Below are 55416 nucleotides of genomic sequence, written 5' to 3'. Positions count from 1 at the left end.
TTCCGTGGCGGGACGCCGCCGGACCCTGTCAGAGGCCGGGGCGGTCGGGCTCGCGGGGGTGTCCGCGGCATGGATGCCGCGGCCAAGCCCCCATGGATGGGTTTACGGCGTCCCCCGCGAACCCGACCGCCCCGGCCAACTCCGGGATAGCTGTACGCGACCCACCACGAGGGGCTCCGCCGTTCGCCGTCCTATTCCACTGGCTCACGCTCGATCGGCACGCTGCGCGGGTTCTGCATGTCCTCCCGCGCTGCGCCATAGCGCTGCTGCCGTTTGTGATGGAACGCCACGAATTCATCGCGTGGCAACGGCCGCGAGAAAAGCCAGCCCTGTCCGAATTCCACCTTGCGGCTGTGCAGGTAGGCCAGCTGGGCTTCGGTCTCCACGCCCTCGGCCACCACCCATAGCCCCAGTTCCTTGGCCATGTCGATGATGTGCGGGGTCACCGGGCTGGTGGCGCTCTCGGTGCCGATCGCATCGATGAACGACTTGTCGATCTTCAACGCATCCAGCGGCAGCTGCTCCAGGTACTGCAGGCTGGAGAAGCCCACGCCGAAATCATCGATGGCCACGCTGTGGCCGGCGCGGCGTGCCTGCGCCAGCATCGTGCGGGCGCGGTCCAGATCGAGGAAGCCGCGCTCGGTGGCCTCCATCCAGATCTGTTGCGGCAGGATGCCGCTGCCGGCCATGTGCCTGGAGATCATCTTCAATGCACGACCGCTGCTGATGTCCTCGGCAGCGAGATTGATCGCGATGTGCGCGCTGCGATCGGCCACCAGCAGCTCGCGCATGTCGCGCACCACGTTCTCGATCACCAGGTCGGTGACGTCGGCGATCATTCCGGCTTCCTCGGCCAACGGAATGAACAGGTCCGGGCGCACCTGGGTGCCATCCGGGCGCTGCCAGCGGATCAACGCCTCGGCGCCGACGCAGATGCCGGTATCCAGTTCGATGATCGGCTGGTAGTGCAGGTACAGCTCGCGGCGGCGGATGGCGGTGGCCAGTTCGCCGCGCAGCGACAGGCGGCGCCGCGATAGCCAGATCACCAGGCCGGCACCGGCAGCGGCCAGCAGGACGCCCAGTGGCACGAACAACCACGCCTGCTGCCGGAACGTGGCAGCCAGTGCGGCGCGCGGTGTGGTGGCGATCGCCAGCCATTCCTCGTTGCGTGCGGTCGCGTACAGCGTGTTCTGGTCCAGGCCTTCGCCCGGTGTTCGCAGCAGCGCTTCCAGCAGCGCCGGTTCCATGCCCTCCTGCCTGGCCAGCAGGCGGCCGTCGGGGCTGGCCAGGGCCAGGCGCACGTGTGGATCGACGATGACGTCGACGAAGCGGCGTGGATCGACCAGTACATCGTAGTTGCCGTACAGGATGGCCAGCATCTGCCTCCGGCCACTGGCTTCGGGCCGGATATCCACCGCAATCCCCGCACCGTCACTGGTGACATGGTCGGCCTTGGGCTGGTTCACGTCGGATGGGAACGGCCCCCACGACGTGCACCGCAGCTTGCCGCCCTCGAAATAGCCCATCTGGTCGACCGACGACGTGGTCATCACCAGAGTCTGCATGCGCCGGATGTGGTCCGGCCCGCACGGATCGTAGGCGCCGGCCTCGGCGGACTTCAACGCGGCCAGCGCTTCCATGTAGGACTGGTCGGAACGGCGCAGGGTGCGGCCGGCGATGTCGCGCAGGCGCTGCTGCTCGACGCTGACCGCACGGTCCCAGGTGGCATAGGCCATCACCGCGATCGGCACAGCCGCAGCCAGCAGCGCCAGTGCGGTGGCGCCAATGATCACGCGCAGCCGGCTCATGGCCGGGGCTCCAGCAGGGCGGGCAGGGCAGGGTGCATGGACTGGGCCGATCCTTGGGCAGGTGCGGCTATCTGAGCATGGCGCCGGGCCGGGCGGAATGGGCGCGACCCGGCATTTCGTCACATTGTGATGAAAGCGGCCAAGTTTGACGGGATCGGCCCATCCAGCGCTGGCGCTCCGGCCTGTGGAGGACTACCGTCGAACGCTTCGCCCGCCCTTTTGCCCGCGCCCATGACCGAGCCCGCAACGCCCCCCGAGCACCTGCGCCGCAGCCTGTCCAACCGCCACCTGCAACTGATCGCCATCGGTGGTGCCATCGGCACCGGCCTGTTCATGGGGTCGGGCAAGACCATCAGCCTGGCAGGCCCATCCATCGTCTTCGTGTACCTGATCATCGGCGCGATGCTGTTCTTCGTGATGCGCGCGATGGGCGAGCTGCTGCTGTCCAACCTGAACTACAAATCCTTCATCGATTTCTCCACCGACCTGCTCGGTCCCTGGGCCGGCTTTTTCTGTGGGTGGACCTACTGGTTCTGCTGGATCGTCACCGCCATCGCCGATGTGATCGCGATTGCCGCCTATGCGCAGTTCTGGTTCCCCGGGCTTGAAGCCTGGAAACCGGCGCTGGCGTGCGTGATGCTGCTGCTGTCGTTGAACCTGGTGACGGTGAAGCTGTTCGGCGAAATGGAATTCTGGTTCGCGCTGATCAAGATCGTTGCGATCTGCGCGCTGATCATCACCGGTGCCGGGCTGGTGGCGTGGGGCTTCACCTCACCCAGTGGCCACACCGCGGCGCTGTCGAACCTGTGGAATGACGGTGGCATGTTCCCGATGGGCCTGGTGGGCTTCTTCGCCGGCTTCCAGATTGCGGTGTTCGCCTTCGTCGGCATCGAGCTGGTGGGTACCACCGCCGCCGAAACCGCCGATCCGGAGCGCAACCTGCCCAAGGCGATCAATTCGATCCCGGTGCGCATCATCATCTTCTACGTGCTGGCGCTGATCGCGATCATGGCAGTCACGCCGTGGCGCCAGGTGGTGCCGGACAAGAGCCCGTTCGTGCAGCTGTTCGTGCTGGCCGGCATTCCCGCTGCCGCCAGCCTGATCAACTTCGTGGTGCTGACCTCGGCCACCTCGTCTGCCAACAGCGGCATCTTCTCCACCAGCCGCATGCTCTACGGCCTGGCCGAGGAAGGCCACGCGCCGCGCGGGCTGTCGCGCCTGTCGCGCGCGGCGGTGCCGGCCCGCGGCCTGCTGTTCTCCTGCCTGTGCCTGCTGGGTGGCACCCTGCTGATCTACCTGATCCCGAACCTGGTGACCGCCTTCACCCTGGTGACCACGCTGGCCACCGTGCTCTTCATCTTCGTCTGGTCGCTGATCCTGGTGGCCTACATGGTCTACCGCCGCCGCTACCCGGAGCGCCACGCTGCCTCGATCTTCAAGATGCCCGGCGGCGTTGCCATGTGCTGGGCCTGCCTGGTGTTCTTCGCCGGCGTGCTGGTGCTGTTGAGCCTGCAGGGCGACACCCGCCAGGCGCTGATCGCCAGCCCGGCGTGGTTCGTGCTGCTGGGTGTGGGGTATTGGGTGCGCCGGAGGACCGCGAAGTGATCCAACGTCGCCGTTCCATCGATTGGCCCATCGTCTCCAGAGAGTTACATCCACGCATGGCGTGGATCTACTGTCAGCCGCAGGAAATCGGCCGTTGCCGTCGCTGTTGAGGTTGCCGGCCAGCGGCCGGCACTACCACGGGTGCAGGGCGCAGCCCTGCCGGCCCCATTCACCCGGCGTTAGCGGGCGCGGCCGGATCATCCGGCCGCCATGTCCCGTCGCTCCCTCCTGCTCGCGCTGTCGCTGCTGTCCAGCCTGTGGCCGGGGCTGGCCGCCGCGCGCACCGTCTACCGTTGCGTGCAGGGCAACACCGTGAGCCTGGCCACCGCCCCGGAACCCGGTTCACGTTGCACCCCGAAGGAAATCGACGACAACGCCATCCAGGCCCCGAACCTGTGGGGCAACATGGGTGTGTTCAGTGGTGTGCTGTACGAGCGCGAGCAGGATGGCGTGCTGGTCTATTCCACCCGCAACCTGCCCGGTTCGCGGGTGTTCCTGAAGTTCACCGTGGCCACGCCGCCGGGTGAGCCCGCCCACGAGGGCCTTGGCAAGGTCGGCAAGCCGCAGCTGGCCCAGCATGCCAGGCAGTTCAAGGCCGCCGCCAAGGCCACCGGCGTCGACGACGCCTGGCTGCGTGCGATCGCCCATGCCGAGAGCAATTTCGATGCGCTGGCGGTCTCGAGCAAAGGTGCGCAGGGCGTGATGCAGCTGATGCCCGAGACCGCGCAGGAATTCGGCGTGCGCGATCCGTTCTCGCCGCAGCAGTCGATCGAGGGTGGCGCGCGCTACATGCGCGCGCTGCTGCGCCGCTACAACGGCGATCGGCCGCTGGCCGCAGCGGCCTACAACGCCGGTATCGGTGCGGTCACCCGCTACAAGGGGGTGCCGCCGTATGCCGAAACCCTGGCCTATGTGGACAAGGTGATGGCGCTGTACGCGCGTTACCGCGAAGCGATGGGCATCCGCACCGAGGTGCCTGCACGCTAGGCTGGCGGTGCTGGATGTGTCGTGTAGCGCCGAGCCCATGCTCGGCTCTACAAGGCGTCTGCTCAGCGCGAGGTCGAGGTGCTGACCAGTTCGTAGCGCTCGACGCGGCCCAGGCGGGCAACCTCGGCCTGCACGTCGGCACGTTGCTTCAGCGCACGCCAGGCTGCATCGATCTTCACGTCGCCCGGCAATGACGGATAGGTGCGCATGTCCTGCAGGCTGGCCAGCGTCTCGCCACGGTCGGTGGGGGAGCGCAGCTGTTCGATCAGCACTGCGGCTGCGCCGTCCAGGTTGCCTTCGTCCAGCAGCATCTCGCGATGGAACAGGCGCGCGTCGTCGCGCTGGGCAAGGATCACCGAGCGTGCGGCTTCCATTGCCTGGGCATCGCCGCGTTCGCGGGCGGCAGCGAACTGCACCAGGGCTTGTGCGGCTTTGCCGTAGCCACCGAGGTCGGGGAGATCTTTCACGGCCTGCGCTGCATCCTGCATGCGGCCGAGCGAGGTGAACACGAAGCCGACATTCAACCGGTGCTCGATGTCGTCCGGGCCGAGTGCGCCGATGCGGGCCGCCTGTTGCGCCGCCGCCAGGGCATCGTCGGTGCGGCCCAGCCGGCGCAATGCGGTGAACCGGCTGTTGAGCAGCCACGCCACCCATTCGGCTTCCTCCGCCGACGGCGATTCGCCTTCGGCAGCCGCCCGGGCCATGCCGTCGGTCAGTGCCAGCACTTCCTCATTGCGGTCCAGCATCAGCAGCGTGACGCTGAACTGGGCCATGCGCGCGTCCAGCTTGCGATCAAGCAGGCCGGACACCCGCAGGTCGTCCAGGTGCTTCTGCGCGACCTGTACCGGGTCGAAGCGCGGATCGGCGCGGTCGACATAGCGGTCGAAGCGCTTGTCGCTGCGCAGCTGGATGATCTCGGTTGGGCTGTCGATGCGGGCCAGCGTGGCCGGAATCGCGTCGCCGCGGCCGTTCTCGGCCTGCAGCGTGGCCAGCGCCAGCCACAGTCCGGTCGGTTCCAGGCCACCGCTCTTCCAGCCGTTGTCGAACAGCGCCTGCAGCAGGTCCATGCGCTGCCGCGGCTGATCGCGCAGGCGGTACTGCAGGTAGCCGATCGTCTGGTGTTCGAGCGGCAGCGGCGCTTCGGCATGTTTCAGTGCCTGCACCAGATGGCGGGTGGCCGCTGCAGGCTGGTCCTCGGACAGTTCAACCGACATCAGGGTGAGCAGGACCTGCGCATCCTCCGGCAGTGCCTCCTGCGCCCGCTGCAGGTAGCGGCGGGCCTGGGCCGGCTTCTTCTGCATCAGTGCGGTCCAGCCGGCCACCTGCGCGGCACGGCCGCGGTGCTCGGCATCGAAGTCGTCCAGCAGCGGGTCTTCCATCAGCCGCTCCATCGCGATCAGCGCGCCCAGTGTGTTGCCACTGCGCGACTGCTGGATCGCCTCATCCCATCGCGTGGCATAGGCCATGTGTACTGCGTCGCTGGTGACCGACGGCTTCTGCGGCGCCACCGTGATCGAGGCGGAGGCGGATGTGCTGGCCAATGCGGCAATCAGCAGGGCGGCGAGGGGGAGGATGCGGGGCATGGAGGATCTCCATCCGTGGGAACCGCATTGAACCTGCTGGAGCCAGCGAGAACAAGCGCGATGGATGGAACTCTGGCGTTTGATCGCACGATTGGCCATGGCGGATCGTGCGTTCAGCGTCTATTGTCGGTGCCTCTTCAGACAGCAGGCAGGCAGCGCAGCACGATGGCACGGTGGCAATGGATGGCGGCAGGCGTAGCGTTGGCGACGGTAGTGGCATTGGCCGCAACCTGGTGGGAGACACCGCTGCATACGCTGGCTGAACCGGCGGGTCCGGCTCCAACGCCGTTGGCGTGGACCGCGCAGATCGAACCACTGGCCGGCGATGGCCACCCGGGTGACCGCGATGGCGCGTCCGCACAGGCACGTTTTGCGGATCCGTACGCGTTGCTGCGCGGCGCCGATGGCAGCGTCTATTTCACCGATGCCGGTGACAACAACCGGATCCGCCGCCGCTTGCCCGATGGCCGCGTTGAAACGGTGGCCGGGCAGGGCGAGGGGCGCGTTGATGGCCCGGCACTGCAGGCCAGTTTCAATACGCCCTCGGGCATTGCCGCCGACGCGCAGGGCAACCTGTACGTGGCCGACACCGGCAACCATGCGATCCGCCGCATCGGCACCGATGGCCAGGTGACCACACTGGCCGGTGGCGAACAGGGCCACGCCGATGGCCCTGCCGCGCAGGCACGCTTCGATGCGCCGATGGGCATCGCAGTGGATGCGCAGGGCCAGGTCTACGTGGCCGATACCTTCAATGACCGCATCCGGGTGATCGGTACTGATGGCAACGTGCGCACCCTGGCCGGCGGCGATCGGCCGGGCCTGGCCGATGGCACGGGCCCGGCTGCGCGCTTCGATACGCCGGTGGCCCTGGCCTTCGATGCGCAGGGCGCGCTGCTGGTGGCCGACCTGTTCAACAATGCCGTGCGCCGCGTAGGCGCCGACGGCACGGTCAGCACCGTGGTCGCCGCCGGTGGCGTGATCAATGGGCCGCTGTCGCTGGCCACCACGCACGACGGCGTGCTGTACGTGGGCGATCTTGATGGCCGCATCGTGCAGGTGACGCCGCAGGGCCACCAGATCGCGCTGGTCGGCAATGGTCGCCTGCCGCGGCTGGCCCGCCCCACCGGACTGGCGATGGACGCCGATGGCAGCGTGCTGGTGGCCGACGCCGCCAGCTACCGTCTGCATCGCCTGCGCCCGCTGCCGGTGGGCGAACTGCCGGCACCGGCACTGGTCGGCCCGGCCGCCGATGCGGCGCTGCCGAAGACGGGCGGCCGCTGGCCGCTGGCACCGCAGGACGGTTGGCATGAGGTGGTCGGTACGTTGGGTGAGGTGCGCGGCAACTTCACCGGCGAGAGCCGCCACCACCTGCATGGCGGCTTCGACGTGCGCGGTGATGTGGGCCAGACCGTGCTGGCGATTGCCGAAGGCAAGATCAGCAGCCCGATGGCGGCATGGAGTCTGGGTGAACAGGCCGAGGGCCTGGCGGTGGACCGCCTCAAGTACATCCACATGCGGGTGGGCCGCACCCCGCGCAATGAACCGTTCGATGCGCGCTGGCAGGCGCTGTACGACGAGCAGGGCAAGCTGCAGCGGATGCGCGTGCGCCGCGGCATGCGCATCCACGTCGGCGATCGCCTGGGCAGCATCAACAACCAGGCGCACGTGCACCTGGCCGTGGGTACCGGTGGTTTCGAGACCAATGCCGTGGCGCTGGGCTTCCAGAACTACGCCGACCACTTCGCACCGCGCATCACCGATGTGGCGCTGCTGGACGACAACGACCAGCCGATGGCCGCCGGCAGCGATGGCGTGGTGATGGTGGCGCGCCAGGGGCGCGGCGTGCAGATCGTGGTGGAGGCGTGGGACCAGGTCGACAACAACCTGCCGCGACGCCGTCTGGGCATGTACCAGGTGGGCTACCAGATCCTCGATGCCGGCGGACAGCCGCTGCAGGGCTATGAACAGCCGCGCTGGAACATCGTGTTCAACCGCATGCCGCCGCAGAAGGAAGCGGTACGCGTGGCCTACGCACCGGACAGCGGCATCACCGTGCATGGCAGTGCGATGACCCGTTTCCGCTACCTGGCCACCAACACCGTGCGTGATGGCCTGATGGAAACCGGGCGCTGGCAGCCGGCGTCGCTGCCGCCGGGCGAGTACACCGTGCGCGCCAGCGTGCGCGATTACAGCGGCAACGAAGGCGTAGGCCCGCGCGAGATCAGGGTACGGCTGCTGCCATAGCCGCAGCCGGGGCGCCGCAGCGTTCGCGCTCGGCGTCCATGTCTTCCAGCGGCCGCACCTCGATGCTGCCGAAGCGCGCCCACGGGAAGTCGCGGGCGATGCGCATGGCTTCGTCGCGGTCGCGGGCGACGATCAGGTTGAAGCCGGCCAGCAGTTCGCGGGTTTCGGCGAACGGGCCATCCAGTACACGGCTGTTGCCATCGCGCACGCGCAGGGTCTGCGCGGTGTCGACCGGCTGCAGCTTCTGCGCGGCCAGCAGTGTGCCCTCGGCCTGCAGCTTGTCGGCATGGGCGAGGCAGTCGCGCATCAGCGCGTTGAATTCTTCGATGGGCAGGGCCTGCAGCAGGGCAGGCTCGATATAGATCAGAAGCAGGTATTGCTGCATGGCACGGTCCAGGCGGGGACGGGTGCTCATGATGGCGCAGGATTGCGCGTGGGCATGTTGCAGCGCGGGAGGCGGCGCCTTTCGGCGGGGATCGGCGAAAGGCGGAGCCCCTCCGTGGTGGGGTTGGGTTGGTCGCTGAAAGCGGGTTTCCTGAGGGTGGGCCGGGCGGGTGGGATTGGCGGGGACGCCGTGAATCCGTCCTTGGAGGCTTAGCCGCGCCATCCATGGCGCGGATACCCCGCCAATCCCACCCGCCCGGCCCCAGACAGATTCCGGCGGCCGATCCACCACGGGAAATCAACAACAAGAGCAAAAGCGGGTCGCTTCGCTCGCAAAGCAGAGGCCGCCAGCCAGCCGCCGTTGCTGTTGCTTTTGCTGTTGCTGTTGCGTTTGCCTTTTCTCTTGATCTTCCCGTGGTGGGTACCGGAGGCAGGAAACTGTCCAGGGCCGGGTGGGTAGGCGGGGCGGGGGTGTCCGCGGCATGGATGCCGCGGCCAAGCCCCCATGGATGGGTTTACGGCGTCCCCCGACCCGCCTACCCACCCGGCCAAACCCATGAACCCGAGCTTTCAGCGACCAACCCAACCCCACCACGGAGGGGCTCCGCCGTTCGCCGACCTCCGCCGAAGGCACGCTTTCCGCGGAAGAAAAATTTCCAACAGACGTGTCGATTCCCAGCCCCCTGGTTCGTTGTACCCAGTGAAGGGCACGCACCACGCGTCCCCACGGGAGACTGCAATGAAAGTGATGGTGATCGTGAAGGCCAACGCCGACTCCGAAGCCGGCCGCATGCCCAGCGAACAGGAACTGTCCGAAATGGGCGCCTTCAACGAACAACTCGTGGCCGCCGGCATCATGCTGGCCGGTGAAGGCCTGCACGCCACCCAGCGCGGCCGTCGCATTCATTTCGGCAGCGGCGCACCCAGGGTCGAGGCCGGTCCGTTCGGCCCCGCCAGCGAGCAGATCGCCGGCTTCTGGCTGTGGGACGTGCGCTCGCTGGACGAGGCCGTCGAATGGGCCAGCCGCGCGCCGTTCGGCAGTGGCGGCACGCTGGAACTGCGCCCCCTGATCACCGCCGAAGACTTCGGTGAAGCCTTCACCCCCGACTTACAGCAGCAGGAACAGCGTCTGCGTGTACAGCTGGAAGGTTGATCCGATCCATTTCTCCGCCGGGCACTGCCCGGCGCTACCGTCCTGAAACCCTCAACGGAGCAATGCCATGAAACTGATTCCCTTCCTCGGCTTCAGCGGCCAGGCCCACGACGCGATGGCGTTCTACGCCAAGGCACTCGGTGGCCAGGTGACGTCGGAAATGAAGTACCGCGACATGCCGCCCTCCGATGGCTCGCCGGGCTGCAACGAAATGCCGCCCGAAACCCTCGACCACGTCGCGCACAGCCAGCTGGAGATCGGCAACGCCATCCTGATGGCCGCCGACGGCCCCGGCGGTGGCGAGGGTGGCTCGACCACCATCAATGTCGATGTCGACAGCATCGAGGAAGCCGAGCGCGTGTTCGCCGCGCTGGCCGACGGTGGACAGGTGCAGATGCCGATCGCCGAAACGTTCTGGGCGCATCGCTGGGGCATGTTGATCGACCGCTACGGCAAGCCGTGGATGGTCAACTGCATGAAGCAGCCCTGATTCCTCTTTCCTTCATCCACAAGGAGCTTCACCGATGAGTGCACCGCAACCGCAGATGATCTTCGTCAACCTGCCCGTGCAGGATCTGAACGCATCCAAGGCCTTCTTCGCCGCGCTGGGCTACAGCTTCAATCCGACCTTCACCAATGACGATGCGGCCTGCATGGTCATCAGCGAGAGCATCTTCGTGATGCTGCTGACCCAGCCGTTCTTCAAGCAGTTCACCAACAAGGCGATTGTCGATGCGCACAAACACACCGAGGTGATCACCTGCCTGTCGGCCGACAGCCGCAAGGCGGTGGACGTGATGGTGGACAAGGCGCTCGCGGCGGGTGCCAGCGAACCGCAGCCGGCTCGTGACTACGGCTTCATGTACCAGCGCGGCTTCCAGGATCTGGACGGCCATCTCTGGGAAATCGCACACATGGACGGCGAGCCGGGCTGACGGCCGTCGCAGGGAGAACCCTCATGGCTTACGTGGATGCTTACGTTCTGCCGTGCCCGCAGGACAAGGTGGCGGCCTACCGCCGCCTTGCCCGCAAGGCCGGCACGGTCTGGAAGGACCATGGCGCGCTGCAGTACATGGAGTGCGTGGCCGACGACGTGGAACCAGGCAAGAGCACGTCGTTCCCGCGCGCGGTGAAAGCCAGGCCCGGTGAAACGGTGATCGTCGCCTTCGTGCTGTTCCGCTCGCGTGCGGCACGCGACCGCATCAACGCGAAAGTGATGGCCGACCCACGGTTGGCGTCGCTGGGCCCGAAGGACATGCCGTTCGATACCAAGCGCATGTTCTGGGGTGGCTTCAAGCCCATCGTCGAAGCGTGAGCTGTGGCGCTTGTGCGGGCCGGGCGTGCGTGCTGTGATCGGCGCATGCTCGATCCCGCACTGACGCAGCGTCTGGAAACCCTCTGGCGGATGGAGTCGCCGGTGTTGATCGCGCGCCTGGCGCGGCTGCTCGGGGGCGATGTCGGCCGTGCCGAGGAGCTGGCCCAGGACACCTGGCTGGCCGCGCTGGAGCGCTGGCCGGAGCAGGGCATCCCGGACAATCCCGGAGCCTGGCTGATGACCACTGCGCGCAACCGCGCCATCGATGTGCTGCGCCAGCACCAGCGCGTGGCGCAGCAGCATGCGCAATGGGGTGAGGAACTGCATCCGGCACCCCTGCCAGCGCCGGATGACAGCCATGCGCTGGAAGATGACCTGGGTGACGATCTGCTGCGCCTGATGTTCGTGGCCTGCCACCCGGTGCTGCCTTCCGATGCGCGGGTGGCACTGACCCTGCGCCTGCTCGGCGGCCTGACCACCACCGAGATCGCGCGTGGTTTCCTGCAGCCCGAGCCGACCATCGCCCAGCGCATCGTGCGCGCCAAGCGCACCCTGGCGCAGAAGCAGGTGCCTTATGAAGTGCCGCGCGCGGAGGCAATGCCCGAGCGATTGGCTTCAGTGCTGGAGGCGATCTATCTGGTCTTCAATGAAGGCTATGCGGCCAGCGCCGGCGATGACTGGATGCGACCGGCGTTGTGCGAGGAGGCGCTGCGGCTGGCACGCGTCCTGGCCCATCGGCTGCCGGTCCCGCCGGTTCTGGGCCTGCTGGCGCTGATGGAGCTGCAGGCCTCGCGCGCTGCGGCACGGACCGACGCGCAGGGCGCGCCGGTGCTGCTGGACCAGCAGAATCGAGCCCGCTGGGATTGGCTGCAGATCGAGCGTGGACAGCAGGTGCTGGCCCGTGCGCTGGCGGCCGGTGGAGGCGACGATCCCTATGTGCTGCAGGCGCGCATTGCCGCCTGCCATGCGGCTGCGCGTCGGGCTGAAGCCACCGACTGGCCACGTATCACTTCGCTCTATACCCAGTTGCTGCGGGTGATGCGTTCGCCGGTTGTCGCACTGAACCGGGTAGTGGCGGTGCTGCGCAGCGAGGGCGCGTTCGCTGCATGGGCACAACTGCAGCCGCTGCTGGTTGATGCACGCCTGCGCGACTATGCCCCTTTGCAGGTAGTCTGCGGGGAGGTACTACAGGCGCTGGGACGTGACCTCGACGCACGTCACGCTTTCGCCGAAGCCGCCAGACTCAGCCAGAACCAGGCGGAGCGGGGTCTGCTGCGGCGACGGGCCGGACTGCCACCCCAGGAGTGACTGCGACGAACGCAGCACTTGTCGGCAGGCGCGTGAGCGGCTATGTTTCGCGCCCAGTGGGCGCATGAGCGTCCACGTTCCGTGCGTATTGACCGAGGAGCGGTTGGATGTATTCAAGGACGAAGAGCGCATCGCGCGCTTTTGCGCGCCTGCTTGCCTGTGCCCTGTGCCTGGCCGTATGGCCGATGGCTGCGCAGGCTGCAGACAGATCGCAGCAGGCCTACTGGGCCGGTTTTGCCTATACCGCTGATGCCGCTGCCGTGCAGGCGACCACGCCGCATGCGCATGCCGTGCTGGAAAAGCGCGGCCTGATCCCGCTGAACCAGACCCTGGCGCAGGCGCTCAAGCGCCGGCCGCCGGCGAACCTGGAACTGATCGACCAGCCGGTGGCGATGCTCGACGGCACCACCAGCGCGACTGTGCTGGCAGCAGCGCTGGACCGCGAACTGGTCTCGGTCGAGCCGATCGGCAACCAGTACAAGGTACTGGTGGAAGTGGCCCTGCAGGCGCTGTTCTTCGATTTCCGCGAGCGCCAGGTGATCGCGTCCTATCCGCTGACCCTGCAGCGCATCGATGTGCAGGATTACCGTCCGGACAACGACGATATCGACGCGATCGTCGCCGATCTGCTGTACGGCAACGCTGCCACCAGCCTGTCCCAGGTCCTTGCCACCAGCCTCACCCAGGCCCGCCTGCCCGACGCGGCGGTGCGCCGCCTGCAGGTGGGTGGCGTGACGCTGTCCGATGCGGCACGCGGCAAGCTGCCGGACCCGAAGTGGGAAGGCCCGCTGCGTGCAACGCTGGCCCATGAGCTGTCCAAGACGCTGTCGTCCAACACCGGCGTCGGCCTGCTGCCGCCGGCCTCGGGCCAGGCGATCGGCGGTGCGATGGCCGCGCGCTTTGCCGACGGCAAGGTCTACCAGCTGAAGATTCCCGAGCCGGACTACGTCATCAGCGTGCAGGTCGATGCGCTGAAGAACGGCGTGATTGAAGAAACCCCGGCGATGAAGACGATGCTGTTCGGCGCCTTCTTCACCGCGAAGGTGATCGAACCGTTCTCGGGCAAGGTCTATTTCGAACAGCCGCTGCGCAAGGGGGCCACCAAGGTGGTTCCGGTCACGCAGTGGCAGGTCGACCAGTGGTCGGCCAGCTACGAAACCCTGCTGGCCGGCTTCGATGCCTTCGCCGGCGCCGCCGCCAAGCGTGCCGATTCGCGCGCATGGCTGGACGAACAGAAGCCGGGCGGCCGCCCGTTGCAGCAGCAGACCCAAGCCCTCCAGGAGTTGATCAAGTCATGTCGTTGATGCGTACCATCCTGCTCATCCTCATCGCCCTGGTGGTGGCCTCGCCGGTCGCCGCGCAGACCGCGAGTTCGCGTGGTACCGGTTCGGCCAGCTACGGCCTGCGCCTGAGTGCCGACACCCGCGCCCAGGCCTTGAACAAGGCCAAGGTCAATGCACTGGAGGCGTACATCGCTGAAACCGGTGCGGCCAAGCTGCGCCTGTTCGAGGCCCGCCGCGCCGAGTTCATCGGCGAGATCGACCGCTATGTGCTCAGCGCCGTGCCACTGTCGGACACCGAAGACAAGAAGGCCAAGACCTACACCGTCACTGTCCGCGCCGAGATCAACACCACGCTGCTGCAGACCAAGCTGGATGCGGGTTCGGCCGTGGCCGGTGCCACCGCCGCGCAGCGCTCGCTGCTGACCTTCCTGTTCATGGCACGCTCGCAGGACACCGTGCAGTCGTTCCAGGACAAGGAATACCGCCGCGTCGACGCCAGCAGCAGCTACAGCGAGAACACCCGTGAAGGCGACAGCTTCCGCGGCAACTCGGTCAGCACCAACGGCAGCATCAACCAGAACGGTTCGGTGTCGGTCACCAGCGGCGGCAGCACCACCCAGCGCAGCGACAACATCAGCTGGAAGGTGGCCAACGCGGCCGAGGTCAACACTGCGATGACCGGTGCCTTCAGCGCCGCCGGCTACGAAGTGGTTGAGGCCGAGTACGTGGAAGGCGAATCGCGCGGCCTGCTGAGCATCGAGCGCATCCGCAAGGATTTCAGCACCGGCAACGACCTGTCTGCCGCCACCCTGCGTGACACCGCCAATGGCATCCGTGCGGCCAACATCCCGTACATCGCCGTCGGTACCCTCGACGTCGGCATGCGCGACCGCGACCCGGCCAGCGGCAACACCCGCGTGTTCGTCACCGTTACCGGCAAGGTGCTGGACGTGACCGGTCGCTTCCCGCGCACCGTGTCGTCGGTGGGCCCGGTGCAGTTCTCCGGCACCGGCCCGAATGAAACCGTCGCCCGCACCAACGCCCTGCAGCTGGCCGCCGAGAAGGCCGCCCAGCAGATGATCAACGAACTGAACGTCAAGGCAGTCCGCTGACCCCTGGCATACCGCGCCGGGCATGGCCCGGCGCTACCCGCGTGTTTCCACGTGCCGCATCGCGGCCGTCTCTCCCAAAGGAATCTTCCATGATCCGCAATACCGCTCTTGTCGTGGCCATCGCTGCCGCCACCCTGTCGATGCCGGCCCACGCTGGCCTGGGCAAGCTGAAGGACCTGGCCGGTGCCGCCACCGGTACCTCCAGCAGCAGCGCCTCCAGCGCCGCCGCTCCGGACGAAGCCGCGCAGGAAGCGCTGGTGCGCCGTTTCGTCAGCTCGCAGTCGCACTCGCTGCAGGCCCAGACCTCGTTCGCCCGCGCCTTCGGCCTGGCCGAGCAGGTGCAGCTGCTGGAAGCCGAGCGTCAGGCGCTGTCGTCGGGTTCGGTCAGCGTCGATGCAATGAAGAAGTCGGTGTCGGTCAGCGAAGCTGCGCAGGCCGCGATCAACGAGCGCCAGGCCGCACAGCCGGAACTGAACGCTGAATCCAAGCAGCACTACGCCGAAGGCCTGGTCTCGCTGCTGTCTTCGGCTGCCGAAGCACAGAAGCTGGGCGGCGAAGCCAGCAACTTCACCGCCGGCATGAAGAACCTGGGTGCGACCCAGCTGGCCACCGTCGGCCGCAAGCTGGCAGCGGGCGCATGGGTGGCCAAGGAATCGCCGGGCTTCATCCAGGGCCTGTACGGTTCGACCAAGTCGGCCGTGACCTTCGCCAGGAAGAGCAAGGTGAAGGTGCCGTCCAACGCCGACTCGATGCTCGACTCGATCTGATCCGAGGCGAATCTCCATGCGTACGACAACCCGTTTGATCGGCCTGGGCCTGGCCGCCGCGCTGCTTGCAGCCTGTGGCAAGCAGGACACCCCGGCCGCCGCGCCCGCACCCGCCAAGGACAAGGCAACCAGTGCGCTGGCCAGCAATGCGCCAGTGGAAGCAGCGCCCCTGCGTGGCACGCCGGATTTCGGCGGCACCACCCAGGTTGCGCGTGAAGCCGATGGCATCGGCAGCACCCCGGAACTGGCGGTGCTGGCAGCGCTGCAGTCGGCCGTGGCGCAGGTCAACGGCGTACGCGTGGCCAGCCAGATGCAGAGCCTGCGTGCGGGCCTGCATGTGGATGTGGATGGCGAACACGTCGGCGATATCCGCGCCGACGCGTTCACCCAGCAGATGATCGCCGGCTCGCAGGGCGCGGTGCTGGGCTATGAAATCCTGTCGCAGGATGAAGTGCGGCAGCTGGATGAGGAAACCATCGCCCGCGTGCGCGCCAGCGACGAAGGCTGGAGCTTCAAGGGCTCGGCGTCGGCCAATGCATCCGGCGAAGCCTCGGCCAAGAGCGGTTCGGCCTCGGCCAGCGTCAGGGAAAGCTACGACGAGAAGGTCAACGTCGATGCCAAGCGTGGCGCCAGTTCGTTCGATTCCGACGTGACCCATCGCAGCATGCGCAGCTACTGGAAGGTGCGCGTGCGCGCGCAGATCGCCCAGTACCGTGCGCCGGACGAGCAGGGCAAACCGAAGATCGTGGTCGCCCTGCCGCGCACCAAGGCCGGCAGCTACGCCGTGGGCGATGGCCGCGTGGATGCCGATGAAGTGGCCGACGCGATCCGTGCGCGCCTGTCAGACACGCTGACCCAGACCCAGCGCTTCATCGTGCTGGACCGCGAGTTCGGTGACGAGCTGCAGGCCGAGATCGACCACATCAACAGCGGCAACGTGCGGCTGCAGGACACCGCACGCGTAGGCCAGCAGCTGGCGACCGACCTGATCCTGATCCCGACCATCGAACGCTTCGAGTACCCGCGCAGCGTGCGCAACCTGCGCATGTCCGACCGCCAGGTGACCTCGTACTCCGGTGGCGGCCGCATCACCCTGCGCCTGATCAACGCCACCACCGGCCAGGTGGTGATGTCCGACAGCTTCGACCACCAGTTGGCTTCGACCGGCCCCAGCACCCTGCCGCGCGTGGTCAACGGCCGCAACATGGCCGCAGCGATGATGGAATCGCTGTCCGGCCAGATCGGTACCACCATCGTCACCACCCTGTTCCCGGTGTCGGTGGTCTCGGTGGACGGCGACCAGGTGGTACTGAGCCAGGGCGGCGAAACGCTGCAGGCTGGCCAGCGCTGGCAGGCCGTACGCTTGGGCGAAGAACTGAAGGACCCGCAGACCGGCCGCTCGCTGGGCCGCAGCGAACACCCGTGCTGCACCATCCGCATCGACCGCGTGGCCGCACAGACCTCGTACGGCACCATCGAAGACGGCGTCGACGCGATGCGCGGCGGTTTCCGTCCGGGGCAGATCGAACTGCGCCAGAAGCTGGGCAGCAAGCCGGCTGCTGCTGCCGCAGGCGCGACTGCCTCGGCCGCTCCCGCAGCCGCACGCCCGGCGGCCAAGCCGAAGCCCAAGGCCGCTGCAGCCCCGGCAGAAGACCCGAACTGGTAACAGACTCAAGCAACACACAGATGGGGTCAGAGCCCTTTCCCGCCGGGAAAGGGATCTGACCCCTTCGTGTTTCCGTCCGTGTCGACCAAGGTCGACACCTACCAACAGCGATGTGTCGACCAAGGTCGACATCCACCAACAGCAGCGGGAAGCTGTCGAAGGCGGGGCGGGTCCGGTTGCGGGGGTGTCCGCGACATGGATGCCGCGGCCAAGCCCCCAAGGACGGGTTTACGGCGTCCCCCGCAACCGGACCCACCCCGCCATCCCACGGATAGCCCGCTGTTGCTGTTGCTTCGGCCCTGGCCTCTGCAGGTGCAGGGCGCAGCCCTGCCGAATCCCATTACACTCCAGAGAGATTTCCCTGCTGGAGAGAGCAATGAAACGAGTAGCACTGGGCCTGCTGGCCCTGTCAGTGTCGAGCGCACTGATGGCGGCCACCCCGAAATTCGACGGCGCGCGGATCTCCGCCGACGTCAAGGAACTGGCCTCCGACGCCTACGAAGGCCGCTCCCCGGCCACCGCCGGCGAAGAGAAGACCATCGCCTTCCTCAGCAAGCAGTTCGCCGACGCCGGCCTGCAGCCGGGTGGTGACCTCAAGGACGGCAAGCGCCTGTGGACCCAGGCCGTGCCGCTGCGCAAGGGCGACATCGTCGGCGCACCGCAGCTGGCGCTGCACCAGGGCGGCAAGACCCTGCCGCTGGAGCAGGGCAAGCAGATCGCCGTGCGTGCCGCCATGAACGGTGCCAGCAACGTCGATATCAGCAGGGCGCCACTGGTGTTCCTCGGCTACGGCGTGAAGGCGCCGGAGCGCAACTGGGACGACTTCAAGGGCGTGGACCTGAAGGGCAAGATCGCCGTGGTGCTGATCAACGACCCGGACTTCGAAACCGGCCAGGGCGATTTCGACGGCAAGGGCATGACCTACTACGGCCGTTGGACCTACAAGTACGAGGAAGGCGCACGCCAGGGCGCGCTGGGCGTGCTGATCGTGCACGAGACCGCACCGGCGTCGTACGGCTGGGCCACCGTGGCCGGCTCCAACACCAACACCATGTTCGATGTGGTGCGCGACAACCCGTCCGAGAGCCATCCGCTGCTGGAAGGCTGGATCCAGCGCGACCTGGCGGTGGAGCTGTTCCGCTCGGCCGGGCAGGACTTCGAGGCGCTGAAGAAGAAGGCGCAGCAGCGCGATTTCACCCCGGTGGTGCTGAGCGGCGCCAGCCTGGACGCGAAGTACGCGGTGAAGACCGAAGTGATCACCTCGCACAACGTGGCTGCACGCCTGGAAGGCAGCAGCCACCCGGACGAGACCATCGTCTACAGCGCGCACTGGGACCACATCGGCGTGGGCGAGCCGGACGCACGCGGTGACCGCATCTTCAACGGTGCGCTGGACAACGCCAGCGGCACCGCTTCGCTGATCGAGCTTGCCCGTGGCTTCGCCAAGGCCAAGCGACCGGAGCGTTCGCTGCTGTTCCTGGCGGTCACCGCCGAGGAGAAGGGCCTGCTGGGCTCGGAGTATTACGCCACGCACCCGCTGTATCCGCTGGAAAAGACCGTGGCGGTGATCAACATGGATGGCATGGCGCCGTTCGGTCCGTCGCGCGATTTCGGCATTTACGGTGCCGCACGTTTCGAGCTGCTGGACCAGCTGAAGGACGTGGCCAAGGGCTGGGACATCCGCTACACCCCGGACCCGAAGCCGGAAGCGGGCCTGTTCTTCCGCTCCGATCACTTCCCGTTCGCCAAGCGTGGCGTACCGGCGCTGTCGTGGTCGGCCGGCCAGGACTGGGTGGACGGCGGCGTGGCCGCAGGCAAGAAGGCCTCCGAGGACTACACCGCCAAGCGTTACCACCAGCAGGGCGACGAATGGCAGCCGGACTGGGTGTTCGCCGGTGCCGCCCGCGACCTGGAAGTGCTGTACACGCTGGGCAACCAGCTGGCCAACTCGCGCAGCTGGCCGAACTGGAGCAAGGACGAATCGTTCCGCGCCGTGCGTGACGCCAGCGCCGACCAGCGCAAGTAACGGCGTTGGGTAGTGCCGGCCGCTGGCCGGCATTGCCGCCCCCAGAAACGCCGGGCCATGCCCGGCGTTCCGGTAACGGCTTCCATCCCCGCTTTCCGGCCCTTCGTCGCAGTCCGCTTGTTTGCCCGGCGGGCCGCCCTATGCTCGGCTCACCCCCTTCCTCCAAGGCGCCGCCGTGTTCGCCAGCCTCTCTCTCCTGATCCGCCACCTGCTGGCCTGGGCCGCCGCGCTGGTTGTCGCCGGCATGGTCTGGAGCGGCATCTTCAGCGGCATGAACGATGGCCCGGGCTGGGTGTTCGGCCTGCTGGCGATGTTCCTGATGATCTCTGCGCTGGGCAGCGCGATCACCCATGTACGCCGGGTCTGGCTGGTGGCCGGCCGGCTGGATTCGACCACGCTCTCGGGCCGCCAGCGCCGCCAGGTGGAACTGCCGATGGACGCCGGCCAGGCCTACGCCGTGGTGGAAGCGGCGATTGCCGAACTTCCGCGCGTGGAGGATGTGGAAAGCTCGGCCGGCAGCCTGCAGGTGCGCGCCTACGTGCGCCGGGTCGACCTCTGGAATGGCCGACAGCCCTCGCGCTGGAACCTGCCGGCGCGGCTGGCGATCAAGCGCAACAGCGTGCTGGCCACGGTCACGCCGGGGCAGGGCACCAGCACCGTCACCCTGTTGTTCGAACCGGATGCTGGCTGGTGGGCCGACCTGCTGGCGCTGGATGAGGGCAGCAACTTCGAGAACGCCGAAGCGGTCACCCGCGCGATCAGCCGCCGCGTGGCCGACCAGCGCCGCGATGAGCAGGCGGCGGCCGAGCAGACCCAGGTGGAGAAGGAACTGTCGGTCGCGCGCTTGAACCTGCTGCACGCGCAGGTGGAACCGCACTTCCTCTACAACACGCTGGCCAACGCGCAGGTGCTGACCCGCACCGATCCGGCGCGCGCCGAACAGATGCTCGGCCACCTGATCCAGTACCTGCGCAGCTCGTTGCCACAGGTGGATGAATCGGTGTCGACGCTGGGCGTGGAGCTGGAGCGCACGCGCGCCTACCTGGAGATCCTGCGCATCCGCATGGGCGCGCGGCTGGCGGTGGAAGTGCAGGTGCCGAATGAACTGCATGGCGTGCACCTGCCGGCGATGGCGCTGCAGACGCTGGTGGAGAACGCGATCAAGCATGGCCTGGAACCCAAGCCAGGCGGCGGCACGATCTGGATCCTGGCGCGCGGTTTCGATGACCACGTGACGGTAACCGTGGCCGACGATGGCCTCGGCTTCGGACAGGGCACCAGCGGCACCGGCATCGGCCTGAAGAACCTGCGCGAGCGCCTGCGACTGACCTGTGGCGAGCAGGCTGGCGTGGCGATCGTCGCCAACTTCCCCAGCGGTGTGGCCGCGACCATGACCTTGCCGCAGACACACAAGGAGCGCAGCCATGCCGCTTGAAGCCCTGATCGCCGAAGACGAGGAACTGCTGCGGCAGTCACTGGTGGAACAGCTGCACCGGTTGTGGCCGGAACTGAAGCTGGTGGCCGAGTGCGAGGACGGCGCCAGTGCGCTGGAGCAGCTGGCCGAGACGCAGCCGGACATCGCCTTCCTCGATATCCGCATGCCCGGCATCAGTGGCATTGAAGTGGCGCGTTCGCTGTCCGAGCTGAGCCCGCGTACCCAGGTGGTGTTCGTCACCGCCTACGACCAGTACGCCATCGACGCGTTCGAGCAGGGCGCGATGGATTACCTGCTGAAGCCGGTCAGTGACGAACGCCTGCTGGCGACGCGTGAGCGCATCCTTTCGCGGTTGCCATCGACGCGTCAGGATGACGCCGTGCTGGAACGCCTGCTGCAGCGGCTGGGCCCAGCGCAGGGCGCTGCCGAACGCCCGCCGCTGGCCTGGATCACCGCCAGCAACGGCCGCGAGACGCAGTTGATCATGCTGGAGGACGTCGCTTACTTTCGTGCCGACAACAAGTACACCACCGTGGTGACTGCCGCAGGTGAGAGTCTGTTGCGCACGCCGTTGCGCGAACTGCTGGAAGTACTCGACCCGCAGCACTTCCGCCAGATCCACCGCTCGACCATCGTCAACATGAAGGCGGTGGCGGCGGTCAGCCGCGACGATACCGGGCGCGGTGTGCTGCGGCTGCGGGGTCGCACGGAAACACTGGTGGTCAGCCAACCGTTCATGAGCCTGTTCCGCGGCATGTGATCCACGCAGGCTGCTGAAAGAACAATGCCACCGTGATCGCGCACGGTGGCATTGTGGGTCCCCCCGCTTCCCTCAAGGCTCAGTAGGCAGGTTGCAGTGTCAGGTCGTGGTGGTGCTCGTTCTCGCCCACGTGGTTGAGGCGGCCGACCAGTTCGGAGTGCTGCTTCATGCGCCCGATCTCGGTCATGATGCGGATGTCCTCATGGCGCAGTTCGCGCTTGGCGGTGACCGCCTGCTTGTAATCGAGTACTTCCGGGTAATGCTCGGCCAGGTCCAGTGCCTCGGCCACGTGCTCGACACTGTCGGCCTTGGAGCTGATGCGGGCGCGGCTGTTGAAGGCCTTCATCCAACGCTCGAAACCGGCAGTGCGGTCGAACATGTTGGCCATGAACCAGATCACGAACAGGATCGAGATCCATGAGCCGAACACCACGACCACGCGCGTGAAGGTGATGTGGTAATCGTCGCGCCACAGGTAGTTGGTGATCAGGCCGAGGATCAGCAGCGAGGCCGCCTGCCAGCCGACGATCGAGGCGATCAACCACTGGCACTTGGCCTGGGCCAGCACAGCCACTTCATCGCGGATCTGCTGCTCGCTGAGGCTGCGCCAGTGCGCGACCTGTTTTTCGAACGGGCTGCTGTAGAGCTCGTTGTCGCGAAGCAGTAGTCCCAAACCCTTGAACAAAGCAATCATGGCTGGCTCCTTGTGGAACGTGCGTCGATCAGCGTTGGACGGTGTGGCGGGTTCAGTTCTAGCACTTCCAGCGAGCCGTGCAATGGGCGCAATGCCTAGCGGCATAAGGGTTTTGTCTGAATGGGTGAATGTTGGTGCATTGCAGCATCGCGGTCGCAGCCTGCGACAGGATGTCGCAGGGTGAAATGTGCTGCGGCCGCACATGAAACCGTGGCTGAGCGCGGAGACTCGCCGCCAGCGTCGTGATCGCCCAGAATCGGGGCCGACCGCGCAACGCGTGGCCGTACTTCCGCCTTTCCTGGACCTGTGATGCCTGCTCTGCTGCAGCGACTCTCCCGCCCCGTCACCGCGCCGATCCGGCGCTGGGTGCTGGAGGCCTTCCCGCGTGGCCAGAGTGGCATCGATTACGACCACCCCCTGGGTGACCGGGGCTGGTTCGGCCCGGACAGCGTCACCTGGCGGCTGCATGCTGAATTCCCTTCGATGCTGGCCGGTGGCCTGTGTGCGCTGATGCTGCAGACCCTGCATCCGCGGGCGCTGGCCGGGGTCTACGACCACTCCAATTTCCGCCAGGACCTGGTGGGGCGCCTGCGTCGCACCACCGCCTTCGTTGCCGGTACCAGCTATGCGCCCAGCGGCGAGGTGGAAGCGCTGGTGGCCAAGGTGCGTCGCATTCACGCGCAGATCCGTGGCCAGACCGCACAGGGCGAGCCGTATGCTGCTGATGATCCGCAACTGCTGACCTGGGTGCACGTAACCGAGGCCTTCGGTTTCCTGCAGGGCTTCCGCCGCTACGGGCGCGAGGTGCCGGAGCACATCGCCGATCGCTACTACGACGAGTACCGCTGCGTGGCCGAGGCACTGGGCGCGGTGGATGTGCCACGCAGCGAAGCCGAAGTGGCGGCGTACTTCTGTGCACGACAGCCGGAGCTGCGTGTGGACGAGCGCTCGCGGGAAGTGCTGGAGGTGTTGTCCGGGGTGCGCCTGCCGGTTCCGGTGCCAGGGCTGTCGCGAGAGGTGTTCCTTGGCGCGGGTGCGGCACTGCTGCCGGACTGGGCCGAGGGCATGCTGGAACGCAATGGCCGCCAGCGTGCGCAGGCCGCAGCCTCTGCGAAGCTGATGCAGGGCATGGCGCCGCTGTTCCGCCGCGCGCTGCCCGATGGCCTGGCCAGCCGCGCCTGCGCACGCATGAGCGTGCCGGTGGAAGTCCTGCGGGAGTGGCCCGAAGTGCTCCGGTAGGTACCAACCTTGGTTGGCACGCGTTTCGCGCGATGCTTCAGAAGCGCCAACCGAGGTTGGCCTCTACCAGAGCGGATTCCGCCGTAGATCCACGCCATGCGTGGATGGGCCTTACCCGCCTACCTTCAACCCGCGCAACAGCATCTGAAGCGCGGCCGTCGCCTGCCGCAGGCGCGCATCACCCTCCTCCCCTTCGGCGATCCAGAACGCGGCCTCGGCCAGGCTGCCGTAGATCAATGACGCCAGCGCCTGCGCATCCACCGGCGCCACCACGCCCTGCGCGATCATCTGTTCGATCAGGCGCTGCATCGAATGCACGCAGTGGCGCTGCGATTCCGGTGAGGCGCCACCCAGCACCGCGCGCGCGTCGCGCAGCACGATGCGCTGGATTTCCGGTTCCAGCGCCATCTCCAGGTACGCGCGACAGCGCTGCACGAAACCCTCCCAGGCATCGTCGGCGCCGTCGCTGATCGCCTGCAGGCGCAGGTCGGTCTCCGCGTCCAGCTGGGCGACCACCGCTGCCAGCAGGCCCTTCTTGTCGCCGAAGTGGTGGTAGAGCGCACCGCGGGTCAGTCCGGCCTGGGCGGTCAGGTCGTCCATCGAGGTGGCGGCATAGCCATGTTCACTGAACACCCGGCGGGCGGTGGCCAGCAGGCTGGCGCGGGTTTCTTCCATCTCGGCGCGGGTGCGGCGGACCATCCTGAGCTCCTTACATACGCAGTGCATGATTATTTACATACGACACGTATGAATGTAGCCTCTTATTCATACGCTCTGTATGTATTGTCGTGGCGCCGGGTGCGCCAGGCAAGCCGCTGCCCTGGAGATCCTGATGGCCACCCCCTACCGCGACCTGTTCGCCGCCCCCGGCACCACCGGCCTTGCCCTGGCCGGGTTGCTGGCCCGCCTGCCGCTGCCGATGACCGGCATCGGCATCATCACCCTGCTGTCGCAGCTGCGCGGCAGCTATGCCCTGGCCGGTGCGGTGTCGGCCACCTTCGTGCTGACCTACGCGCTGCTGTCACCGCAGGTGTCGCGTTGGGTCGACCGCCACGGCCAGGGCAGGGTGTTGCCGTGGGCTACCGCGGCCAGTGCCACCGGGCTGCTGGTGTTGCTGGTCTGCACTGTACTGCGGGCGCCGGACTGGGCGCTTTTCGTCGCTGCCATGCTGGCTGGGTGCATGCCGAGCGTATCGGCGATGGTGCGCGCACGCTGGACCTCGATCCATCGCGGTCGCCCGCAATTGCAGACCGCGTATTCGCTGGAAACCGTATTCGACGAAGTCACCTTCATCGCCGGGCCGCCGCTGTCGGTCGGGCTGTCGGTGGCGGTGTGGCCGCAGGCTGGCGTGCTGGCGGCGGCCCTGTTGCTGGTGGTCGGCATCGTCGCGCTGGTGCTGCAGCGGGGCACCGAACCACCGCTGCAGGCTCTCGATGCCGCAACACCGCGACGTTCCCTGCTGCGGCAACCGGAGATCCGCCTGCTGGCGTTGCTGATGCTGGCGATGGGCGTGATCGTCGGCACCGTCGACATCACCAGCGTGGCGTTCGCCGAGCAGCGTGGGCAGCCGCTGGCCGCCAGCGCGGTGCTGTCGGCCTATGCGCTGGGCAGCTGCGCAGCGGGCCTGCTGTTTGGTGCATTGAAACTGCAGGTGCCGTTGCGGCGCTTGCTGCTGCTCGGTGCAGCAGCCACTTCGATGACCACGCTGCCGCTGCTGTGGGTCGGCAGCCTGCCTGGACTGGCCGTGGCGGTGCTGCTGGCCGGGGTGTTCTTCGCGCCGACGATGATCGTGGCGATGTCGCTGGTCGAACAATGCGTGCCGGCAGCACGGCTCACCGAAGGCATGACCTGGCTGCTGGCGGGTCTGAACATCGGTGTCGCGCTGGGTGCGGCGGTGTCGGGCCAGGTGGTCGATGCCGCTGGCGTGCGCCCGGGCTTTCTGGTCGCGCTGCTCGCGGGCGCCTGCGTGCTGCTGATCGCCGTGCTCGCGCAGCACGCACTGCCTCGAACGCGTGTACCGGCCAGTGTTGCGGAGGCCACGCGATGAACGCTGCTTCGCCTGCACAGCCCGCGACTGTGCTCCGTCGCCCATGGATGGCGGTGTCGGCGGTCGGCCTTGCGACCTTCGCAGTCGTCACTACCGAAATGCTGCCGGTCGGCCTGCTGACCCCGATCGCTGATGACCTTGGTGCGTCCATCGGCACCGCCGGGCTGATGATCTCGCTACCGGCCCTGCTGGCGGCGCTGTTTGCGCCGCTGGTGGTGATCGTTGCCGGTGGCATCGATCGTCGCCGCATCCTGTGCGTACTGCTCGGCCTGCTGATGGTGGCCAACATCGCCTCCGCGCTGGCGCCGGGCATCGCCTGGCTGCTGGCCGCGCGGGTGCTGGTAGGGTTCTGCATGGGAGGTATCTGGGCCATTGCTGGTGGATTGGCCGCGCGCCTGGTGCCGGCGCCTCGCATCGGCCTGGCCACCTCGATCATCTTCGGCGGCGTGGCCGCAGCGTCGGTGCTGGGGGTGCCGCTGGGTGCACTGATTGGCGACGCGCTGGGCTGGCGATTCGCGTTCGCGGCGATGGCGCTGTTCAGCGCGGCGGTCCTGCTGCTGCATCTTGCAGTGCTTCCCGCGTTGCCGGTGGCGGCGTCGGTACGGCTGGCGCAGTTCGTGCAGCTGCTTGGCCACCATGGCCTGCAGCGCGGCCTGTGCCTGACCCTGTTGCTGGTAGCGGGTCACTTCACTGCGTTCACCTATGTACGCCCGTTGCTGGCCCTGCAATCGGGCGTGGATGCTGCCTGGATCGGCGCGCTGCTGTTCGCCTATGGCATGGCGGGCATGGCGGGCAACTTCATCGCCGGGCCGCTGGCCGCACGCCATCCACGCGGGGTGCTGGTGGCGATCGCGTGCGGGTTGCTGCTGACGCCGTTGTTGTTCCTTTGGCTGGGCAGCACGCCAACCGGCGGCATTGCGGTGCTGCTGCTGTGGGGCCTGGCCTATGGCGGTGTATCGGTGGGCCTGATGAGCTGGATGATGAAAGCGGTGCCGCAGGCCGTGGAGATCGCCACCGCCTTGTATGTGGGGGTGTTCAACATCGGCATCGCGCTGGGGGCGTGGGCCGGTGGCCGGCTGCTGGATGGCATGGGCCTGCACGCGAATCTGTGGGCTGCGGCCGGGCTTGCCATGGTCGCCACGCTGGTGATCGCCACAACGCGCCGGTAGATCCACGCCATGCGTGGATGGCTTGTAGGCTTGTAGATATGCCGACCAAGGTTGGCACCCACCAGAGCGAGGCATGTGCCAACCAAGGTCGGCCGCTACCGGAAATGAAACGGGCGCCTTGCAGCGCCCGTTCCGGTTACATCACCACACCTTGACCCGCTTGTCCGGGGCCAGGTACAGCTTCTGGCCTTCCTTCACTTCGAACGCCGGGTACCAGGCGTCGATGTTGCGCACGGTCAGTGCGCGGAACTGGCCCGGTGCATGCACATCGGTCAGCAGCGAGTTGCGCAGCGCCTGCTCGCGGCTCTTGCTGCGCCACGCCTGGGCGAAGCCGAGGAAGAAGCGCTGGTCCGGGGTGAAGCCTTCCAGGGTCTGGCCCGGCTTGCCCTGCAGCGACAGCTGGTAGGCATCGTAGGCAGTGCCCAGGCCGGCCACGTCGGCGATGTTCTCGCCCAGGGTCAGCTTGCCGTTCACATGCACGCCCGGGAACGGCTCGTAGCTGCTGAACTGCGCGGCCAGCGCATCACCGGCGGCGTTGAACTGCTTCAGGTCCTCGGCGGTCCACCAGTTGTGCAGCTTGCCGGTTTCATCGAACAGCGCGCCGGCGTTGTCGAAGCCGTGGCTGATCTCATGGCCGATCACCGCGCCGATCGCACCGTAGTTCACCGCGTCGTCGGCGGCGCCGTCGAAGAACGGCGGCTGCAGGATCGCGGCCGGGAACACCAGGCGGTTCTCCAGCGGCACGTTCATCGCATTGATGGTCTGCGGCAGCATCGCCCATTCGCCGTGGTCGACCGGCTTGCCCAGCTTGGCGATGTTGCGCTGGTACTCGAACAGCTCGGCGCGCTGTGCGTTGCCCAGCGCGTCATCGCGACGGATCTCCAGGCCGGTGTAGTCGCGCCACTTCTCCGGGTAGCCCATGCCCACGGTCAGGCCGGCGACCTTGGCCTTGGCATGTGCCTTGGTCTGCGGCGACATCCACGACAGCGCATCGATGCGCTTGGCGAAGGCGGCGATGATGTTCTTCGCCATCTCGTCCGCGCGTTCCTTGGTCTTCGCGTCGAAGTGCTTCTCGACGTAGCGCTTGCCGATGGCCTCGCCGACTGCATGGTTGGCATCATCCACGGCGCGCTTCCAGCGGTCGCTCTGCTGCGGCGTGCCGCTCAGCGCGGTGCCATGGAAGGCGAAGCGGGCATCGGCGAACTTCTTCGGCAGGTAGGCGGCGGCACGGTCCAGTGCGTGGAAGGCCAGGTAGTCCTTCCAGACGTCCAGCGGCTCGGTGGCGACCAGCTTGGACAGGCCGGCCACGGCCTTGGGCTGCCACACGATGAAGTCCTGCTGCTTGCCCAGCGCGGCTGCATCGAGGAAGGCGTTCCAGTCCATGCCCGGCGCTTTGGCATTGAAGTCGGCCTGGGTCCACGGATTGGCACCCTTGGTCACGTCGTTGGTTTCTTCCTGGGTGGCATGCGCCTGCGCGATCCTGGTCTCCAGAGCGAGGATGCGCTGTGCCTTGCCGGCCGGGTCGGCAACGCCAGCCAGCTGCAGCATCTGCGCGATGTAGGCCTGGTATTGCTTGCGCAGCTCGGCCATGCGGCCGCCGCCCAGGTAGAAATCGCGGTCAGGCATGCCCAGGCCACCCTGGACCAGGTAGGGCGCGGTACGGTCCGGCTGCAGCATGTCCACCGACACCCACAGGCCGAACAGGCGGTCGGTGTAGAAGTTGGTGGCGTTGAGCAGGTCGACGTCGGCGCGCATGTCGCCGCCGAGGGTGCGGGCCAGGCCGGCCTTGTCGGCGATCGCATCGATCGCCTTCAGCTGCGGCTGCAGCGGGGCGATGCCGTGCTGCTCGATGCCGGCTTCGTCCATGTAGGCGGCGTAGTAGTCGCCGATCAGCTTGTCGTCACCGCTGGCCTGCGCGTTGCCGGCCGCGCCTTCGAGGATGGCGCGGGTGTCGGCCAGGGTCTTCTCGGCAATGACGTTGAAGCTGCCGAAGCGCGAACGGTCGGCCGGAATTTCGGTGTTCTTCACCCAGGTGCCGTTGGCGAAGCCGAAGAAGTCATCGCCGGCCGCGATGCTGCGGTCCATGCCGCTGGCATCGAAGCCGAAGCTGCCCAGCATCGGCTTGGCCGCAGCGGGTGCAGCTTCGGCGGGCTTGGCGGTGCCAGCGGCCGGATCGGCCGGACGGTCGCAGGCAGCCAGGGACAGGCTGGCAACGATGGCCAGTGCCAGGGTGGGACGGCGCAGCTTGGACATGGACTTCTCTTGCAGCGGAAAACCCCAAGTCTAATCCGACGCGGTCCGGCTGGCCGTCCCTGTGGCCGGCCGGTCCTGTGCAGGATCTGGCTGAACGCGCCGAAGCGATCTTCACGCCGTCACCGGGGTGGTGCATGCTGGGCCCTGGAGCCCTGCGCGGACACGGGGAGGTGGCCATGCAGGACGGGGTCAGGCGTCAAGAATGGCGTTCGCCGGCCGTTGAGGTCGGGGATGTGGAGGATTCGTTCGCGCATGAAGCCAGCCGACTGCACAAGGAAGATCGACCGATGCCCGCGTTGAAGCGGGCGTTGGCCCGTCCGTTGCGCGCCATCACCTGGGGCGGCGTGCTGCTGGGCCTGTTGCTGGTGGCCGGATTGGCCACCATGCTGGCCAACGACCATCACCGCCGCCTGGAGGCCGCGCAGCGGCAGAGCCGCGCGCTGGCGGTGGGCAGCGAGCGCCTGCTGGCGCTGGAGCTGCGCAACCTGGAGCGGGCGATGTCCGGCATCGCTGCCGATGCCGCTGAACTGTTCCGCAGCGTGCCGGCGCAGGCGCCGGCACTGCTGGATGCCGCTGTCGGTGGCGTGCTGCGCCGCCACGCTGAACTGCACAGCATCGTGGTGCTGGACAGCCATGGCCGCGCCCTGACGGCCGGCAAAGGTGACCTGAACCTGCCGCTGTGGACCGACCCGCAGCGCCGCGGCCTGGGCAGTTCGCTGTATATCGGCCCGCCGCTGCGCGCCAGCGATGGTGGCTGGGTGGTGCCGCTGGCGTTGCCGATGGCCGGTGACCGCTGGTTGCTGGCGCGGCTGCGCTGCGGCGAACTGCAGCGCATCGTCGGCGGGCTCGATGTTGGCCCGAACGGGCTGGTTTCGATCAGCGATGCGGAAGGCTACATGCTGGCCCGCGTGCCAGACCCGCACGGCACGGTCGGTCGCCGCTACGATCTTCCGCACCGCGACCTGCTCGGCAAGCAGGCCGTGGTCGAGCTCGGCAGCCTGCCCGGCGTGGTCGATGGTGTGCCGCGCATCACCACCATCAGCACGCTGGAACGCAGCCCGCTGGCGGTGCAGGTCGGCCTGGCCGACGAAGACGTGCTCGCGCCCTGGTGGCCGTACCTGCAGGCGTCGGTGGCGATCGTACTGGCCTATATCGCGGTGTTGCTGGTACTGCTGTACGCCGTGCGGCGCAGCACCCGCAGCCAGCAGGCGATGGCCGAGGAACTGAAGACGGGCCACGCCGAGCTGCGTCTTGCGCACCAGGTCGGTCGTGTCTGCACCTGGTACGTGGATGAGGACGCCGCACTGCTGCGCTGGTCGCCGCTGGCGCGCGAGATCTTTGGAGTGCAGACCGATGCCCTGCCGGTCGCCGATTTCTTTGCACGGGTGCATCGCGATGATGCCGCGCGCCTGCAGCAGGCCTTTGACCAGGCCTTCGCCGGCGGTGCGGTGCTCGACCAGGTGTTCCGCCTGGTGCTGCCCGGGGGTGAAGTGCGCTGGGTGGGGGCCCGCGGACAGCGGGTGGAAGTGGCCGACAGCGAACGGCGCATGATCGGCGCGCTGACCGACCTGAGCGAACGCTACCAGGCGCGCGAGCAGATGAGCGAAGTGGAGCGCCGCTTCCGCCTGTTGTTCGACCGCAACCCGGCGCCCTTCTGGGTGTTCGATCCGGACACGCTGCGCTTCATCGAGGTCAACGACGCTGCGGTGCGCCAGTACGGTTACAGCCGCGAGGAATTCCTGGCGATGAGCATCCTCGACATCCGTCCGCGCGAAGGCTGGGACGAAGTGAAGGGGGCGATCGCCAAGGCCCGTGTCGGCGAACTGCAGGACGCCACCGTGCGCCTGCACCGGCGCAAGGATGGCAGTGTGTTCGAAGTGCGCGCGCACCTGTCCAAGCTCGATTTCGATGGTCAGCCCGCCTGCCTGGTGCTGGCCGAGGATGTGAGTGAACGGCTGGCCTACGAACGCGACCTGGCCTACCAGGCGCGGCACAACCCGGCCACCGGCCTGCTCAACGTGCGTGCGCTGACCGACCAGCTGGATGAGCAGGACGAGGGCTATACCATCGCCTTCGTGCAGTTGCGCGGCCTGCAGCTGGTGGCCGATACGCTGGGACGCGAGATCGGTGATGCGGTGCTGCAGTCGATGGCGACCCGCCTGGGCGGGTTGGGCGCGCGTTGCGGCACGCTGGCCTTCCAGCCGGCGGAGGACTTCGTGTTCGCCATCGGTGCCGGGCACGATACCCAGCGCGTGCTGGACGACCTGCTGCAGATCGTGTCGGCGCCGATGCGCGGCAAGGATTCACTGCACCAGTTCGAGCCGCGCATCGGTGTGGCCGTGCACATTGCCGGCGACGGCCACAGCGCCGAGCAGGTGATCGGCATGGCTGCACAGGCCGCGCATGCCGCGCGTGCCGAGGGCAACGTGGTGGTCTGGTTCGACGCGGCAGTGACCACGCGCCTGGCCGACCGCCTGCGCCTGGCAGGGCGCATCCATGCGGCCATCGACAACGAATTCCAGCTGTATTTCCAGCCGATCCGGCACGCCAGCGATGGCAGCCCGGCGGCACTGGAGGCGCTGCTGCGCTGGCCACAGGCCGATGGCAGCTTCATTCCGCCCAACGAGTTCATCCAGCTGTGCGAGGAGACCGGGCTGATCCTGGCGCTGGGCCGCTGGGTGATCCGTGCGGCGGCCAAGGCGCAGCGGCGGCTGGTCGAGGCCGGCTGGGGCGAGCTGCCGATCGCAGTCAATGTGTCCGCCGTGCAGTTCTTCAACAGCGACCTGGTGGCCGAGTTCACCCGCGCCCAGCAGGAGTTCGGTCTGGCCCGCGGCGCGCTGCACGTGGAGTTGACCGAGAGCAGCCTGATGCGCAAGCCGGCGCAGGCGATGCAGACCATGCAGCGCCTGCACGAGCAGGGCATCAGCGTGTCGCTGGATGATTTCGGCACCGGCTATTCCAGCATGTCCTACCTGCAGCACCTGCCGCTGGACATCCTGAAGATCGATCGCAGTTTCGTTGCCGATGTGGAAACCAATCCACGCAATGCCTCGATCTGCCGCGCGCTGTTGTCGCTGGGCCACAGCATGGGCCTGACGATCATCGCCGAGGGCGTGGAGACGCCGGGGCAGCTGGACTGGCTGGCCGCACACGGCTGCGACCAGGTGCAGGGCTACCTGCTGGGGCGGCCGGCGCCGCTGGAACGGATCATCGATGCGCTGGATGAGGTGGCCGCCTAAGTGGTAGTGCCGGCCGCTGGCCGGCATTCGCCCAGGACCGGGATGTGTCTGATTGCCGGCCAGCGGCCGGCACTACCGGCAAACGCCAGGCTCGGCTACACCCCGGCCTCCACCAGGTGGTCGATGAAACTGCGCACCTTCGGTGCCAGGTGGCTGCGGCTGGCATAGACCGCGAAGATGCCGATCGGCGCGGCCTCCCATTCGGGCAGGATGCGCACCAGGCGGCCATCGGCCAACGCATCCTGCAACAGGAAGTCCGGCTGCAGGATCACCCCCATGCCTGCAATCGCCGCTTCGCGCAGCACGTCGCCGTTGTTGGCATGCAGCAGGCTGCTCACCGCCACCTTCACTTCTCCAGCGGGCCCCTGCAGCGGCCAGTGATCACCGGCGGCCCAGTAGCTGTAGCTCAGGCACGCGTGTGCCTGCAGGTCCTGCGGGGTCTGCGGGGTGCCGTGTGCGGCCAGGTAGGCCGGCGCGGCGCACAGGCTCACCCGCGATTCGCCCAGGCGGCGTGCGATCAGCGTGGGGCCGGGCTCGCGGGTGATGCGGATGGCCACGTCGTAGCCTTCCTCGACCATGTCCACCAGGCGGTCGGACAGCGCCAGGTCCAGTTCCACCTGCGGGAAGCGTTCGCGGTAGCTGGCCAGCAACGGGCCGAGGCGGGCAATGCCCCAGCTGACCGGCGCGTTGATGCGCAGCGTGCCCGAGGGCTCCAGCGCCTGCGCACCGATGCTGGCCTCCAGCGCGTCGAACTCGGCCAGCAGGCGCACGCACTGGGCGTAATAGGCGGCGCCGGCACTGGTCGGGCTGACCCGGCGCGTGGTGCGGTGGAGCAGGCGGGTGGACAGGCGCTTCTCCAGCGCCGCGACCTGGCGGGTGACGCCGGCGGTGGACATGTCCAGGGCCTGGGCGGCGGCACTGAAGCCGTTGCGCTCGACCACCGCCACGAAGACCCGCATCGCATCGAGGGTATCCATTGTTGCGTCTTTTGAAATAAATACGGTCAAACCATCGTATTTATCAGTCCGTGAAGGCGCAATAACCTGTGCCTACTCCCTTCAAGGTGCTTTCCGATGCACACCACGACCGCTCCTGTTTCGCCGCTGGCACCGTATGGCGCCACCCTGCTGCGCCTGGCCCTGGGCGTGCTGTTCCTGGTCCATGCGCTGACCAAGCTGCTGGTGTTCACCCCGGCCGGTACGGCGGCGTTCTTCGAATCTCTGGGGCTGCCCGGCGTGCTCGGCTACCTCACCATCGCCGTCGAGCTGACGATCACCGCCGGGCTGCTGCTGGGCATCTACGCGCGCTGGGTGGGCCTGGTTGGCGTGCCGCTGCTGCTGGGCACCATCGCCACCGTGCACGGCGCCAACGGCTTCGGCTTCGCCAACGCCGGCGGCGGCTGGGAATATCCGGCCTTCTGGGCGCTGGCGCTGGTGGTGCTGTTCCTGGTCGGCGACGGCAAGTGGACCCTGCGTTCGCGCTGATCGTCGCCTGATCCTGCAACTGGAGAATTCCATGTCCCGCCTGCCTTCGCTGTACATCTCGCATGGTTCGCCGATGACCGCCCTGCATCCGGGCCAGGTTGGCGTGCGTCTGGCCGAGCTGGCGCGCGATCTGCCGACGCCACGCGCCATCGTGATGGCCTCGGCGCACTGGCTGGGCCGGCAGCCGCTGGTCGGTGCGCATCCGCAGCCGCCGACCATCCACGATTTCGGCGGCTTCCCGCGCGCGCTGTTCGAACTGCAGTACCCGGCGCCAGGTGATCCGGCGCTGGCCGAAGAGGTGGCCGGCCGCATCGCCGCCGCCGGCCTGCCGGTGGCGCTCGACCCGCAGCGTGGCCTCGACCACGGTGCCTGGGTGCCGCTGCGGCTGTTGCGCCCGCAGGCCGACATCCCGGTGGTGCCGCTGTCGATCCAGCCGCTGCTCGGGCCCGAGCATCAGTTCGCGCTGGGCCGTGCGCTGGCGCCGCTGCGCGAACAGGGCGTGCTGCTGGTCGGCTCGGGCAGCATCACCCACAACCTGCACGACTGGGGTGACTACCAGGACGGCAAGGAAGCGCCTTACGTGCGGCCCTTCATCGAGTGGGTGGAGCAGCGGCTGGCTGCCGACGACCGCCAGGCCCTGCTCGACTATCGCCGGCAGGCACCGTTCGCCGAGCGCGCGCACCCGACCGACGAGCACCTGCTGCCGCTGTTCTTCGCGATGGGCGCGGCGGGCGAGGGCGGCTTCGGTGCACGCCGCATCGATGCCGGCATCGACGCCGGTTTCCTGGCCATGGACCTGTACCGCTTCGATGGGGCGGCATGAGCCGGGGCTGACGCCGGGCCATCCCCGTCGTCGCGCCTGCAGCCGCATGTGGTAGTTTTTTCCGGGTTTCCGGCGCTGGCCTTCCGAGCCTCCCCACGCGCCGCTTCCTGGAAGAAGCATGCATACCATTGAAGTCGTCCTGGCGATGCTGGTGGCCGTTGTCGCCAGCGGCTACCTGGTTCGCGTCCTGCCGTTCTCGTTGCCGCTGCCGCTGGTGCAGATCGGGCTGGGCGCGGTCATCGCCGGGGTATTCAACCGCGGCCATGCGCTGGAGCCGGAAGTGTTCTTCCTGCTGTTCCTGCCGCCGCTGCTGTTCCTCGATGGCTGGCGCATTCCCAAACAGGGCCTGTTCCGCGACAAGGGCGCAATCCTCGAGCTGGCGTTCGGCCTGGTGGTGTTCACCGTCATCGGCGCCGGCTTCCTGATCCATTGGCTGATTCCGGTGATGCCGCTGGCGGTGTGCTTCGCACTGGCGGCGATCGTGTCGCCGACCGATCCGGTGGCAGTCGGTGCGATCGCCTCCAAGGCGCCGATTCCCAAGCGCCTGATGCACATCCTGGAAGGCGAGTCGCTGCTGAACGATGCGTCCGGCCTGGTCTGCTTCCGCTTCGCGGTGGCCGCAGTGATGACCGGCACCTTTTCGCTGGCCACGGCCTCGCTGACCTTCGTGTGGGTGGCGGTGGCCGGCCTGGCGGTGGGCGTGGCGGTCACCCTCGGTGTGTCGACCTTCCAGCGCTGGCTGTGGCGCCGCTTCGGCGAGGAGCCGGGCGCGGCGATGCTGGTCAACCTGCTCATTCCGTTCGCGGCCTACCTGCTGGCCGAAGAGATCCATGCCTCGGGCATTCTCGCCGCGGTCGCCGCCGGCATCGCGATGAGCTATGTCGAGCTGACCGGCCGCGTTTCCGGCAGCATGCGCGTGCAGCGCGCCGGGGTCTGGAACATGCTGCAGTTCAGCTTCAACGGCATCATGTTCGTGCTGCTGGGCGAGCAGCTGCCGGGCATCGTCGAGCGCGCCACCACCACCATGAACGAGAGCGGCCACCAGAGTGCGTGGTGGCTGCTGGTGTACGTGGTGGTGATCAACCTGGCGCTGGTGGTGCTGCGCCTGTTGTGGGTGTGGCTGTCGCTGCGCTGGAACCTGCTGCGCGCGCGGCGCCGCGGCCTGGAGCGCGGCGAGGCACCGAACTGGCGCATCGTGGTGGCCACCTCGGTGGCCGGCGTGCGTGGTGCGATCACGCTGGCGGGTGTGTTGACCCTGCCGCTGTTCCTGCCCGATGGCAGTGCGTTCCCGGCGCGTGACCTGGTGATCTTCCTGGCCGCGTCGGTGATCCTGTTCTCGCTGCTGGGCGCCAGCATCGCGCTGCCACAGCTGCTGAAGGGCCTGCAGCTGCCGGCCGATTCAGGCGAACGCAAGGAAGAGGACCTGGCACGCCGGCTGTCGTCGAAGGCCGCTCTGGCCGGGGTCGAGCGCATGCGCCAGCAGCTGGTGATGAACCAGAACACCGAGAACGTGCAGCTGTACAACGACGCTGCGTCGCGGGTGAGCCTGCTGTACCAGCGCCACCTGGAGCGCGACAGTGATGGGCCCGACGTGGACCCGGAGAAGGTCCGGCGCATGGAAATGGGCTACCGCCAGCTGCGCAGCGCAGGCCTCAATGCCGAGCGCGAGGAGCTGTTCCGGTTGACCCGGCGCGGGGTGATCTCCGACGAGATCTCGCGGCGCCTGATCCGCAACCTGGACCTGCTGGAATCGCGCAAGCGCGAATGACGCTGCGGTCGGGCGGCGTCGATCGGGGTCAGATCCCTTTCCGCAGGAAGGGGATCTGACCCCAGGATCCGAGAGCCGCGCTTATTCCGGCTTCGTTTCCAGGAAATACGCCTCGACCTTGCCCTTGACCTTGATGGTCATCGGGTTTCCGCGGCGGTCGCGGGCCTTGCCGGCCTGAACGCGGATCCAGCCTTCGCTGACCGAGTATTCCTCGACGTTGTCGCGCTCGACGTCGTTGAAACGCACGCCAACGCCGCGCTCCAGCGCCTGCGCATCATGGAAGGGGCTGGCCGGGTTGATCGCCAGGTGGTCGGGAGGGGTATCGCTCATCGCTTCATTCACAGTGACGGCCACCAAGGCCGGCTTCAGCGGCACAGGATAAACCGTAGAATGCCGGCCTGCCCCAGAGGAAGTTCCACCATGCCCGACAACAGCGACTATTTCGACTTCGAGGAAGACATCCACGACTTCGACGAAGACGGCTTCGAGGCCCGGGTCTGGAACCTGCTGGTGCTGATCAACCCGGGCGACGAAGAGCTGGCCCTGCAGCAGTTCAACCGCTGGCGCGAGCATCTGGCCGAGGACGGGCAGCCGCTGGAAGCGGACAGCGACTGGCTGCCGGCCCTGTTCACGGCCATTGCCTGGCAGTCCGGTTTCGAGGTGGAACGTGATGACCTGGAATCGCTGCAGTCGGCGGTGAACGAGCTGTCGGCGCGCTTCAACCTGCAGCTGGACTGGGGCGGTGACCTGGATGACGAGGACTTCGCCGAAGGCCTGGACGGCGTGCAGCTGATGTCCACCGCCTTCGACCGCCTGCGCGAGCACAACTACACGCTGTGGAGCGTGGATGCCGGCAGCGACGGCTTCACCGGGATGATGGCACTGACCCGCGACGACGACGCGATGCTGGCGCTGTGCTCGCTGCTGAACGTGGAAATCCGGCTGGGCAGCGACCCGTTCTGAGGCCGGTAGGTGGGTGCGGAGCCCGCCTATAGGTGGATGTCAACCTTGGTTGGCATGCCCTGTGCCGATGTGCGGACCAAGGTCCGCACCCACCACAGCAAGGGGTAGCCCCCAACGCCGGCCTATGGCCGGTACTGCGCCCGGGCGTTGGCGATCACCGCTTTGACCAGCTCGCGGTCGGCGTGCCGGGAAATGGCCCTTGCACCGAGCGCGATCGCCTGTGCGCGCAGTTCGGCAGTGACATCGTAGTGTGCACCGCTGGCCTTGTTCTGGAAGGCCCGCGCTGGAATGCCGAGCTGCGCCGCCATGGCGTGCAGCTCGGGCAGGGTATCGGCCATCAGGTGCGCCCAGCGCTGTCCGCGCCAGGGATGCACCGCGTCATCGACGTAGACCGTCACCGCCGCGGCCGGTTCAGGCCTGCGGCTTGCTGTCGCTGTCAGCGGCCGGCGCGGCCTCGGCGTCGGCAGCAGCGGCTTCGGCCACGTCGCCCTCGGCGGCTTCGCCTTCCTCGCCTTCAGCAGCGTCGACGCCTTCGAATTCGGCAACCAGCTTGTCCAGATATTCGTCAGCGGTCTGGCCGGATTCGGCCGCCAGGGTGTCCAGCAGCTTCTGCAGCAGTTCGGAGTACTCCAGGTTGACCTTGCGGCCTTCCTTTTCCTGCACGTTGGACAGGTGCTTGAGCATGGCCAGCATCGGCACCGGGTTCTCGGCGTTGCCCATGGTCTGGCCGCCGATGGCCAGCAGCCACTCACGGCCCTGCAGGCCGATGGCGGCGACCACCTGGCCGTCTTCGTTGGTCAGCACGGCATGGTTCTGCACCTGCTGCTGGGCGTTCAGGCGCAGGAACGGGCGCTTGGCCTGCTGCTTCTTGCGCTTGTCGCGCTTGGCCTTGGAGTTCTGGGACATGGGGTGGGGTCACCTGGAAACGGAAAGACCGCCATTGTAGCGGCCGCACGCAGATGGGGTCAGATCCCTTTCCATGGAAAGGGATCTGACCCCGGTTCAATCAGCGCGCCACGGCGGGCGCGGCGGCCTCTGCCGGTGCCTTGCCCTGCGCGGCCTGCACATCCGGGTCGACGGTCGGCGCCGACAGCCCCACCTGCGGGCCGGCACCGGCCAGGGCGGCCTCCTCGGCGGCCCTGGTCATTACTACGATGCTGATGCGGCGGTTGATCGGGTTCTGCGGGTCGGTCTTGTCGAACAGCACGGACGAGGACAGGCCGACCACGCGGGTGATCTTGCTGTCATCCAGGCCGCCATCGACCAGCGCGCGGCGTGCGGCATTGGCACGGTCGGCGCTCAGTTCCCAGTTGCCGTAGCCGCGTGCGGCGGAATAGGCGGTGATGTCGGTGTGGCCGGTCAGGCTGATCCGGTTCGGCACATGGTTCAGGTACTCGGCCAGCTCGTGCAGGATCTGCTGCGTATAGGGCTTCAGCGTGGCACTGCCAAGGTCGAACATCGGCCGGTTCTGCTTGTCCACGATCTGGATGCGCAGGCCTTCCGGGGTCAGGTCCAGCAGCAGCTGGTCCTTGAACGGTTCCAGCGCCTGGCTCCTGCTGATCGCTTCCTGCAACTCCTTCATCAGCTGCTCCAGCTGCTGCTTGTCGCGCTGCTGCTGGTCCACCGGCTGCGGTACTGCTTCCTTCTGGTTCTGGAAGGGATCGTTGCTGTTGCCACGCGAAATGTCGGTGGCACCGCCCAGCTTGATCATCGAAGTACTGGCGCCGCCCGGGCCGGCCATGCCGGGCGCCGGCGTGGCGTTCTGGCCACTCAGCGGGCTGGGGTTGCGGAAGTACTCGGAAATGGCTGCACGGTCGTTCTTGTTGGTGGTGGCCATCAGCCACAGCACCAGGAAGAAGGCCATCATCGCGGTCACGAAGTCGGCATAGGCCACCTTCCATGAACCGCCATGATGGGCGGCGTGGCCGGCCTTCTTGACCCGGCGGACGATGACGGTGGGCTTGTTCTCGGCCATGGCTTACTTGACCGTCTTCAGGTGCTGCTCGAAATCGGAGAAGGCCGGGCGCACGTTCGACGGCAGCGTCTTGCGGGCGAATTCCAGTGCGATCTTCGGGTTGTAGCCGCGCAGGCAGGCCAGCAGGGCGGTCTTCACCGATTCGTAGATGCGGCTGTCCTGTTCGGCGCGCGCTTCCATTGCCGCTGCCATCGGGCCGACGAAACCGTAGCCCAGCAGGATGCCCAGGAAGGTGCCGACCAGCGCACCGGCCACGTGGCCACCTACTTCGACGATATCGCCGCCGATCGAGCCCATGGTGATGACGATGCCCAGCACCGCCGCCACGATGCCGAAACCGGGCAATCCGTCGGCGACCTTGTTCATCACCTGCGACGGTGCCATCGCCTCGGCGTGGTGCTTTTCCAGCTCCAGTTCCAGCAGCGGTTCCAGCTCGTGCGGCTCGATGTTGCTGCCGATCATCAGGCGCAGGCAGTCGGTGATGAAGTCGATCAGGTGGTGGTCGGCCTGCACCTTGGGGTAGTTGCCGAACAACGCGCTCTCGGCCGGGCGCTCGACATGGTCTTCCAGTGCCATGAAGCCTTCGCGGCGCGCCTTGTTCAGCAGTTCATAGAGCAGGCTGAGCACATCGATGTAGTCCTGCTGCTTGTAACGTGGGCCCTTGAACACGCCCACCATCGCCTGCAGGGTCTGCTTGACCGTCTTGGCCGGGGTGCCGACCAGGAATGCGCCGAGCGCGGCGCCGCCGATGATGACCAGTTCGTAGGGTTGCCAGAGGGCACCCAGGCGGCCGTGGGCACCGAGGTAGCCCCCGATCACGCTGATGATGACGACCAGGAATCCAACGATGATGAGCATGGCGCGACGCAAGGAGAGGGGATATCTCCTTGTCGGCCCGTCGCCTGGTTTTCTGAAGAGGGAATTCTGTGAAATCGGTCAGCGGGGTATTTCAGCCCGCCACGCCGGCCTCGGCACCGCCACGCTGCAGTGGATCGGGCCAGGGCTCGCCATTGCCGGTGAACGAAAGTGAGACGGAGTTCAGGCAGTGGCGCTCGTAGGTCGGCGGCGGGCCGTCCGGGAACACATGGCCCAGGTGGCTGCCGCAACGCGCACAGGTGATCTCGGTGCGCACCATGCCGTGGCTGGTATCGCGGATCTCGCGCACGTGCGCCGGGTCGAACGGCGCGAAGAAGCTGGGCCAGCCAGTGCCGGAATCAAACTTGGTACTGGAGCGGAACAGCGGCAGCGCACACAGCCGGCAGCAGTAGACGCCCTCGCGCTTGTTGTCGAGGAACACCCCGCAGAACGGCGCTTCGGTGCCGTGCTGCAGCAGCACGCGGCGCTCCTCGCTGCTGAGGCCGGCGACGAGTGCCTCGGTCTGGGTGGCGGTGGGGGGCGTCAGATCGAAGGCAGTCATGGCGGCGCTCCGTGGGGTCGATGGCCTGGGGATGCGGGAAAACGTGGGGGTGATGGAGCGACCTTGCAAGTGTGATGGCCGTTCATGGGCGGCACACAGGGGGTGGCGCATGGTGAAGACGATCCACGCCGGAGCGTGCCATGAAATCGCCCCTTCCCCTGTTGCTGATCGCCCTGCTGCCTGCGTTGGCGCTGGCCCAGGTGCCGACCGCCGATCCGACCGCCACCCGCAGCAGCACCACCGTGGCGCCCACCCCGGTGGCACCGCCACCACAGGCCGCGCGCCCGCAGCCGCAGGTACTGCCCTCACCGCAGCCGGCGCAGCCGATCAAGTCCACGGGGCCGGCCCAGGTCGCGCCGACGCCGGTACCGAAGCCGGCCGACAAGGTCTACGACCGCAACGGTCGCATCATTCCCGGCGTGCGCCCGGCCGGTCCCAACCGCGTGTTCGATTCGCGCACCGGGCGTTATCTCGACAGCGTGCCGCAGGGCGACGGGCAGCAGATCCGGTAAGGCCGCGCCCGGCGGCGCAGCTGAACCTCCGAAAACAACACCTTCCCGATCACTGCTTTTTCGCCTGCGATTAACCGTTCCGGGACCACCGTGGCCCTGCGCCGGCATTCCGCCGCCGCATGTCCTTCGTCCACTGGATCGCGATCATGAAGAACCAGCAGAACCGTCATCCCGGCAAGGAACCGCAGGGCCGCAACCCGCAACAGCAGCAACAGCAACAGATGGAACCGCAGCAGTCGCACAAGGGCGGCAAGCAGCAGGAGCAGCGCCCGCAGAAGCATCCGCAGCAGCGCTGACGGATCCGGGGTCAGAGCCCGCGTTGCGGGATCTGACCTTCGCACGCAGCCCCCTGATCGGGGTCGGATCCCGCACAGCGGGCTCTGACCCCACCCCCGCAGCCACCTCAGTCCGGAATCGGCAGGCTCAGCGTTTCCTTCACCTCTTCCATCACGATGTAGCTCTTCGATTCACGCACATGCGGCAGCGTCAGCAGGGTGCTGCCGAGCAGCTTGCGGTAGGAGGCCATCTCGCTGATCCGTGCCTTCAGCAGGTAATCGAAGTCGCCCGACACCAGATGACACTCCAGCACGTTCGGCAGCTTCAGGGCGGCACGCCGGAACTCCTCGAAGATGTCGCCGGACTTGTAGGCCAGGCTGATCTCCACGAACACCAGCAGGCTGGCCTTCACCGCCGCAGGGTCCAGATGGGCGTGGTAACCGGTGATCACGCCTTCGCGCTCCAGCCGGCGCACGCGCTCGGTGCACGGGGTGGTGGACAGGCCGACCCGCTCACCCAGTTCGGTGAAGGAGATGCGGCCTTCGGCCTGCAGGATGCGCAGGATCTTGCGGTCGATCTTGTCCAGTTCGCGGGTACGGGTGGCCATGGCCGTCAACCTTGGGGAGTGAATCTCAGGAGAACATCCTGCCGGTTGATTGCAAATCAGGCAAATCAACTGGTATCGGCTGTCTATACTTCCCCAATTATGGTCCCGGCGCGCTCCAGTGCAGGGAATGATCGGGTTGGAGAAGTCCCATGCGAGTCCTAGTTCTCGGCAGCGGCGTGATCGGCACCACCAGTGCCTGGTACCTGCGACAGGCCGGGTTTGAAGTCACGGTCATCGACCGCCAACCCGGCCCGGCGCTGGAGACCAGCTTCGCCAATGCCGGCCAGCTGTCGTTCGGCTACACCTCGCCGTGGGCGGCGCCGGGCGTGCCGAAGAAGGCGATCGGCTGGCTGTTCGAGAAGCACGCGCCGCTGGCGATCCGCCCGGGCATGGACCTGGCCCAGTACCGCTGGCTGTGGCAGATGCTGCGCAACTGCACCCACGAGCGCTACGCGATCAACAAGGCGCGCATGGTGCGCATGTCCGAGTACAGTCGCGACTGCCTGAACGAGTTGCGCGCGCAGATCGGCATCGAGTTCGAAGGCCGCGACCTGGGCACCACCCAGTTGTTCCGCACCCAGCAGCAGCTGGATGCCTCGGCGCAGGACATCGAGATCCTGGCCCAGTACGGCGTGCCGTACGAGGTGCTGGACCGTGCCGGCATCATCCAGGCCGAACCGGCCCTGGCCCACGTCGATGGCCTGGTCGGCGCGCTGCGCCTGCCGCGTGACCAGACCGGCGACTGCCAGCTGTTCACCCGTCGCCTGGCGCAGATGTGCGTGGACGCCGGCGTCGAGTTCCGTTTCGACCAGGACATCACCGGCCTGGAGTTCGATGGCGACCGCATCACCGGCGTGCGCATCGACGGCAAGCTGGAAACCGCCGACCGCTTCGTGGCTGCACTGGGCAGCTACTCGCCAGCGCTGGTCGCACCGCTGGGCATGCGCCTGCCGGTGTACCCGCTGAAGGGCTACTCGCTGACCCTGCCGATCACCGACCCGGCGATGGCACCGACCTCGACCATCCTCGACGAGAGCTACAAGGTGGCGGTGACCCGCTTCGACGATCGCATCCGCGTCGGTGGCATGGCCGAAGTGGCCGGCTTCGACCTGTCGCTGTCGCAGCGCCGCCGCGAGACCCTGGAACTGGTGGTCAGCGACCTGTACCCGAAGGGCGGCGACCTGTCGCGCGCGCAGTTCTGGACCGGCCTGCGCCCGGCCACGCCGGACGGCACGCCGGTGATCGGCGCCACGCCGTTCCGCAACCTGTACCTCAACACCGGCCACGGCACGCTGGGCTGGACCATGGCCTGCGGTTCGGGCCGCTACCTGGCCGACCTGATGAGCGCGCGCCAGCCGCAGATCAGCACCGAAGGTCTGGATATTTTCCGCTACGGCCAGTACGGTCACGCGCCGCAACACGAGAACCGCACATGCGTCCTGCCCGCGCGCTGATCGATCTGGGCGCCCTGCGCAGCAACTACCGGCTGGCCCGTGAACTGGGCGGTGGCAAGGCCCTGGCGATCATCAAGGCCGATGCCTATGGCCATGGCGCGGTGCGCTGTGCACAGGCACTGGAAGACGAGGCCGATGGCTTCGGCGTGGCCACCATCGAAGAAGCGCTGGAACTGCGCCAGGCCGGCATCCGTGCGCCGATCCTGCTGCTGGAAGGCATTTTCGAACCCAGCGACATGGCGTTGGTGGCCGAGCATGATTTCTGGTTCGCCGTCGGTTCGCCGTGGCAGCTGGAGGCCGTCGCCGCCTTCGACAGCCCGCGCCCGTTGACGGTGTGGCTGAAGCTGGACAGCGGCATGCATCGCCTCGGCCTGGACGTGGACAGCTTCCGCGCGGCGCATGCGCGCCTGTCAGCGCTGCCGCAGGTCGAGCGCATCGTGCTGATGACCCACCTGGCACGTGCTGACGAGCTGGACAGCGAGCGCACCCATGAACAGGCCGCGACCTTCGCCCGCGCCATCGATGGCCTGGAGGGCGAGACCAGCGTGTGCAATTCGCCGGCGCTGCTGGGCTGGCCGGACGTGCGCAGCGACTGGGTCCGCCCGGGCCTGATGCTGTACGGCGCCAACCCGCTGCCGGAGGCTTCGGAGATCACCGCGCGCCTGCGCCCGGTGATGACGATGCAGTCGAAGGTGATCGCCGAACGCTGGATCGAGGCAGGTGAACCGGTGGGTTATGGCGCGCGCTTTGTCTCGAAGGCACGCACGCGCGTAGGTGTGGTCGCGCTCGGCTATGCCGACGGTTATCCGCAGTTCGCCCCGAATGGCACGCCGGTGCTGATCGACGGCCAGCCCGGTGCGCTGATCGGGCGCGTGTCGATGGACATGCTGACCGTGGACCTGACCGCGCATGCGCAGGCCGGCATCGGCAGCGTGGTGGAACTGTGGGGTTCAGCGCCGACGCTGTCGGAGCTGGCGCCGCGCTGCGGCGTGAGCGCGTACCAGCTGCCGTGCGCGGTCAAGCGCGTGGCGAAGGTGTACGTGTAGAGCCGAGCCCACGCTCGGCTTCGGTAGCGGCCGACCTTGGTCGGCCCTGTGAATGCGTGTCGACCGAGGGGCCTAACGCGCGGCGGTGGCCTGGCTGGCCAGCTGGCGCTTGACCCAGTCATCGATCAGGCGCTTCTCGTAGCGCAGCGGATCACTTTCGCTCTTCAGCCCAACGTTGTGCAGGTAGCCGGTATCACTCAGGCGTGCGTCACCTTCACTGACGATGCGGCCGCTGGCGTCCTTCAACGTGTACTGCAGGGTGATCCGCGGTGGGTAGATGTCGCGCATGATGCGGATGTCGCGCCCGCGGGGGCCATGCCACGGCTCGTAGTCACCGGCTCGCTTGATGTCGACCAGGGTCACATCCAGGGTCTGCCCCGGTTGCAGTGGTTTGGCTGCGGTGATCTGCACGTAGCGCGCCAGCTGCTGGACCCAGTCGCCGCGTTCGGCCTCGAAGCGGTTGCTGCTCTGGCGGATCTCGGTGAATTTGGCCGGATCGTCCCACTTCACGCTGACCGGGCCATCGGCCTGCAGCGCGCGCGGGGCTTCCGGATCGGTCACCGCGCGTGGCGCAGCATTGGCGCCGCCTGCCACGAGGGCACCGGCCAGCAGAAGGGCGGTAGCAAGTGAGCGGTTCATGACGGTCTCCTGCATCCCCTGAGGGGGACGATATTGATCACGGATCGAGTGTGATCCCGCTCCAGGGCAACGGCAATGGCCGAATGCGTCATGCGCAAGAGCGGTTGCCGCCAATTCATCGTCGTCAACCCTGACTGACGGCGCTTGACGCTGTGAATACGCTCTCTGGAAGATGCTGTGCCTCCAATCCGGCCCGTCCAGACGCCCTTGTCCACACTGCCGCCCCTAGTGGAGCGCCCACCGATGATGGTGCCGGCGCCCGAACCCGACCTGCATCATGGCGTGCTTGAGCGCATCAACGCCGGTTTCTGCGTGATCCAGGTGCTGTTCGAGGGTGACCGCGCGGTGGACTACCGTTTCATCGAGGTCAACGACGCGTTCGAGCGCCATACCGGCCTGAAGGACGCCCGGGGCCAGCGCATGACGGTGCTGGAGCCGCACCACGAGCAGGACTGGTTCCGCATCTACGGCGAGGTCGCACGCAGCGGCCGGCCGGCGCAGTTCGAGATGGAGGCACGGGCGCTGGGCCGCTCCTTTGCGGTCGACGCGGTGCGCGTGGGGCGACCGGGAGAAGACAAGGTCGGCATCCTGTTCTTCGACATCACCGCGCGCAAGCAGATGGAAGTGGAGCTGGGCGAAAGCGAAGCCCGCTTCAGCGCACTGGCCGATGGCCTGCCGATGCCGGTATGGGTGCTCGACGAGCGCGGCCACGCCCGCTTCGTCAACAGCGCCTTCAGCGAGTTCTTCGGTGGCGACGAAACGCGCGTGCCGGAAGATGTCTGGCGTGGCCTGGTACACCCGGACGATGCGTCCGTATTCGAGTACGAGCTGCAGGAAGCACTGAAGGCGCAGCGTTCGATGCATGCGCTGGTACGCGCGCGGCGCGCCGATGGCCAATGGCGCTGGTTGGAGATGAATGCGCGTCCGCGCTTCTCGCGCATGGGCCGCTTCATCGGCCTGGCCGGCAGCAGTCCGGACGTGACCGAGCGCCGCGAGATCGAACTGGCACGTGAGGAACTGCTGCAGTCCGAGCGCGCCGCGCGCAGTGCCGCCGAGAACATGGCGCGGCTGAAGGACGAATTCCTGGCCACGCTGTCGCACGAGCTGCGCACGCCGCTGACCACCATCCTCGGTTGGAGCGAACTGCTGCTGCAGCGGGTGGACAACACCAGCCCGCTGTACAAGGGCCTGAACGTTATCGCCAACAGCGCCGGCGCGCAGAAGCGGCTGATCTCGGACATGCTCGATCTCAGCAGCATGCTGCTGGGCAAGGTACAGCTGGAGGTGGAAGTGCTGGACCTGCGCACGCTGCTTGGCGAAGCCATCGGCGCGCAGGAACTCGTGGCCGAGGGCAAGGCACTGGACGTGCACCTGCAGTTGCCCGAGGAGCCAAGCCCCGTGCTCGGCGATGCCACCCGCCTGCAGCAGGTGTTCTGGAACCTGCTGTCGAACGCCATCAAGTTCACTCCGGCTGAGGGCCGCATCGACGTGCAGCTGCAGGCCGACGGCAACCACTGGGTGATTACGGTGCGCGATACCGGCGATGGCATCGCACCGGAGTTCCTCAACCACCTGTTCAGCCGCTTCCGCCAGGCCGATGGCACCACGACGCGCCGCCATGGCGGCCTCGGCCTGGGCCTGGCGATCGTGCAGCAGCTGGTCGAACTGCACGGCGGCACCGTTGCCGCCGCCAGCGAAGGCCATGGCCACGGCGCCACGTTCACCGTGCGCCTGCCCCAGCACCTGCCGGATGCCGAACGGCGGCCGCTGCGCGAAGTCATCAGCGGGCCGATCCTGGAGCCGGTGATCGTCGAGCCGTATCCGCTGCGGGGCATGCATGTGCTGGCGGTGGAAGACCAGCCGGAGGTGCTGGAATACCTGCGGCGCATGCTGGAAGAGCAGGGCGCCAGCGTGTCGGCGGCCAGTTCGGCAGGCGAGGCACTGGCATTGCTGGCCGACACCGGCCATCTGCAGTACCACGTGATGCTGACCGACATCGGCATGCCGGGCATGGATGGCTACGGGCTGGTGCGCACGCTGCGCGAGGACATGGGCGTGGACGCAGCAATGCTGCCGGCGGTGGCGGTGACCGCGCTGGCGCGTGCCGATGACCGCCGTCGTGCCTTGGCGTCGGGCTTCCAGGAGCATGTGGCAAAGCCGTATTCGGTCGCGCAGCTGGTGGCCGCGGTGCGCAAGGTGCAGGTGCCGCGCGCCGACAGCGCGCTGCACTGAGCATTCACGGCCGATCGGCGACCCTGCACGCAGGAGGTCGCCGATGTCCCGTACAGCTCCCCGCATCCACACCGACCCGGCGCAGATCGCGCGCCTGGAAGCCCTGCTGCCGCAGCTGGAAGGCGAAACGCAGGTGGAACTGACCCTGCACGATGGCCGGCGCCTGCTGGGCACGGTGGCGGTGAAGCCGACCGTGCAGCAGTACCGCAACGACGCCGGTGATGAAGGCAGCAACGGCCAGCTGCGCCTGGATGACTACGACACGCCGGTCCAGCAGCACCATGTGTGGCTGGACGAGATCGCCAGCATCCGCAGGTTGCCGCCGAGGGTTTGACGGCAACCTGCCGGGTCCATCCACGCATGGCGTGGATCTACCTGGGGTTGCAGTGGAGCCACGTCATGCGTGGCTGCTGCGCTCAGTGCTCGAACAAGGTCGGCGTCGCCTCGAACCGGCGCGCATAGGCGCGCTCCTCCGCAACCCGCGCCACCTCGTCGTCGGCCAGGTCCGGCGCACCATACACCGCGTAGGCCACGCTGCCGTCGGCGCCATGGCCGACCTGGTGCAGCCGGTAGCGCGAGTGGCCGCCGCCGGTGTCCTCGGGGTAGTGCACGGGCGGATGGCTGCCTTCCAGGTCCATTTCACTGTTGTCGACCACGCCACCGACGAACAAGGCTCGCATGCAGGTTCTCCTGGGTTTCCGGGGGAGCCTCTACCCTGAACGTTCCAATGTTGCTGGCGGATCAAGGCCCCGTTCGGGTTTCGCAAAGCGGCCTGGCGGGGCCGGCCCGGCCAAGCCGGTACAATGGACGGCCCTCACGCTTGAAGTACCCGCGCCGATGGCCTCCAGCGACGACGCCCCCCTGCAGACCCTGTTCCTGCCGTTCTCCCAAGGTGCCCTGCGCTGGCCGGAGGGTCCGGTGGCCTTCCTGCGTGCCCGTGATGGCTGGCCGCTGCGCGAAGTGGCGGGCAACCGCGAGGTGCACTGCGAGCAGAGTTTTGCCCCGTTCGCGCAGCCGCTGCAGCAGGCCGCCGGCTGGACCGTCAGTGGCCAGCTGGACGATGCCGCCGGCAAGGGCCGCTATCCGCTGGTGCTGGTGCTGCCGCCGCGCCAGCGTGAAGAGGCCCGTGCGCTGTTCGCCCGTGCGCTGGCACTGGTCGCCGACGGCGGTCGCATCGTCGCCTGCCAGTCCAACAACGAAGGTGCGCGCTCGGGCGAGGGCGATCTCAAGCAGCTGGCCGGCCTCGGTGGCAGCCTGACCAAGAACCACTGCCGCGTGTACTGGACCGCCCCGTTGCAGGGCCAGCACGACGCCGACCTGGCCAGGCGTTGGTTGGCGCTGGATGCGGTGCGCCCGATCGTGGGCGGTCGCTTCCTCAGCCGCCCGGGCGTGTTCGCCTGGGATCGCATCGACCCGGCGTCGGCGCTGCTGGCCGAGCACCTGCCGGCCGACCTGGCCGGGCGTGCCGCCGACCTCGGCGCGGGCTACGGCTACCTGTCGCGCGAGCTGCTGGAGCGTTGCCCGAAGATCACCGCGCTGGACCTGTACGAGGCCGAGCAGCGTGCATTGGCGCTGGCCGAACTGAACCTGGCGCCGCCGCCGCGTCCGCTGCCGCTGCCGCTGCGCTTCCTGTGGCAGGACGTCACCGCCGGCATCGAGCCGGGCTACGACGTCATCATCAGCAATCCGCCGTTCCACACGCCGTCGCGTGCCGATCGCCCGGACATCGGCCAGCGCTTCATCGCCGTGGCCGCGCAGGCGTTGCGTCCGGGTGGGCGCCTGTACGTGGTGGCCAACCGCCACCTGCCCTACGAATACACGCTCAACGAGAGCTTCGGTGCCGTGCGCGTGATTGCCGAGCGCGATGGCTTCAAGCTGGTCGAAGCGGTGAAGGGGAAGGGCCGGTGAAGCTGGTCAAGCACATCGCCAACCTGGGCTACGGCAGCCGCAAGCAGGTGCAGTGGATGTTCCGCGAGGGACGCGTCACCGACGCCGACGGCGAGGTGCTGTACGCCGACGACCAGGTGCCGCACGAGGCCATCCGTGTCGATGGCGAGCCGCTGGACCCGCCGGTGGGACTGTCGATCGCGCTGCACAAGCCGGCCGGCTACACCTGCTCGACCAAGGACACCGGCCGCCTGATCTACGACCTGCTGCCGCCGCGCTTTCGCGACCGCGATCCGGTGCTGTCCACGGTCGGCCGCCTCGACCGCGAGACCAGTGGCCTGCTGCTGCTGACCGACGATGGTGGTCTGCTGCACCGGATCATCTCGCCGAAGTCGAAGCTGCCCAAGGTCTACGAAGTGGAGCTGAGCGACGACCTGCGCGGCGACGAGGTGGCCCTGTTCGCCAGCGGCACGCTGATGCTGGAGTCCGAGAAGACGCCCCTGCTGCCGGCTGAACTGGAAGTGCTGGATGCGCGCCGCGCGCGCCTGGTGCTGCACGAAGGCCGCTACCATCAGGTACGCCGCATGTTCGCCGCCACCGGCAACCACGTGCAGGCCCTGCATCGCAGCCGCGTTGGCGGGCTGGACCTGCAGGGGCTGGACGAGGGGCAGTGGCGGCAGCTCACTTCCACCGATCTGGATACGCTGTTCGCTCCATGACCACCATCGCTGCGCTGCCGTTCCTCCCCGACGCCGTCATCTTCGACATGGACGGCCTGATGATCGACAGCGAGCGGGTCTCGCTGGCCTGCTGGAGCCAGGCCGCCGACGAGTTCGGACTGGGCCTGGATGAGACGGTGTTCCTGCGCATGGTCGGCCTCGGTGACCGCGACACGCACGCGCTGCTGCGTGCGCAGGGCATCGAGGACAGCGTGATCGAGGCGGTGGCCGCGCGCTGCCACGAGCTGTATGAAGCACGCACGCAGACGGGCCTGCCGCTGCGGCCGGGCATCCTGGAACTGCTGGAACTGCTGAAGGCGCACGCGATTCCGCGCGCGGTGGCGACCACCACGCGGCAGCCGCGGGCCAACCGCAAGCTGGCGGCGGCCGGACTGCTGCCGTACTTCGATGCGGTGATCACCAGTGGCGACGTCGCGCAGCCGAAGCCGGCGCCGGACATTTACCTGCTGGCCGCACGGCGGCTGGGCCAGGCGCCGGAACGCTGCCTGGCACTGGAGGATTCACCGGCCGGTACGCGCGCGGCGCTGGCCGCCGGCATGACGGTGATCCAGGTGCCGGACCTGGTGCATCCGGATGAAGAGTTGCGTGCCCTGGGCCACCGCATCGTTGGATCGCTGGTGGACGCGCACGGGCTGCTGCTGCCGCTGTTGCCGAAATAAGGTGGGTGCCGGCCGTTGGCCGGCACACCCCAATGCCCCGGTGGGTGCCAACCTTGGTTGGCACTGAGCCGAGCATGGCTCGGCTCTACGTCCATTGGTGGGTGCCGACCGTGGGTCAGCACACCTGCCCCATCACACCCGCCCGAACACCAGCGCGGCGTTGGTGCCACCGAAGCCGAAGCTGTTGGACATCACCGTGTCCAGCTTCTGCTCGCGGCTCTGGCGCAGGATCGGGAAGCTCTCCACCTTCGGGTCCAGCTCGCCGATGTTGGCCGAACCGGCAACGAAGCCGTCGCGCATCATCAGCAGGCAGTAGATCGCCTCATGCACGCTGGCTGCACCCAGCGAGTGGCCGGACAATGCCTTGGTCGACGACAGCGGCGGTACCGCATCGCCGAACACTTCGCGGATGGCGTTGAGCTCGGTGACATCGCCCAGCGGGGTCGAGGTGCCGTGGGTGTTGAGGTAGTCCAGCGGGCGATCGATGCCCTGCAGCGCCATCTTCATGCAGCGCACCGCGCCTTCGCCGGACGGGGCAACCATGTCGGCGCCATCGGAAGTGACGCCATAGCCGATCAGCTCGGCATGGATGTGCGCGCCGCGCGCAACGGCGTGGTCGTAGTCCTCCAGCACCAGCATGCCACCGCCACCGGCGATGACGAAGCCGTCGCGGTCCTTGTCGTACGGACGCGAGGCGCTGGCCGGGGTCTCGTTGAAGCTGGTCGACAGTGCGCCCATCGCGTCGAACATCACGCTCATCGACCAGTGCAGGTCTTCACCGCCACCGGCGAACATGATGTCCTGCGCGCCATGGCGGATCATGTCCGCGGCCGCGCCGATGCAGTGCGCCGACGTCGCGCAGGCGGCCGACAGCGAGTAGCTGACGCCCTTGATCTGGTAGGCAGTGGCCAGGCAGGCCGAGACGGTCGAGCACATCGTGCGCGGCACCATGTACGGGCCGACCTTGCGAACGCCGCGCTCGCGCAGCAGATCGACCGCGCCGATCTGCCATTCGCTGGAGCCGCCACCGGAGCCGGCGATCAGGCCGGTGCGCAGGCTGCTGACCTGCTCGGTGCTGAGCCCGGCATCGGCGATGGCATCGCGCATGGCCAGATAGGCGAAGGCCGCTGCGTCGCTCATGAAACGCTTCTGCTTGCGGTCGATCAGCGCGTCCAGGTCGAGATCGACGCGGCCGCCGACCTGGCTGCGCAGGCCCGCTTCGGCGTGGTCGGCCAGCGCGGTGATGCCCGAGCGCCCTTCGCGCAGCGCGGCCGAAACAGTATCCAGATCATTGCCGAGGCAGGACGTGATGCCCATGCCGGTGATGACGACGCGACGCATCAGAAGCTCCCGGTTTCAGTGAACAGGCCGACGCGCAGGTCGCGGGCGCTGTAGATTTCGCGGTCATCCACGTACATGCGGGCGTCCGACTGGGCCATCACCAGCTTGCGGTTGATGACGCGGCTGATGTCGATCTCGTAACGCACCAGCTTGGCCTCCGGCAGCACCTGGCCGGTGAACTTCACCTCGCCGCAGCCCAGTGCGCGGCCCTTGCCGGGGGCGCCCAGCCAGGTCAGGAAGAAGCCGGTCAGCTGCCACATGGCATCCAGGCCGAGGCAGCCGGGCATCACCGGGTCGCCGATGAAGTGGCAGCCGAAGAACCACAGGTCCGGGCGGATATCCAGTTCGGCGCGTACCATGCCCTTGCCATGCGGTCCGCCGTCCTCGCGGATGTCGGTGATGCGGTCGAACATCAGCATCGGGTCGTTGGGCAAACGGCCGGCGGCGGTGCCGAACAGTTCACCGCGTGCGCTGGCCAGCAGCTGTTCGCGGTTGAACGCGTGGAGACGGGTCATGAAGCACAATCCTGGAAGCGGGGAAACAGGGAAACAAGCGCTCGAGGATGCCCGTGGAAACTGTGCCGATCAAACATTTCAACCGTACGCAACCGTAGTGTTTTCAATGGAATACGCGCATCCTGTTGATGTGCAACGACCATACTTCGGCGTGTGGCCCGTTCGGCATGCCCCCGCCCTTTCCGCCTGACATGACCCGACTGCGCAAGATCATCCACGTTGACATGGACGCGTTCTACGCGTCGGTGGAGCAGCGCGACGATCCGTCACTGCGCGGCAAGCCGGTGGTTGTGGCATGGCGTGGCGCCCGCTCGGTCGTATGCGCGGCGTCCTACGAGGCACGCGTGTTCGGCGTGCGTTCGGCGATGCCCGCCGTACGTGCCGAGCGCCTGTGCCCGGACGCGGTCTTCGTGCCGCCGGACTTCGCGCGTTACAAGGCGGTGTCACAGCAGGTACGCGCGATCTTCCTGCGCCATACCGACCTGGTCGAGCCGCTGTCGCTGGACGAGGCCTATCTGGATGTGACCGAGCCGAAGAGCGGCATCGAACTGGCCACCGACATCGCCCGTACCATCCGCACGCAGATCCGCGAGGAAACGAACCTGACTGCTTCAGCCGGGATCGCGCCGAACAAGTTCCTGGCCAAGATCGCTTCGGACTGGCGCAAGCCCGATGGCCAGTTCGTGATTCCGCCGCAGCGCGTGGATGCCTTCCTGCTGCCGCTGCCGGTGAACCGGGTGCCCGGCGTCGGCAAGGTGATGGAAGGCAAGCTGGCCGCGCGCGGCATCGTCACCTGCGGCGACCTGCGGCAGTGGGCCTTGATCGATCTGGAAGAGGCGTTCGGCAGTTTCGGCCGCAGCCTGTACAACCGCGCACGCGGCATCGACGAGCGGCCGGTGGAACCGGACCAGCAGGTGCAGTCGATTTCCTCGGAGGACACCTTCGCCGAGGACCTGCTGCTGGAAGATCTGACCGAGGCCATCGTGCAGCTGGCTGGGAAGACCTGGAACGCCACGCGCAAGACCGAGCGCATCGGCCACACCGTGGTGCTGAAACTGAAGACCGCGCAGTTCCGCATCCTCACCCGCAGTTTCACCCCGGAGCGCCCGCCGGAATCGATGGAAGAACTGCGCGACATCGCGCTGGCCCTGCGCGCCCGTGTCGATCTGCCGGCGGAGACGCGTTACCGCCTGGTCGGTGTCGGCCTTGGTGGCTTCCGCGAGAAGGAACCGGTGGTGCAGGGCGAATTGTTCGAGCACACCCAGACCGATCGCTCCTGATCGTTCATCCACGCACGGCGTGGATCTACGTGTCGACCAAGGTCGACACCCACCAAGAGCAGGGCATTCCATCCCGACAGGTTGCGCAGACATGCCATCCAGGCAGATCGCAGAGAGCTGTCGAAGGCGGGGTGGGTCCGGTTGCGGGGGCGTGAGCGCCATGGATGGCGCGACCGAGCCTCCATGGACGGATTCACGGCGTCCCCCGCAACCGGACCCACCTCGCCATCCCACGGATAGCCGGCTGTTGCTGTTGCTTCGGCTGTTGCCGTGCATTGAGCAGGTGCAGGGCGCAGCCCTGCAAAAGAAAACTCCCTACCTCATGGCCACTGCATCTCACCCTTGGCCACCTTCGCACTCAGCTCCAGCGATGCCACGCCGTCCAGCTTCGGGTAGCGCGCCTGCATCGCTTTCACCAGCGCCGCACCGTCCTTGGCCTTGGCTGCCTCGGAATCGAACGCGCGGATGTAGTCTGCCGTGAACGCCAGCGCACTGGCATCCAGCGCCGCACCCGGCGCGTAGTGCCCCGGCACCACCACCTTCGGCTTCAGCGCCTGCAGCCGCTGCAGGGTCTGCAGCCAGTCGGCGTGCGACTTCGGCGTCTGCGTGTCTGCCATCCACACGTGTTCACCGGCCATCACCGGAATACCGCCGACGATCGCGCGCAGCGACGGCACCCACAGCACCGTGCGGTCCGGGGTCGGGCCATCGAGGCCGATCAGCGGCAGGCGCTGGCCTTCCAGCTGCAGGGCATCACCGTCCAGCACCTGCGGCACCACGATGCGTGCCGGCACGTCGGCGCCCATCTTCGGCCCCCAGTAGGCCAGCTTGCCGGCCTGGCTCTGCTGGATATGGGCAACGGTCTGCGCGGTGGCGACGATGCGTGCCTGTGGGAACGCGTCCTGCAGGGTAGCCAGGCCGAAGTAATAGTCTGGATCACCGTGGCTGATGTAGATCGTGGTCAGCTGCTTGCCGCTGGCACGGATCAGCTCGACCAGCTTGCGCGCGTCGCTGGCGCCGAACTGCGCATCGACCAGGATCGCGTCATGGCGGCCTTCGATCAGCACCGAAGACACCGAGAACATCGCCTGCGGGCCCGGATGGAAGGTCTGCAGGTGCAGCTGGGATCTGGTCGCCGTGGCCGGCGCCGGCGTGGCCGAAGCGGCCATCAGCGGAGCACTGGCGAAGGCGGCGGCCAGCGCGAGGGGAAGCAGCAGGGTAGCGGTGCGCATTGGGAATTCCTCGTGTCGGATGGGGAGCGGAGCGCGGACTATGCCGGGCGTCCTTGCCCGGCCCGCTGCGGGCCGTCGCAAGCGACGTTGGCAACGGCTCCTGCCGTTGCCTTCGGCTCTACAGCTGGGTAGCGCCGGGCCATGCCCGGCGGACGCCATGATCAGTACGCGGCCGTGATGATCTGCTTCGGGTACTGCTGCGCTTCCAGCTCGGCGACGAACGCGGCGCCGTAGTCGGCGTAGCTGATGCGGCTGTGGCCGCTGGCATCAGCGAGGAAGGCCTTGGGCTGCACGCGGTACTGGCCGCGCTCTTCGCCCGGGCCGATTTCGGCGGCCGGCGAGAAGAAGGTCCAGTCCAGGTCGTCCACCGCCTGCAGGCGATTGAAGGCTTCACGATGGGCCAGCGCGTACGGCTTGTAGGCCTCCGGGAAGTTGGGGGTATCGACCAGCTGCACGCCCGGCGCGACTTCCAGGCTGCCGGCGCCA

General features: G+C 67.5%; 53 protein-coding genes (1 of these 53 cut by a window edge). 33 read left to right on the top strand and 20 right to left on the bottom strand.

Features of this window, described 5'->3' with window-relative positions; all coding sequences use genetic code 11:
- Window positions 1-191: 191 nt before the first annotated feature.
- The gene (locus tag AC5P57_RS20715) at window positions 192-1808 is read right to left on the bottom strand and encodes an EAL domain-containing protein (RefSeq protein WP_099552540.1); all 1617 of its coding nucleotides are present in this window, start codon (window positions 1806-1808) and stop codon (window positions 192-194) included.
- A gap of 231 nt (window positions 1809-2039) precedes the next feature.
- Here AC5P57_RS20715 and cycA point away from each other — a divergent pair, with 231 nt between their 5' ends.
- A complete protein-coding gene (cycA, locus tag AC5P57_RS20710; RefSeq protein WP_099552541.1) occupies window positions 2040-3413 on the top strand; it encodes a D-serine/D-alanine/glycine transporter in 1374 nt (457 codons plus the stop codon).
- Window positions 3414-3623: 210 nt separating this feature from the next.
- Window positions 3624-4400 (top strand): lytic transglycosylase domain-containing protein, encoded by a 777-nt coding sequence (locus tag AC5P57_RS20705; protein WP_099552542.1) that lies wholly within the window; start codon window positions 3624-3626, stop codon window positions 4398-4400.
- Window positions 4401-4462: 62 nt separating this feature from the next.
- Here AC5P57_RS20705 and AC5P57_RS20700 read toward each other — a convergent pair whose 3' ends face one another.
- Window positions 4463-5983, bottom strand: a complete 1521-nt coding sequence (locus tag AC5P57_RS20700) for a tetratricopeptide repeat protein (protein WP_262235241.1) — start codon at window positions 5981-5983, stop codon at window positions 4463-4465.
- A 165-nt stretch (window positions 5984-6148) separates the two neighbouring features.
- Here AC5P57_RS20700 and AC5P57_RS20695 point away from each other — a divergent pair, with 165 nt between their 5' ends.
- Window positions 6149-8230 carry an NHL repeat-containing protein gene (locus tag AC5P57_RS20695; protein WP_262235242.1) on the top strand — a complete coding sequence of 694 codons (2082 nt, stop codon included), beginning with the start codon at window positions 6149-6151 and terminating at the stop codon, window positions 8228-8230.
- On the opposite strand, the gene AC5P57_RS20690 is transcribed toward AC5P57_RS20695, so the two are convergent.
- Window positions 8208-8615, bottom strand: coding sequence for a YciI family protein (locus AC5P57_RS20690; protein WP_012479004.1), 408 nt, complete (start codon window positions 8613-8615; stop codon window positions 8208-8210). The two genes, AC5P57_RS20695 and AC5P57_RS20690, sit on opposite strands and share 23 nt — an antisense overlap.
- Window positions 8616-9353: 738 nt before the next feature.
- Here AC5P57_RS20690 and AC5P57_RS20685 point away from each other — a divergent pair.
- The 12 genes from AC5P57_RS20685 to AC5P57_RS20630 all read left to right on the top strand — a co-directional run bounded on the left by AC5P57_RS20685 (window position 9354) and on the right by AC5P57_RS20630 (window position 21439).
- Window positions 9354-9767 (top strand): YciI family protein, encoded by a 414-nt coding sequence (locus tag AC5P57_RS20685; RefSeq protein WP_099552545.1) that lies wholly within the window; start codon window positions 9354-9356, stop codon window positions 9765-9767.
- A gap of 67 nt (window positions 9768-9834) precedes the next feature.
- Entirely contained in the window at window positions 9835-10257 is a 423-nt protein-coding gene (locus tag AC5P57_RS20680) for a VOC family protein (protein ID WP_142807149.1), read from the top strand.
- 34 nt (window positions 10258-10291) lie between these two features.
- Window positions 10292-10702 carry a VOC family protein gene (locus tag AC5P57_RS20675; protein WP_142807150.1) on the top strand — a complete coding sequence of 137 codons (411 nt, stop codon included), beginning with the start codon at window positions 10292-10294 and terminating at the stop codon, window positions 10700-10702.
- A gap of 23 nt (window positions 10703-10725) precedes the next feature.
- Window positions 10726-11082, top strand: coding sequence for a DUF1428 domain-containing protein (locus tag AC5P57_RS20670; RefSeq protein ID WP_099552547.1), 357 nt, complete (start codon window positions 10726-10728; stop codon window positions 11080-11082).
- 45 nt (window positions 11083-11127) lie between these two features.
- Window positions 11128-12390: an RNA polymerase sigma factor gene (locus AC5P57_RS20665; protein WP_262235243.1), complete on the top strand. Its 1263-nt coding sequence runs from the start codon at window positions 11128-11130 to the stop codon at window positions 12388-12390.
- A gap of 107 nt (window positions 12391-12497) precedes the next feature.
- Window positions 12498-13694 carry a hypothetical protein gene (locus AC5P57_RS20660; RefSeq protein ID WP_099552549.1) on the top strand — a complete coding sequence of 399 codons (1197 nt, stop codon included), beginning with the start codon at window positions 12498-12500 and terminating at the stop codon, window positions 13692-13694.
- The gene (locus tag AC5P57_RS20655) at window positions 13685-14785 is read left to right on the top strand and encodes a hypothetical protein (protein WP_005407892.1); all 1101 of its coding nucleotides are present in this window, start codon (window positions 13685-13687) and stop codon (window positions 14783-14785) included. The genes AC5P57_RS20660 and AC5P57_RS20655 overlap by 10 nt, the downstream gene beginning before the upstream one ends.
- Window positions 14786-14874: 89 nt before the next feature.
- Window positions 14875-15552: a hypothetical protein gene (locus AC5P57_RS20650; protein WP_099552550.1), complete on the top strand. Its 678-nt coding sequence runs from the start codon at window positions 14875-14877 to the stop codon at window positions 15550-15552.
- Window positions 15553-15568: 16 nt separating this feature from the next.
- Window positions 15569-17218 carry a CsgG/HfaB family protein gene (locus tag AC5P57_RS20645; RefSeq protein ID WP_142807155.1) on the top strand — a complete coding sequence of 550 codons (1650 nt, stop codon included), beginning with the start codon at window positions 15569-15571 and terminating at the stop codon, window positions 17216-17218.
- 376 nt (window positions 17219-17594) lie between these two features.
- Window positions 17595-19244 carry a M28 family metallopeptidase gene (locus tag AC5P57_RS20640; protein WP_262235244.1) on the top strand — a complete coding sequence of 550 codons (1650 nt, stop codon included), beginning with the start codon at window positions 17595-17597 and terminating at the stop codon, window positions 19242-19244.
- Between the two features lie 175 nt (window positions 19245-19419).
- On the top strand, window positions 19420-20679 hold the full coding sequence (locus tag AC5P57_RS20635; protein WP_005407896.1) for a sensor histidine kinase: 1260 nt from the start codon (window positions 19420-19422) through the stop codon (window positions 20677-20679).
- Complete coding sequence (locus AC5P57_RS20630; RefSeq protein ID WP_099552553.1) at window positions 20669-21439, top strand: LytR/AlgR family response regulator transcription factor; 771 nt, start codon at window positions 20669-20671, stop codon at window positions 21437-21439. Before AC5P57_RS20635 ends, AC5P57_RS20630 begins: the two co-directional genes overlap by 11 nt.
- Before the next feature lie 79 nt (window positions 21440-21518).
- Here the strand turns inward: AC5P57_RS20630 and AC5P57_RS20625 are convergent, their stop codons facing one another.
- Window positions 21519-22133: a hypothetical protein gene (locus AC5P57_RS20625; protein WP_049432369.1), complete on the bottom strand. Its 615-nt coding sequence runs from the start codon at window positions 22131-22133 to the stop codon at window positions 21519-21521.
- A 309-nt stretch (window positions 22134-22442) separates the two neighbouring features.
- Between AC5P57_RS20625 and AC5P57_RS20620 the strand changes: the two genes are divergently transcribed.
- Window positions 22443-23372, top strand: coding sequence for an oxygenase MpaB family protein (locus AC5P57_RS20620; protein WP_262235245.1), 930 nt, complete (start codon window positions 22443-22445; stop codon window positions 23370-23372).
- 111 nt (window positions 23373-23483) lie between these two features.
- Here AC5P57_RS20620 and AC5P57_RS20615 read toward each other — a convergent pair whose 3' ends face one another.
- Entirely contained in the window at window positions 23484-24071 is a 588-nt protein-coding gene (locus tag AC5P57_RS20615) for a TetR/AcrR family transcriptional regulator (protein ID WP_142807158.1), read from the bottom strand.
- A 133-nt stretch (window positions 24072-24204) separates the two neighbouring features.
- Between AC5P57_RS20615 and AC5P57_RS20610 the strand changes: the two genes are divergently transcribed.
- Window positions 24205-25419 carry an MFS transporter gene (locus AC5P57_RS20610; protein ID WP_262235246.1) on the top strand — a complete coding sequence of 405 codons (1215 nt, stop codon included), beginning with the start codon at window positions 24205-24207 and terminating at the stop codon, window positions 25417-25419.
- On the top strand, window positions 25416-26588 hold the full coding sequence (locus AC5P57_RS20605; RefSeq protein WP_262235247.1) for an MFS transporter: 1173 nt from the start codon (window positions 25416-25418) through the stop codon (window positions 26586-26588). Before AC5P57_RS20610 ends, AC5P57_RS20605 begins: the two co-directional genes overlap by 4 nt.
- A gap of 141 nt (window positions 26589-26729) precedes the next feature.
- On the opposite strand, the gene AC5P57_RS20600 is transcribed toward AC5P57_RS20605, so the two are convergent.
- Entirely contained in the window at window positions 26730-28841 is a 2112-nt protein-coding gene (locus AC5P57_RS20600) for a M13 family metallopeptidase (RefSeq protein WP_099552558.1), read from the bottom strand.
- Between the two features lie 176 nt (window positions 28842-29017).
- Between AC5P57_RS20600 and AC5P57_RS20595 the strand changes: the two genes are divergently transcribed.
- Complete coding sequence (locus AC5P57_RS20595; protein ID WP_099552559.1) at window positions 29018-32080, top strand: bifunctional diguanylate cyclase/phosphodiesterase; 3063 nt, start codon at window positions 29018-29020, stop codon at window positions 32078-32080.
- 95 nt (window positions 32081-32175) lie between these two features.
- Here AC5P57_RS20595 and AC5P57_RS20590 read toward each other — a convergent pair whose 3' ends face one another.
- Window positions 32176-33057 (bottom strand): LysR family transcriptional regulator, encoded by an 882-nt coding sequence (locus AC5P57_RS20590; RefSeq protein WP_262235249.1) that lies wholly within the window; start codon window positions 33055-33057, stop codon window positions 32176-32178.
- 96 nt (window positions 33058-33153) lie between these two features.
- Between AC5P57_RS20590 and AC5P57_RS20585 the strand changes: the two genes are divergently transcribed.
- The 3 genes from AC5P57_RS20585 to AC5P57_RS20575 all read left to right on the top strand — a co-directional run bounded on the left by AC5P57_RS20585 (window position 33154) and on the right by AC5P57_RS20575 (window position 36155).
- Window positions 33154-33564: a DoxX family protein gene (locus tag AC5P57_RS20585; protein WP_262235250.1), complete on the top strand. Its 411-nt coding sequence runs from the start codon at window positions 33154-33156 to the stop codon at window positions 33562-33564.
- A gap of 31 nt (window positions 33565-33595) precedes the next feature.
- Window positions 33596-34387: a dioxygenase family protein gene (locus AC5P57_RS20580; RefSeq protein WP_142807165.1), complete on the top strand. Its 792-nt coding sequence runs from the start codon at window positions 33596-33598 to the stop codon at window positions 34385-34387.
- 118 nt (window positions 34388-34505) lie between these two features.
- Window positions 34506-36155: a Na+/H+ antiporter gene (locus tag AC5P57_RS20575; protein WP_099552563.1), complete on the top strand. Its 1650-nt coding sequence runs from the start codon at window positions 34506-34508 to the stop codon at window positions 36153-36155.
- Window positions 36156-36236: 81 nt separating this feature from the next.
- Here the strand turns inward: AC5P57_RS20575 and AC5P57_RS20570 are convergent, their stop codons facing one another.
- Window positions 36237-36485, bottom strand: a complete 249-nt coding sequence (locus AC5P57_RS20570) for a DUF3297 family protein (protein ID WP_012509930.1) — start codon at window positions 36483-36485, stop codon at window positions 36237-36239.
- A 90-nt stretch (window positions 36486-36575) separates the two neighbouring features.
- Between AC5P57_RS20570 and AC5P57_RS20565 the strand changes: the two genes are divergently transcribed.
- Window positions 36576-37118 carry a DUF6630 family protein gene (locus AC5P57_RS20565; RefSeq protein ID WP_142807166.1) on the top strand — a complete coding sequence of 181 codons (543 nt, stop codon included), beginning with the start codon at window positions 36576-36578 and terminating at the stop codon, window positions 37116-37118.
- Between the two features lie 122 nt (window positions 37119-37240).
- Here the strand turns inward: AC5P57_RS20565 and AC5P57_RS20560 are convergent, their stop codons facing one another.
- The 5 genes from AC5P57_RS20560 to msrB all read right to left on the bottom strand — a co-directional run bounded on the left by AC5P57_RS20560 (window position 37241) and on the right by msrB (window position 40510).
- Window positions 37241-37516: a DUF4031 domain-containing protein gene (locus AC5P57_RS20560; protein WP_099552565.1), complete on the bottom strand. Its 276-nt coding sequence runs from the start codon at window positions 37514-37516 to the stop codon at window positions 37241-37243.
- 13 nt (window positions 37517-37529) lie between these two features.
- The gene (locus AC5P57_RS20555) at window positions 37530-38024 is read right to left on the bottom strand and encodes a hypothetical protein (protein WP_099552566.1); all 495 of its coding nucleotides are present in this window, start codon (window positions 38022-38024) and stop codon (window positions 37530-37532) included.
- A gap of 100 nt (window positions 38025-38124) precedes the next feature.
- Window positions 38125-39093 (bottom strand): flagellar motor protein MotB, encoded by a 969-nt coding sequence (gene motB / locus AC5P57_RS20550; RefSeq protein WP_099552567.1) that lies wholly within the window; start codon window positions 39091-39093, stop codon window positions 38125-38127.
- 3 nt (window positions 39094-39096) lie between these two features.
- On the bottom strand, window positions 39097-39951 hold the full coding sequence (motA, locus tag AC5P57_RS20545; protein ID WP_099552568.1) for a flagellar motor stator protein MotA: 855 nt from the start codon (window positions 39949-39951) through the stop codon (window positions 39097-39099).
- A gap of 91 nt (window positions 39952-40042) precedes the next feature.
- Window positions 40043-40510, bottom strand: coding sequence for a peptide-methionine (R)-S-oxide reductase MsrB (msrB, locus tag AC5P57_RS20540; protein ID WP_049432331.1), 468 nt, complete (start codon window positions 40508-40510; stop codon window positions 40043-40045).
- A gap of 140 nt (window positions 40511-40650) precedes the next feature.
- Between msrB and AC5P57_RS20535 the strand changes: the two genes are divergently transcribed.
- The gene (locus AC5P57_RS20535; protein WP_099552569.1) at window positions 40651-41022 is read left to right on the top strand and encodes a classical arabinogalactan protein 4; all 372 of its coding nucleotides are present in this window, start codon (window positions 40651-40653) and stop codon (window positions 41020-41022) included.
- A gap of 119 nt (window positions 41023-41141) precedes the next feature.
- Window positions 41142-41318, top strand: coding sequence for a lana protein (locus AC5P57_RS20530; RefSeq protein ID WP_134528963.1), 177 nt, complete (start codon window positions 41142-41144; stop codon window positions 41316-41318).
- Between the two features lie 107 nt (window positions 41319-41425).
- Here AC5P57_RS20530 and AC5P57_RS20525 read toward each other — a convergent pair whose 3' ends face one another.
- Complete coding sequence (locus tag AC5P57_RS20525) at window positions 41426-41905, bottom strand: Lrp/AsnC ligand binding domain-containing protein (RefSeq protein WP_005407919.1); 480 nt, start codon at window positions 41903-41905, stop codon at window positions 41426-41428.
- Between the two features lie 149 nt (window positions 41906-42054).
- On the opposite strand from AC5P57_RS20525, the gene AC5P57_RS20520 reads away from it, so the two are divergent.
- Both AC5P57_RS20520 and alr read left to right on the top strand, forming a co-directional pair.
- Window positions 42055-43359 (top strand): D-amino acid dehydrogenase, encoded by a 1305-nt coding sequence (locus AC5P57_RS20520; protein ID WP_262235251.1) that lies wholly within the window; start codon window positions 42055-42057, stop codon window positions 43357-43359.
- Window positions 43338-44405 (top strand): alanine racemase, encoded by a 1068-nt coding sequence (gene alr / locus AC5P57_RS20515; RefSeq protein WP_142807169.1) that lies wholly within the window; start codon window positions 43338-43340, stop codon window positions 44403-44405. Before AC5P57_RS20520 ends, alr begins: the two co-directional genes overlap by 22 nt.
- 72 nt (window positions 44406-44477) lie before the next feature.
- Here the strand turns inward: alr and AC5P57_RS20510 are convergent, their stop codons facing one another.
- The gene (locus AC5P57_RS20510; RefSeq protein WP_495219770.1) at window positions 44478-45044 is read right to left on the bottom strand and encodes a DUF3016 domain-containing protein; all 567 of its coding nucleotides are present in this window, start codon (window positions 45042-45044) and stop codon (window positions 44478-44480) included.
- Window positions 45045-45287: 243 nt separating this feature from the next.
- On the opposite strand from AC5P57_RS20510, the gene AC5P57_RS20505 reads away from it, so the two are divergent.
- Window positions 45288-47276 carry a hybrid sensor histidine kinase/response regulator gene (locus AC5P57_RS20505; RefSeq protein ID WP_099552574.1) on the top strand — a complete coding sequence of 663 codons (1989 nt, stop codon included), beginning with the start codon at window positions 45288-45290 and terminating at the stop codon, window positions 47274-47276.
- 43 nt (window positions 47277-47319) lie between these two features.
- A complete protein-coding gene (locus AC5P57_RS20500) occupies window positions 47320-47610 on the top strand; it encodes a DUF3247 family protein (protein ID WP_099552575.1) in 291 nt (96 codons plus the stop codon).
- 82 nt (window positions 47611-47692) lie between these two features.
- Here AC5P57_RS20500 and AC5P57_RS20495 read toward each other — a convergent pair whose 3' ends face one another.
- On the bottom strand, window positions 47693-47956 hold the full coding sequence (locus tag AC5P57_RS20495) for a hypothetical protein (RefSeq protein ID WP_005407925.1): 264 nt from the start codon (window positions 47954-47956) through the stop codon (window positions 47693-47695).
- Between the two features lie 157 nt (window positions 47957-48113).
- Here AC5P57_RS20495 and AC5P57_RS20490 point away from each other — a divergent pair, with 157 nt between their 5' ends.
- The 3 genes from AC5P57_RS20490 to AC5P57_RS20480 are packed head-to-tail and all read left to right on the top strand — an operon-like array spanning window position 48114 to window position 50562.
- Window positions 48114-49184: a class I SAM-dependent methyltransferase gene (locus AC5P57_RS20490; RefSeq protein WP_262235252.1), complete on the top strand. Its 1071-nt coding sequence runs from the start codon at window positions 48114-48116 to the stop codon at window positions 49182-49184.
- On the top strand, window positions 49181-49882 hold the full coding sequence (locus tag AC5P57_RS20485) for a pseudouridine synthase (RefSeq protein ID WP_004154003.1): 702 nt from the start codon (window positions 49181-49183) through the stop codon (window positions 49880-49882). The genes AC5P57_RS20490 and AC5P57_RS20485 overlap by 4 nt, the downstream gene beginning before the upstream one ends.
- On the top strand, window positions 49879-50562 hold the full coding sequence (locus tag AC5P57_RS20480; RefSeq protein ID WP_262235253.1) for an HAD family hydrolase: 684 nt from the start codon (window positions 49879-49881) through the stop codon (window positions 50560-50562). Before AC5P57_RS20485 ends, AC5P57_RS20480 begins: the two co-directional genes overlap by 4 nt.
- A 132-nt stretch (window positions 50563-50694) precedes the next feature.
- On the opposite strand, the gene fabB is transcribed toward AC5P57_RS20480, so the two are convergent.
- Window positions 50695-51903, bottom strand: coding sequence for a beta-ketoacyl-ACP synthase I (gene fabB / locus AC5P57_RS20475; protein ID WP_099552578.1), 1209 nt, complete (start codon window positions 51901-51903; stop codon window positions 50695-50697).
- On the bottom strand, window positions 51903-52418 hold the full coding sequence (gene fabA / locus AC5P57_RS20470) for a 3-hydroxyacyl-[acyl-carrier-protein] dehydratase FabA (RefSeq protein WP_005407930.1): 516 nt from the start codon (window positions 52416-52418) through the stop codon (window positions 51903-51905). The genes fabB and fabA overlap by 1 nt, the downstream gene beginning before the upstream one ends.
- Window positions 52419-52609: 191 nt before the next feature.
- Here fabA and dinB point away from each other — a divergent pair, with 191 nt between their 5' ends.
- The gene (dinB, locus tag AC5P57_RS20465) at window positions 52610-53698 is read left to right on the top strand and encodes a DNA polymerase IV (protein ID WP_262235254.1); all 1089 of its coding nucleotides are present in this window, start codon (window positions 52610-52612) and stop codon (window positions 53696-53698) included.
- A gap of 320 nt (window positions 53699-54018) precedes the next feature.
- Here dinB and AC5P57_RS20460 read toward each other — a convergent pair whose 3' ends face one another.
- Window positions 54019-54930, bottom strand: a complete 912-nt coding sequence (locus AC5P57_RS20460) for an MBL fold metallo-hydrolase (protein ID WP_262235255.1) — start codon at window positions 54928-54930, stop codon at window positions 54019-54021.
- A gap of 161 nt (window positions 54931-55091) precedes the next feature.
- Window positions 55092-55416, bottom strand: the 3' portion of a protein-coding gene (locus AC5P57_RS20455) for an NAD(P)-dependent oxidoreductase (protein WP_262235256.1). The gene runs 314 nt beyond the window's last position; the window shows 325 of its 639 coding nt (coding positions 315-639); the start codon falls outside the window, past its right edge; the stop codon is at window positions 55092-55094.

It is taken from the genome of Stenotrophomonas sp. YJH_SMC_79 (assembly GCF_059367995.1).
The sequence above is the reverse complement of the archived record's forward strand: the minus strand, read 5'-3'. Positions and strand labels throughout refer to the sequence as shown.

Excerpts from the sequence above, each read along its gene's own strand:
- AC5P57_RS20715 (WP_099552540.1), bottom strand. The coding sequence starts at position 1,808 with ATGAGCCGGCTGCGCGTGATCATTGGCGCCACCGCACTGGCGCTGCTG.
- cycA (WP_099552541.1), top strand. The coding sequence starts at position 2,040 with ATGACCGAGCCCGCAACGCCCCCCGAGCACCTGCGCCGCAGCCTGTCC.
- AC5P57_RS20705 (WP_099552542.1), top strand. The coding sequence starts at position 3,624 with ATGTCCCGTCGCTCCCTCCTGCTCGCGCTGTCGCTGCTGTCCAGCCTG.
- AC5P57_RS20700 (WP_262235241.1), bottom strand. The coding sequence starts at position 5,983 with ATGCCCCGCATCCTCCCCCTCGCCGCCCTGCTGATTGCCGCATTGGCC.
- AC5P57_RS20695 (WP_262235242.1), top strand. The coding sequence starts at position 6,149 with ATGGCACGGTGGCAATGGATGGCGGCAGGCGTAGCGTTGGCGACGGTA.
- AC5P57_RS20690 (WP_012479004.1), bottom strand. The coding sequence starts at position 8,615 with ATGCAGCAATACCTGCTTCTGATCTATATCGAGCCTGCCCTGCTGCAG.
- AC5P57_RS20685 (WP_099552545.1), top strand. The coding sequence starts at position 9,354 with ATGAAAGTGATGGTGATCGTGAAGGCCAACGCCGACTCCGAAGCCGGC.
- AC5P57_RS20680 (WP_142807149.1), top strand. The coding sequence starts at position 9,835 with ATGAAACTGATTCCCTTCCTCGGCTTCAGCGGCCAGGCCCACGACGCG.
- AC5P57_RS20675 (WP_142807150.1), top strand. The coding sequence starts at position 10,292 with ATGAGTGCACCGCAACCGCAGATGATCTTCGTCAACCTGCCCGTGCAG.
- AC5P57_RS20670 (WP_099552547.1), top strand. The coding sequence starts at position 10,726 with ATGGCTTACGTGGATGCTTACGTTCTGCCGTGCCCGCAGGACAAGGTG.
- AC5P57_RS20665 (WP_262235243.1), top strand. The coding sequence starts at position 11,128 with ATGCTCGATCCCGCACTGACGCAGCGTCTGGAAACCCTCTGGCGGATG.
- AC5P57_RS20660 (WP_099552549.1), top strand. The coding sequence starts at position 12,498 with ATGTATTCAAGGACGAAGAGCGCATCGCGCGCTTTTGCGCGCCTGCTT.
- AC5P57_RS20655 (WP_005407892.1), top strand. The coding sequence starts at position 13,685 with ATGTCGTTGATGCGTACCATCCTGCTCATCCTCATCGCCCTGGTGGTG.
- AC5P57_RS20650 (WP_099552550.1), top strand. The coding sequence starts at position 14,875 with ATGATCCGCAATACCGCTCTTGTCGTGGCCATCGCTGCCGCCACCCTG.
- AC5P57_RS20645 (WP_142807155.1), top strand. The coding sequence starts at position 15,569 with ATGCGTACGACAACCCGTTTGATCGGCCTGGGCCTGGCCGCCGCGCTG.
- AC5P57_RS20640 (WP_262235244.1), top strand. The coding sequence starts at position 17,595 with ATGAAACGAGTAGCACTGGGCCTGCTGGCCCTGTCAGTGTCGAGCGCA.
- AC5P57_RS20630 (WP_099552553.1), top strand. The coding sequence starts at position 20,669 with ATGCCGCTTGAAGCCCTGATCGCCGAAGACGAGGAACTGCTGCGGCAG.
- AC5P57_RS20625 (WP_049432369.1), bottom strand. The coding sequence starts at position 22,133 with ATGATTGCTTTGTTCAAGGGTTTGGGACTACTGCTTCGCGACAACGAG.
- AC5P57_RS20620 (WP_262235245.1), top strand. The coding sequence starts at position 22,443 with ATGCCTGCTCTGCTGCAGCGACTCTCCCGCCCCGTCACCGCGCCGATC.
- AC5P57_RS20615 (WP_142807158.1), bottom strand. The coding sequence starts at position 24,071 with ATGGTCCGCCGCACCCGCGCCGAGATGGAAGAAACCCGCGCCAGCCTG.
- AC5P57_RS20610 (WP_262235246.1), top strand. The coding sequence starts at position 24,205 with ATGGCCACCCCCTACCGCGACCTGTTCGCCGCCCCCGGCACCACCGGC.
- AC5P57_RS20605 (WP_262235247.1), top strand. The coding sequence starts at position 25,416 with ATGAACGCTGCTTCGCCTGCACAGCCCGCGACTGTGCTCCGTCGCCCA.
- AC5P57_RS20600 (WP_099552558.1), bottom strand. The coding sequence starts at position 28,841 with ATGTCCAAGCTGCGCCGTCCCACCCTGGCACTGGCCATCGTTGCCAGC.
- AC5P57_RS20595 (WP_099552559.1), top strand. The coding sequence starts at position 29,018 with ATGCAGGACGGGGTCAGGCGTCAAGAATGGCGTTCGCCGGCCGTTGAG.
- AC5P57_RS20590 (WP_262235249.1), bottom strand. The coding sequence starts at position 33,057 with ATGGATACCCTCGATGCGATGCGGGTCTTCGTGGCGGTGGTCGAGCGC.
- AC5P57_RS20585 (WP_262235250.1), top strand. The coding sequence starts at position 33,154 with ATGCACACCACGACCGCTCCTGTTTCGCCGCTGGCACCGTATGGCGCC.
- AC5P57_RS20580 (WP_142807165.1), top strand. The coding sequence starts at position 33,596 with ATGTCCCGCCTGCCTTCGCTGTACATCTCGCATGGTTCGCCGATGACC.
- AC5P57_RS20575 (WP_099552563.1), top strand. The coding sequence starts at position 34,506 with ATGCATACCATTGAAGTCGTCCTGGCGATGCTGGTGGCCGTTGTCGCC.
- AC5P57_RS20570 (WP_012509930.1), bottom strand. The coding sequence starts at position 36,485 with ATGAGCGATACCCCTCCCGACCACCTGGCGATCAACCCGGCCAGCCCC.
- AC5P57_RS20565 (WP_142807166.1), top strand. The coding sequence starts at position 36,576 with ATGCCCGACAACAGCGACTATTTCGACTTCGAGGAAGACATCCACGAC.
- AC5P57_RS20555 (WP_099552566.1), bottom strand. The coding sequence starts at position 38,024 with ATGTCCCAGAACTCCAAGGCCAAGCGCGACAAGCGCAAGAAGCAGCAG.
- motB (WP_099552567.1), bottom strand. The coding sequence starts at position 39,093 with ATGGCCGAGAACAAGCCCACCGTCATCGTCCGCCGGGTCAAGAAGGCC.
- motA (WP_099552568.1), bottom strand. The coding sequence starts at position 39,951 with ATGCTCATCATCGTTGGATTCCTGGTCGTCATCATCAGCGTGATCGGG.
- msrB (WP_049432331.1), bottom strand. The coding sequence starts at position 40,510 with ATGACTGCCTTCGATCTGACGCCCCCCACCGCCACCCAGACCGAGGCA.
- AC5P57_RS20535 (WP_099552569.1), top strand. The coding sequence starts at position 40,651 with ATGAAATCGCCCCTTCCCCTGTTGCTGATCGCCCTGCTGCCTGCGTTG.
- AC5P57_RS20530 (WP_134528963.1), top strand. The coding sequence starts at position 41,142 with ATGTCCTTCGTCCACTGGATCGCGATCATGAAGAACCAGCAGAACCGT.
- AC5P57_RS20525 (WP_005407919.1), bottom strand. The coding sequence starts at position 41,905 with ATGGCCACCCGTACCCGCGAACTGGACAAGATCGACCGCAAGATCCTG.
- AC5P57_RS20520 (WP_262235251.1), top strand. The coding sequence starts at position 42,055 with ATGCGAGTCCTAGTTCTCGGCAGCGGCGTGATCGGCACCACCAGTGCC.
- alr (WP_142807169.1), top strand. The coding sequence starts at position 43,338 with ATGCGTCCTGCCCGCGCGCTGATCGATCTGGGCGCCCTGCGCAGCAAC.
- AC5P57_RS20510 (WP_495219770.1), bottom strand. The coding sequence starts at position 45,044 with ATGAACCGCTCACTTGCTACCGCCCTTCTGCTGGCCGGTGCCCTCGTG.
- AC5P57_RS20505 (WP_099552574.1), top strand. The coding sequence starts at position 45,288 with ATGATGGTGCCGGCGCCCGAACCCGACCTGCATCATGGCGTGCTTGAG.
- AC5P57_RS20500 (WP_099552575.1), top strand. The coding sequence starts at position 47,320 with ATGTCCCGTACAGCTCCCCGCATCCACACCGACCCGGCGCAGATCGCG.
- AC5P57_RS20495 (WP_005407925.1), bottom strand. The coding sequence starts at position 47,956 with ATGCGAGCCTTGTTCGTCGGTGGCGTGGTCGACAACAGTGAAATGGAC.
- AC5P57_RS20490 (WP_262235252.1), top strand. The coding sequence starts at position 48,114 with ATGGCCTCCAGCGACGACGCCCCCCTGCAGACCCTGTTCCTGCCGTTC.
- AC5P57_RS20480 (WP_262235253.1), top strand. The coding sequence starts at position 49,879 with ATGACCACCATCGCTGCGCTGCCGTTCCTCCCCGACGCCGTCATCTTC.
- fabB (WP_099552578.1), bottom strand. The coding sequence starts at position 51,903 with ATGCGTCGCGTCGTCATCACCGGCATGGGCATCACGTCCTGCCTCGGC.
- fabA (WP_005407930.1), bottom strand. The coding sequence starts at position 52,418 with ATGACCCGTCTCCACGCGTTCAACCGCGAACAGCTGCTGGCCAGCGCA.
- dinB (WP_262235254.1), top strand. The coding sequence starts at position 52,610 with ATGACCCGACTGCGCAAGATCATCCACGTTGACATGGACGCGTTCTAC.
- AC5P57_RS20460 (WP_262235255.1), bottom strand. The coding sequence starts at position 54,930 with ATGCGCACCGCTACCCTGCTGCTTCCCCTCGCGCTGGCCGCCGCCTTC.